Origin of the sequence: Chryseobacterium gambrini (genome assembly GCF_027920505.1) — a bacterium.
Lineage (GTDB): Bacteria > Bacteroidota > Bacteroidia > Flavobacteriales > Weeksellaceae > Chryseobacterium > Chryseobacterium gambrini.
On the sequence record NZ_CP115857.1, the window covers coordinates 115,344 to 173,014 of the forward strand.

Here is a 57,671-nt window from a genome sequence, read left to right on the forward strand (position 1 = left end):
GCATTTCCCAAAGGAATATCTGCAAAAGCATCTACTGCAACAAGGGTGATGTCGTGCTTTTCAACAGTGGAATTTACAGAAGTTCGGGTTCCGTCTTTTTGATGGTAAAATCCTGCGCCAAGATTAAAAACTTTTTTGGTTCCCAGATAAGAGCCCACTTTGAAAGGCAATACATTGGATTCTTCATCTAAAAACTGATACTCTACATATCCGGCTTTTGAAAAATTGGGGTTTCCATTGTTGTCCACGGCAACCGCTTTGGCAGGATCGGTAACATTTACCGGAGTTAAATCCGTTGCAAAAGGCTTGTTTAAGCTGAAGCGGTATTCCAGTTTTCCGTATTTACCTTTAGCAAACATTCCCAGTTGTCTTGCAAACTGATCAGAATTATCGATTAATGGCCATGTGAAAATAGGGGAGTCAACCGTAAGGAAGTTTAATGTTGATGCCATCGTCATTCGGGAAAGTCCCATGTAGTAATGAAGTCCCGCCCCTAAAGACAAGGTAAATTTTCCTGCTTCTCCGGGTAGAAATACAGCGTATTCATTCCATGCATCATGAAAAAATAGCTGTGGTTTTTTACCGTTTCCATAACCTCCTGTTCCTGAAGTTCCCGAACCGCCTCCATTGATAAATGTCTGATTGTTAATCCCAAAATGCGCTAAGATCATATATCTTTTGGAAATCTGAGCGTACGCCAAAGTACGTAATCTCCTGTTTCCCAGACTCCATGAATTGTCTGTGGGTTCTCCGCCAACCATACTTCCCGGATTCATTTGCGTGTTCCTCAACCAAAACTGATCCCATAAAATGAACCTGACATATTTATCGCCCTGCTGATTGAGATTAATTTTTAATCCGCTTCCGTAATCCGGCGAACCTTGAGCGTGTAAAGAATTGCTGATTAAAGCCAATCCAATAAAAGTGATTAATTTCTTCATAAATTATCAATTTTTGGCGTTGTTTTTTGTGAAAGCCAAATTGTAATTAAAAATTTATTTATAGAAATTTAATATATATTAATGGTAAGTATATAGATTAATTTTGAAGTTGTAAGTTTTGAGTTTAGTATTTATTGGTATTGAGCAGGATTTTAAATTCTCAATTAATTTATTTTCAATTGATTTTAAAATTATTTCTTAAATCTTTCCCATTTTATCAGCATATATTTGTCTGCGAACTGTGTGATAATTAATCCTGAATTCTTCAGATTTTCTTCTTTGCTCATGTAGTCAATCAGTTCATTTTGTTTTAGGATTTTATATACCGGATGAAACTCAGAATGAGGAGGTCTTGTAATATTGTATTTCTTGATCCATGAACTGATCGTCACATGAGAAACGCCAATAATTCTTTCAATTTCACGAAAACTCAATCCCTCGAGATAGAGCTGTAAAGCTTTGGTTACGTAGTAATCGTCTATTTGTTTTCCCAGTTTTTTTACCGTGAAATAATAGTTGCAATCTTTGCATAGAAAGCGTTGCTTGTTGTTTACAATTCCGCTTTTAACCACTTTGTCTGTGTTGCATTTCGGACAGCGATTTTCCATAACTATATCTTTTTAGCAAATATATAATAATTTAGCAAAATATTAATTTCGTGTAAAGATAAAATTACCTGTATATTAATTTAATTCAATAAAATTATCTTTTTTATTTGGTTTTAAAAGAAATTATATTTTAAATTTGCCAAAAAATTTAGATAAATAAATGGAAATAGAAATTTCCTCATCCATACATCTGATGTATGTGAGTGAAATACAGCAGGAAATGTACGATTCTGCACAGCGCAGAGGAACGGGGATTGCTAAACGTTCCATAGAATACCTCAGTAAAAAAATTACTGATGGAAACGCTGTAGTCGCCACCGATAAAGGAAAGTGGGTGGGTTTCTGTTATATAGAAACATGGTCTCACGGTCAGTTTGTTGCCAATTCCGGGCTTATTGTCTCTCCCGAATTCAGGCATTTGGGAGTGGCAACCTTAATCAAGGACAAAGTATTCGCTTTATCCCGAAAAAAATACCCAAACGCTAAAATTTTCGGATTAACTACCGGTTTGGCAGTCATGAAGATCAATAGCGATTTAGGATATAAACCCGTTATTTATTCTGAACTTACTCAGGATGAAGAATTCTGGAACGGCTGCAAAAGCTGCGTGAATTATGATATTTTAATGAAAAAAGAACGGAAAAACTGCCTTTGCACAGCAATGCTTTTCGTTCCCGATAATACAAAAAACAGCACTGAAAATAATCAGTCTGAAAACAGATACAATAATGAGCAAGAAAGTAGTTTTAGCATTTAGCGGAGGTCTCGATACCTCTTACTGCGCCAAATATCTCAGCGAAACACTGGGATATGATGTGTATGCAGTTACTGTAAACACCGGAGGTTTTTCCAAAGATGAAGAAAAAGAACTGGAGAAAAAAGCCCTGAATCTTGGGGTAAAAGAATACAGGTGCGTTGATGCTCAGGAAGATTATTACAATTCTTGTGTAAAATATCTGATTTTCGGTAATGTTCTGAAAAACAATACCTATCCTCTGTCTGTAAGTGCGGAGCGTACCATTCAGGCGCAGGAAATTGCAAAATATGCGATTGAAATCGGCGCGGATGCAATTGCGCATGGAAGTACGGGAGCAGGAAATGATCAGGTTCGTTTTGATCTCATTTTTCAGGTAATGTGTCCGAGTGTAGAGATCATTACGCCCATTCGTGATATGGCTCTTTCCCGTGAAGAAGAAATTGAGTTTTTGAAAAGTCACGGCTACGAAATGGAATTTCAGAAAGCACAATATTCTGTTAATAAAGGACTTTGGGGAACTTCAGTTGGCGGGAAGGAAACGCTGACTTCAAGAAATTATCTTCCTGAAGAAGCTTTTCCGTCACAAATTAAAGAAAATCAACCCTCTGAACTGGAGATTGAGTTTAAAAATGGCGAAATTATCTCTGTAAACGGAGAAAGTTTTGAACATCCGGTTTACGCGATTCAGAAAATAGAAGAATTGGCTTCGGTTTACGGAATCGGTCGTGATATTCACGTAGGAGATACCATTGTCGGAATTAAAGGAAGGGTAGGTTTCGAGGCAGCAGCAGCTTCAGTAATCATCAAAGCACATCATTTATTAGAAAAACATACGCTTTCAAAATATCAGCAGATGATGAAATCCCAATTATCCGACTGGTATGGAAACTGGCTTCACGAAGCACTTTTCTTAGATCCTGTGATAAGGAATATCGAGTCTTTTCTGGTTGATTCTCAAAAAACAGTCAGCGGAAAAGTATTTGTAACCCTTCATCCTTACCGATTTATCTTAAACGGAATTGAGTCTGAACATGATTTGATGTCAGACAAATTCGGAAGCTACGGAGAAGCGAACAGAGCATGGACAGGCGAAGATGTAAAAGGCTATACAAAGATTGTTAGCAATTCTTTAAACATATATCATCAGATCAATAAATAAAATTTGGGCAGCTTTATCCAGCTGTAGTTTATCCTGAGCTTGTCGAAGGACAACAGTCTTTTATTCGTCGTTCCTCCTCACAAAAGGATTTCCGTTCAAGTCGGGCTGCGAGAGATTTGAAGATCAATGAACCCGAAGGGTTCAATACGAATAGCCGTAGGTAAAACCTATGGATTAAAAGATCAATATAAACAAAGAACCCGAAGGGTTCAATAACAATAACCGTAGGTGAAAACCTATGGAAAATAATAAAATGAAAAAGAAAATAGGAATCATCGGAGCCAACGGTTACACAGGAAGCGAACTGGTTCGTCTGTTGTTTTTTCATCCCAATGTATCATTGAGTTTTTTATATAGCCGTTCAAATTCGGGAACAAAAATTTCAGATTTGTACCCGGATTTAACGACGGTTTGTGAAATGGTTTTAGCGGATCAGTCTGAAGAAGTCGATATTCTGTTTCTATGCCTTCCTCACAAAGAAAGTCAGAACTGGCTGATTCAGAATTCTGTTAAAGATGAAACCTTGGTGATTGATTTGGGAAACGATTTTCGCCTCGATGGAAACTTTGGAAACAGAAATTTTATCTACGGATTACCTGAAATCAATAAAAAACAACTTTTCGGAGCCAGAAGCATTGCCAATCCGGGATGTTTTGCCACAGCAATTCAACTCGCTTTACTTCCTTTAGCTCAAAAAGGTTGGTTGAATGAAGTGTATACAACAGGAATCACAGGTTCAACAGGTGCAGGTCAGTCTTTACAGACAACCACGCATTTTACCTGGAGGAACGATAATATTTCGGCGTATAAAACTTTAACACACCAACATGTGGATGAGATTTTACACCAATTAGTTTCTTTTAATACCAATGAAATCAGTCTGAATTTTGTTCCATGGAGAGGAGATTTTGCCAGAGGAATTTTTACAAGTTCTACCGTGAAAACAGATTTAGAACTTTCAGAGATTTATCAGTTGTTTGAAGATTTTTATGCAGATGAACCTTTTGTACAGGTAAGCGAAAAAGCAATTGATTTAAAACAAGTTGTCAATACCAATCGCTGTGTGATACAGATTGAAAAATGTGGGAATGTTGCGGTCATTCACTCAGCGATTGACAATTTGTTGAAAGGCGCTTCCGGACAGGCAGTTCAAAACATGAATATCGCCATGGGCTGGGAAGAAAATTTAGGATTAAACTTGAAAGCGACAGCGTTTTAAACGTGAATAGTCAATAGGTCAATCGTGAATTTTTACAACTCAATCAAAACCGACTTAGGAAAATGGAGCGTTAAGAAAATTGAAATTTAATCCGTTAAGAAATTCCCACTGTTTGAGCACGAGGCAAATTTTCAGTCGAAGAACAAATCTTCAATTCGTGCGAGTTTTGGGAATTTTAGGATTTAATTTAAATTTTTAGCGGAAGTTTCCAGTCTTGAACTTTTGTTTCTTTTGTTTCAAGACAAAAGAAATTAATTAAAACAAAAAAAATGAATTTATTCAACGTATATCCATTATTCAATATTAATCCGGTAAAAGCACAGGGATCATTTCTCTGGGATGATAAAGGAGAAAAATATCTTGATTTTTACGGAGGTCATGCGGTGATTTCCATCGGTCACAACAATCCCCATTATCAAGCTCAGTTAAAAAATCAATTAGATAAAATATCTTTCTATTCAAATTCGGTCCAGAACGAGTTACAGACTGAACTGGCTGAAAAATTAGGAAAACTTTCAGGCTTGGAAGAGTACAATTTATTCTTGTGCAATTCAGGAGCAGAAGCCAATGAAAATGCCTTAAAGCTGGCTTCATTTCATAACGGAAAAAACAAAGTGCTATATTTTTCAGGTTCCTTTCATGGAAGAACTTCTGCAGCCGTTTCGGTGACGGACAATCCTAAAATTGTAGCTCCGGTAAATTATGATGAAAGATTCATTAAGTCTGAATGGAACAATATCGAACAGCTTGAAGAAGTTTTTGAAAAACAGGGAAATGAACTTTCATCCGTCATCATTGAAGGAATTCAGGGAGTGGGCGGAATTATGATTCCAACAGTTGAATTTTTAACTAAAATCAAAGAATTGTGCGAAAAATACAATGCTGTCTTGATTTTGGATGAAGTTCAGTCGGGATACGGAAGAAGCGGTTATTTCTTTGCCCATCAGGAATTTGGGATTGAAGCAGATATTATTACCACCGCAAAAGGAATGGGAAATGGTTTCCCGATTGGTGGCGTTTTAATTCATCCGAAGTTTCAGGCAAGCAACGGTTTATTGGGAACTACTTTTGGCGGAAATCACTTAGCTTGTGTAGCGGCAATTGCGGTTTTAGACGTCATGAAAGATGAGAATCTTATCGAAAATGCTCAGAAAATGGGCGAATATATTGAAAATGAAATTAAGGATTTTCCACATATCAAAAACATCCGAAGGAAAGGCTTGATGATTGGGATTGAACTCGACAGAGACTGCTCGGAAGTGAGGAACAGCCTCTTGTACAATCATCATATTTTCACAGGAAACTCTAATGATAAAGCGGTCTTAAGGATTCTTCCGGCACTTAATATTAAAAAGGAAGAAACGGATCTATTCATTAATGCTTTGAAAGAAGTATTGGAGAATATTTAAGCTGTGAAAATTATGTGGTCTGTCATTCAGAACATAAACTGAAGGTTTACGAACGAAGTTCAGAAGTGTAGTGAAGAATCTCTTTTATAATGTTATTAGATTCTTCCTTCGTCAGAATGACAAACACAACTTTCAATTGCTGAGTAAAACGCCCTTGCGAACGAAAATATTTTCAAGTTAAATAAAAAAAACGTAACGATTCATAGCGTTAAAGCTCCAATGATATGGAGATAAAATTTTTAAAATTAACTAACTACAAGTCTAAAGATTTAAAGAACATGGGGAAAATCAAAGATTTTCAACTTATGTGTTCTAATATTTCAAAGTTTTTGAACTTAAATCTAATGTGACTTATGTGTTAAAACTTTTGCGGTAAAAAAAACAATTCAAAATGAAAAAATTCACCTCTGTAAGCGATGTTGAAAACTTACAGCAAATCATAAAAAAAGCTCTACAAATTAAAGAAAACCCTCTTTCGGAACCCGAAAAAGGAAAAGGAAAAACAATAGGACTTGTCTTTTTAAATTCAAGTTTAAGAACCCGTTTAAGCAGTCAGATTGCGGCTCAGAATTTAGGTTTAAATGTTTTAACCTTAAACGCAGCTCAGGAAGCTTGGAACTTAGAATTTGCGGATGGTGCAGTGATGAACGGAGATACGGTAGAACATATCAAAGATGCAATCGAAGTGTTGAATCAATATTGCGATATTATTGCAGTTCGCTGTTTCGCAGGAATGAAAAGCAAGGAAGATGATGTGAACGAAAGCATTTTAAGCCAGTTTGAGCAGCATGCGAAAGTTCCGGTTATTTCTTTGGAATCTGCGACACGTCATCCTTTGCAAAGTCTGGCAGATTGCATCACCATTACCGAAAACTGGCACTTCGACAAGCTCAGTGTAAACCGTAAACCGAAAGTGGTTTTAACCTGGGCGCCTCACATCAAGCCGATTGCTCATGCGGTTGGAAACTCTTTCGCAGAATGGATGCAGGAAATGGATGTAGATTTTGTCATCGCCAATCCGGAAGGGTATGATTTAGATAAAAACTTTACAAAAGATGTGAAAGTTATTCATGATCAGGAAGAAGCATTGAAAGATGCCGATTTTATCTATGTTAAAAACTGGTCGTCTTTTGATGATTATGCAGCAATGCCTGAAGTAAAAGACAATTGGATGCTCACGAACGAAAAACTGAAAAATACCAATCAGGCAAAAGTGATGCACTGTCTTCCGGTTCGCCGTAATGTAGAGTTGAGCGATGAGGTGATGGATGGTGAAAATTCAATCATTTATCAGCAGGCAAAAAACCGGATTTTCTCTGCACAGGCAGTGTTTTCAGAAATTTTGGATGAATTGAATTCTTAATAAATCAAACCTAACAGGTTTTTAAAACCTGTTAGGTTTCCCCTTGCAAAACTTGACAAGGCTTTCCAAAAAGTATATACAATGAAAGAAAAATTATACATCATAAAAATTGGCGGAGCGTTAATTGATGACGAGGAATTGTTAGAACAGTTTTTAGAGCAGTTTGCAGAAATTCAGGAAAAGAAAATTCTGGTGCATGGAGGAGGAAAACTGGCAACAACTTTAGCCGATAAACTGGGAATTGAGCAAAAACTTGTAAACGGAAGAAGAATAACCGATAAAGATACGTTGGATATTGTCGCAATGGTTTACGCGGGAGGAATCAATAAAAATATTGTGGCAAAACTTCAGCAGAAGAAATGTAAAGCCATTGGTTTTTCGGGAGCAGATGCGAATTTAATTAAAGCCAAAAAAAGAGAACACGCCGAAATAGATTTCGGATTTGTGGGAGATATCACCGAAAAAAGCGTGAACAGAAAATTAATTTCAAAATTGCTGAAACTGGAACTGGTTCCTGTATTTTCGGCAATTACCCACGATAAAAAAGGACACCTTTTCAATACCAATGCAGATACTATTGCTTCGGTAATTGCACAGGCTTTATCCGTAAAATATGATGTGGAATTGCTGTACTGCTTTGATAAAGAAGGAGTTTTGGAAGATGTGAACAATCCGGAATCGGTTATTAAAAATATCTCCGAAGACGAATTTTCAACCTTAAAAGAGGACGGAAAACTTCACAAAGGAATTCTTCCTAAACTGGAAAATGCTTTAGGAGCAGTGAAAAATAATGTCAATAAGGTATTCTTAATTAAAGAAACCGAACTGAAAAACCATATAGAAAACCATCATGCAGGAACTGAAATCTGTTTATAGCAAAGAAGAATTGCGGGATAACGCGGTTGAATTATTAAAAAAGCTGATTGAAATTCCGTCATTCAGCAAAGACGAATTTAACACGTCGGTGGAAATTGAAAATTTCTTCAAAAAACATCAGATTCCGACAAAACGCTTTAAAAATAACATTTGGGCGGTAAACAAAAATTTTGATGTTTTCAAGCCATCTATTTTGCTGAATACCCATCATGATACCGTAAAACCGAACAAAGCGTATACTTTAGATCCGTTTGTTCCGATTGAAAAAGACGGAAAATTATTCGGATTGGGAAGTAATGATGCGGGAGCATCATTGGTTTCTATGGCGCAGGTTTTTTTACATTTTTATGAAAAAGAAAATTTACAATATAATTTAGTTATTGCTTTGACGGCAGAGGAGGAGATTTCAGGTTTTGACGGTATTGAAGCGCTTTTCCCCCAATTACCGAATATTGAACTCGCCGTTGTAGGAGAACCCACGCAGATGAATCTGGCGATTGCAGAAAAAGGACTTTTGGTAATTGACGGTGAAATGAAAGGCACTCCTTCTCACGCCGCTCATCCGAACAATGATAATTCGATTGTGAAATGCATGGAAGATTTGCAGCGTATTTTAAATTTCAAATTTCCAAAAGTTTCGGATTATTTGGGTGAAGTTAAAATTACCTTGTCAGGAATCCACGCGGGAGTTCAGCATAATGTCGTTCCGGAATCCTGTACTTTCACTTTAGATGTAAGAGTTACGGATGAATATTCTAATAAAGAAGCATTTGAAATCATCCAGTCTCAGATGAAATCTACTTTAACGGCAAGATCTTTCAGGCTGAATTCTTCAAAAATTGAAATGGATCATCTTTTTGTACAGGCAGGATTAGCAGTGGGAAGGACAACGTACGGTTCCCCAACATCATCGGATCAGGCAATCATTCCCTGTACTTCCGTAAAGCTCGGTCCCGGAGACAGTACCCGTTCTCACACCGCGGATGAATACATTTATATAAAGGAAATAGAAGAGGGGATTGAGATTTATATTCAAATTTTAGAGAAAGTTTTGTAGCTGGAAGAGGGATGATGGAAGTTTATGAAGCATAAAAATATCGACCTAGGAAAATGGAGCGTTAAGAAAAATAATTTTATGAACGTTAAAAAAATCCCACTGTTTGAGTGCGACGGAAATATCAAATCGAAGAACGAATATTCAATTCGCACGAGTTTTGGGATTTTTAGAGAATAAAAATATTTTTTAGCGAAAGTTTCCAGTCTTGAATTTTTGTTTCTTTTGTTTCAAGACAAAAGAAAACATAAAAGAAATATATTCAGTTATGTCATTCTGAAAGAAACGAAGTGGATTGAAGAATCTTTAAATTTAGATAGATTCCTCCTTCGTCGGAATGATAAAATCAAATTAATAAAGGAAGATAAAACAGTTGGTTATAAACATCCGTCACCCAACTTCCATCTTCCATCAAAAAAGAAATTTTTATGAAAAAAATATGGCAGAAAGACGATAAAGCCACCAATATATTAGTCAATACATTCACAGTCGGGAAAGATCTTGATTTTGACGAACGTCTGGCAAAATACGATGTCAAAGGTTCAATGGCGCACTGCAAAATGTTGTCGGAAGTGGGAATTATTTCTGTTGAAGAATCAGAGCAAATGTTGTTTGTTTTAGCAAAAATTTTAGAAGATATTGAAAACGGAATCTTTGAAATCGATAAAAATGCGGAAGATATTCATTCCCAGATTGAATCAATTTTAATTGAAAAATTAGGTGATACCGGAAAGAAAATTCACACGGCACGTTCCAGAAACGATCAGGTTTTACTGGATATCAAATTGTATTTATTGGACGAAATCCGTGAAATTACAGCGTTAACGGATGAGTTTTTCCAAATATTAATCAAATTAGCGGAACAGCATAAAAATGTTCTGCTTCCAGGATATACACATTTACAGATTGCAATGCCTTCCTCATTTGGATTATGGTTTGGAGCCTATGCAGAAGCATTGTTGGATGATATTGAAATGTTGTTTTCAGTTAAAAATATTATCAATAAAAATCCATTGGGTTCTGCGGCAGGTTATGGTTCATCGTTCCCGATTGACCGTGAGAGTACAACATACAATTTGGGCTTTCAATCGATGAATTACAATTCCGTGTATGCTCAGATGACGCGTGGGAAGTCTGAAAAAATGCTGTCGATGGCAATGGCAACTTTAGCCGGAACATTAGGAAAATTCTCTTATGATGTTTGTCTGTATTTAAGCCAGAACTTTGATTTCATCAGCTTTCCGAAGGAATTTACTACAGGAAGCAGCATTATGCCTCACAAGAAGAATCCTGATATTTTCGAGTTGGTTCGTGCGCGCTGCAACAGAATACAGTCGTTACCGAATGAGTTTATTTTACTCACGAATAACCTTCCTTCAGGCTATCACAGAGATATGCAGCTTACGAAAGAAATCCTTTTTCCTGCGATTGATTCCTTAAAAGAATGTCTGGAAATTTTAAATTATACATTACCCAATATTCAGGTGAAAGACGGGATTTTGGAGGATGAAAAATATAAATATCTCTTCAGCGTAGAGAAAATTAATGAAGAAGTCAAAAACGGAAGTTCATTTCGGGATGCTTATGTAAAAGTAGGACAGGAGATTGAAAATAATGCGTTCGATTTTGAAATTGGAAATTTAAACCATACGCATCAGGGAAGTATCGGGAATTTGTGTTTGGATAAAATAGAATATCAGTTTAATAAACTGAAAAATAAGTTGTTGGGATGAGTTTCTTGCTTTTCAAGTAAAATTATATTAATGAACTTTATATTTTATAACAAATTTAAACAGACATTTGGTATTCTGTTTTTAATGAATTTACGAAGTTACTCTAGAATTATTACGTTTGAAATTTGGCAAGGATATTCAAAATCAGATTTATTAAATGTGACAATGTAATCAATTGTAAAAGAATCATCCATAATCATTGATCTCAGTACTTCGTCAATCAAACTTATTGAAGCTGTTCTACTAAGATTTAATGTAAATACATTTTCCAATGCGGCTTCCTTATATTTTTCATCAGATACTTTTATTACGTTTGGTTTCAGTAAAAACTGTTCAAAAGCATATAAGTTTTCCTTTCTTCTTGCTAAACGGGTATTTACAAATTCATACAATGTGGGCCATGGAATTAGAACAATATTGTTCTCCAAGTCATCAACGATTTGAAGTGCTCGTTGATGTCTTTCGGTTTCTTCGGGAGAATAGAGTGCAATCCAAAAGCAGGAATCTACTAATATTTTTGCTTTTGGCATATTTAAAAGGCTTCATCCTCATTTAGTTCATTAGCAATGTCTGAATAACCATTCCAGGCAGGAGTTTTTCTATTTCCAAATAAAAAATTGCCCTTTACACTACCTTTTTCATCGTCTCTATATATTACATAGATTCGATCATTATTAGTTGGTTGTACAAGTCTTTCTAATTCAGATTTTAGATGCGTAACTAATTCCTCGACAGGAAGCATGTTTTCGTTATCATACACGAAATATGCTAATCCATTTCCGCAATCAATAGCTTTATTATTGTCTAAAAACGTAAATAATGATGCGTAATTTCCTTTTAAACCAAAATCAAAACTTAACCAAATAGATTTTTTTCTTTTTGCCATTTTAATAAGACTAATTTTTTATTGTTGAACAAAATTACAAAAGTTTTTCAATCCAAATCAATCTTAAACTTCGTAGACTTTTTCACCTCGTGCAAGACAATAGAACTGTGATATTGCCCGATATTCGGTATGTTTGAAATCACATTCACCGTAAAATCATTATAAGAATTAATGTCTTTTGCGATAATTTTCAGCATGTAATCATATTCACCGGAAAGACTGATGATTTCCTGAACTTCATCATGCTGCATGATGTTTTTCTCAAATGTTTCCAGAACTTTTTTAGACTGTTCTTTAAGACGCACATTGCAGTAAACCACAATATTTAAGCCTAGTTTTTCACGGTTTAAAAGACCTACATATTTCTCAATAATTCCCTGTTTCTCCAGTTGCTTGATGCGTTCGTACGTCGGAGTGAAAGTAAGACCAATTTTTTCTGAAATTTCTTTCACCGAAAGTGTAGAATCTTCCTGAATAATACTGAGAATCATCCTGTCTTTTAAATCCATATAGTCGATTTTGAATCGTAAATATACAATTTTATAAAAATTAAAACTAAAATTTTGTTTTATAAACCCAAAACCTTTTGATATACAGCCCGAATATTAACATCTGTTTTGTTCAATGGCAGACTAATTGCTATAATCTGCATACGAAATCCAGATTAATATGAACCGAAATACGACTACGGCAATAACTTCATTGGCTGATTACAATACCCATCATAAATTTAAAAATGAAATCTTAAACGGACTGAAAGAGGAGCCTAAACATTTATTATCCAAATATTTCTACGATAAAAAAGGCGACGATCTTTTTCAGCAGATCATGAATATGCCGGAATATTATCTCACCGATTGCGAACTTGAAATCTTTACCGGAAAAAAGAGGGAACTCGCAAATGCGATACGAGCATTCGACGAACCTTTTGATCTGGTGGAACTCGGAGCGGGAGATGCTACAAAATCCTCTCATCTGCTTGAATATCTTGTAAAGCAAAACGCAGATTTTACTTATATGCCGATTGATATTTCGGCAAATATTATTTCTGTTTTGGAGGAAAATCTTACATCTGAAATTCCGGGGCTTAAAATGACGGGGCTCAATGGAGAATACTTTGAAATGCTCGATAAAGCAAACAAAATTTCTTCCCGTAGAAAAGTCATTCTTTTTTTAGGAGGGAATATTGGAAATATGGAAATTGAAGAAGCCTATCAGTTCTGTAATGCATTGAAATCGAGACTCAATCCGGATGATATTCTTCTCATTGGTTTTGATCTGAAGAAAAATCCACACACCATTCTTGCTGCCTATAACGATAAAGCGGGAATAACGGCATCGTTCAACCTTAATCTTTTAGACAGAATTAATGAAGAGCTGGATGCAGATTTTAAAACGAATCAGTTCAAACATTACCAAACTTACGATCCGCTTTCCGGAGCCTGCAGAAGTTACCTGATCAGTCTGGAAGATCAGTCGGTACATATTGAAGAGGAAGAGGTAAACTTTAAGGCAAATGAAGCCATTTATATGGAAATTTCTCAGAAATATTCGGAAAAAGAAGTCGATATAATGGCAAGAAAAACAGGTTTTAAACCGTTAAAACAGATTTCGGACACCAAAGGCTGGTTTGTGGATGCGATCTGGAAAGTCTAATTTAAATTAAAAGCTAAAACGATGATCGAACAGAATACACTAGTCAAAGAAAAACAGTTGCTTGAGAATTATTGCAGAATCAGAGCGCGGTCTGTGGAAATATGCGAACCGCTTGAAACAGAAGATTTTGTAGTTCAGCCTGTTGTAGATGTAAGTCCGCCAAAATGGCATTTAGGACATACCACATGGTTTTTTGAGACCTTTATTTTGATCCCGAATCTTGATGGTTATGAGGTGTTTAATCCCCAATATAATTTCGTTTTCAACAGTTATTACGAAACCATTGGGGCAAGAGTAATCCGGACAGACAGAGGAAACTTAAGCCGGCCTTCGGTTGCAGATATTTTTCAGTATCGGAAATATGTCGATGAACAGATGGAAATTTTTCTTTTAAACAACGACTTATCCGATGATCTTCAAAAACTGTTTGAATTAGGTTTAAACCACGAACAGCAGCATCAGGAATTATTATTAACCGATATCAAATATATTCTCGGTCACAATCCTTTATTTCCCGCTTACAACGAAAATTTTCCGTTAGAAAAATCAGAACCTGAGAATCTTGAAATGCTTTCTTTTAAGGAAGGAATTTATGAAATAGGATTTGAAGGAGAAGGATTTTGTTTTGATAACGAACTGAACAGACATAAAGTATATCTCAATGATTTCCAAATATCAAACCGATTGGTAACCAATTCAGAATATCTGGAATTTATGAATGACGGAGGATATGAAAATTTCAGACATTGGCATGCGGAAGGTTGGGAATGGGTGAAAGAAAATCATGCAAAAGCTCCTTTATACTGGCATTTTATTGAGGGTAAATGGATGCAGTACACGTTGAACGGTCTGAAAGAAATCACTCCCGACGAAGCCGTTTGTCACATCAACTTTTTTGAAGCATCGGCTTTTGCCTCTTGGAAAGGAATGCGTTTACCTACCGAAGCGGAATGGGAAGTCGCTTCCGGAAAATTTGACTGGGGAAAACGCTGGGAATGGACAGGAAGTGCTTATCTTCCGTATCCCGGCTTTGCAAAAGAAGAAGGAGCAGTAGGAGAGTATAACGGAAAATTTATGGTCAATCAAACGGTATTAAGAGGCGCTTCATTAGCAACACCAAAAGGACACAGCCGGAAAACATACAGAAATTTCTTTCCCACATCACTGCAATGGCAGTTTACGGGAATCCGACTGGCTAAATAATTCCCATTGATGATTACGGTAGAATCTGTTTCTAAAAGTTTTAAAAATCGTCCCGCAGTGGACGATATTTCCTTTGCTGTCCATGAAAAGGAACTTCTGGTATTGCTGGGAACAAGCGGCTGCGGAAAAACAACAACTTTAAAAATGATCAACCGGCTTATTGAATCAGATTCGGGAAGAATTTTAATCGATGGTAAAAATATCAAGGATCATAACGTTGAGCAACTGAGAATGGGAATCGGTTATGTCATGCAGAATTCAGGGCTTTTTCCCCATTATACGGTTGCAGAAAATATCGCCGTCGTTCCGAAACTTCAAGAATGGAACTCAAAGCAGATTAAAGACAGAACGGAGGAGCTTATTCAGAAATTACATTTATCTGATGATGTTTTAAACAGATTTCCCCATGAATTAAGCGGCGGACAACAGCAGCGCGTCGGAATAGCCAGAGCTTTAATCGCCAATACTCCGGTCTTACTGATGGACGAACCTTTCGGAGCATTGGATAATATGACGAAATCCGAGATTCATAATGAGTTTAAAACGCTGGACGAGTTTAAAAATAAAACCATCATTCTGGTAACCCACGATGTATCTGAAGCTTTCGAATTGGGACACAGAATATGCCTCATGGATAAAGGAAAAATAATACAGATTGGAACTCCGAAAGAAATGATTTACCGTCCTGCGAATGATTTTGTGAAAAATTTCTTTGCCAATAACCGTTTAACATTAGAATATCAAATCACGAAAATTTCAGATCTCCAATTTAAAAATGTTTCTGAAAAAAGATTTGATGAAGATCAGAATATTTGGAATGTTTTGCAGGATCTCAGTACAAATTCCGGAGATGCTGAACTTTACAACACAATTACGGCTTCTTTTAATGAATTCCGACAAAAACAGTTGACCTGATGCAGCAAAGTTTATGGCAGTTTCTTGTTGAGCAGCAACACAAAATCTATATTCAGGTGATCCAGCATTTGGGATTAACCTTTATAGCCCTGTTGTTGGCAATTGCTGTCGGTTTGCCGTTGGGAATTCTCATCAGCCGGAAAAAGAAATTAGCCACTCCGGTTTTAACGGTTGCCGGAATTTTACAGACCATTCCAAGCATTGCCTTGCTCGGTTTTATGATTCCCGTTTTCGGAATCGGGCCGCAACCCGCCATTGTCGCACTGTTAATTTACGCTTTATTACCCATCATCCGAAATACATATACAGGAATTTCGGGAGTAAATGACAATATCATTGAAGCGGCAAAATCTTTGGGAATGACAAAAAGCCAATTACTTCTGAAAGTAGAATTACCTTTAGCAATGCTTATTATCGTTGCCGGAATAAGAACTGCCGCAGTAATCAACGTTGGAGTCGCAACATTGGCTTCTTTTGTTGCAGCGGGAGGTTTGGGAGAATTTATCTTTGGCGGAATTTCCCTGAACAATTCCAATATGATTCTTGCAGGAGCAATTCCGGCAGCTTTACTGGCGGTTATTGTAGATCAGATAATTGCTTTTATTCAGAAATCAGAATACCGTACAATCAGAAAAATGATATGGATTATTCCTTTACTGCTGATTGTTGCAGGAGGAATTTATTTTTGGAATAAAAACTCATCAACCCAATTAAAAGCAGGTTTTACCCCTGAATTTATGGGAAGAAAAGATGGAGATATCGGCTTAAAAAAGATTTATCAGCTGGATGTCAATCCTTCGGTTGTTAATGACGCTCTCATGTACAAAGCTCTGTATGAAGGCAAACTAGACCTTATCAGTGGATATTCTACCGATGGAAGAATAAAAGCATACGATCTTTTGGTTCTGAATGATGATAAAAAAATATTTCCGCCTTACTTCGCAGCTCCTATTATTAAAGAAAAAACGTTGCAGAAATATCCTGATCTCGAAAAAACGCTCAATCTTCTTTCAGGAAAAATTAATGATTCCGTGATGACCGAACTGAACTATCAGACAGATTATCTTCATCAGGTTCCTGAAAAAGTAGCAAAAGAATTTTTAATCAGGAATAATTTGTACAAAGCACCTCAAGAAGCAGGAAATCAAACCGTCCGGATCGGATCAAAAATTTTTGGAGAACAATATATTCTTGCCGAAATCTACCGAATGCTTATCGAAGGAAACACAAACTATAAAGTTGAAACCAAAACAGGATTAGGCGGAACAAAAATCTGTTTTGATGCTTTAATGAATGATGCTGTGGATTTTTACCCGGAATATACAGGTACCGGATTGCTGGTTCTGCTCACTCCGGATCATAAAACGATTGAGAATGTTACCAAAAATTCAGATCTTACCTATCAGTTTGTACAAAATGAATTCATCAAAAAATACAAGATCCGTTGGCTGAAACCGATTGGATTTAACAATGCGTATGCGCTCGTTATGCGAAGAAAACAGGCAAATCAGCTAAAAATAAAATCTATAACAGATTTAAAAAACATGGAGACCGGGAAATAATTTCCGCTGTACTAATTTTAAATTTAACCACAAAAGATACAAAGGACTTTATTGGATTTATTTAAAGTATTTCAAAAGTCTGCAAAGAGAAAAAATATTTGATTTTTTTAACTTATATACTCTTTTTTCAATTAAGTATTAAACTTAAGAAACTAAAGTGTTTAAATCTTTTGTGGTAAAAAAGTGTAAACAAATTTAATGATAAAGATTGTAAAACAAAACGCAAAAGACATTACTGATGAAATACTGACTTTCAATACCTCAAATTTTCATGAGATGTGTGATTTTCTCGCGAATTGTGATCAGGATTTAAAATCAATTATCGAAAATCATGGTTATCCTCCGATGTGGAACCGAGAAAATACTTTTGAAACCCTTGTTCATATCATTCTGGAACAGCAGGTTTCTCTCGCTTCAGCCTTAGCCGCATTACATAAACTGAAAGAAAAAATTACAGAAATCACTCCTGAAAAAATTCTTAGTCTTACGGATGCTGAAATGAGAGAATGCTATGTAAGCCGACAGAAAAATACATATATCAAAAGTCTGGCAAATTCAATTCTGGAAGGAAAAATCAATCTTGAGAAATTTCAGGAAATGTCTGATGAAAAAATTCGAGAAACATTAATCAGGCTGAAAGGCATCGGAAACTGGACGATCGACATTTATCTTATGCTTGCTCTGCAACGAACCGATATTTTTCCTATCGGAGATCTTGCCGTAGTAAATGCTTTAAAAAAAATTAGAGAATTGCCTCCGAAAATATCCAGAGAAGAAATCATAACAATCAGTGAAGAGTGGAAACCGCTCAGATCTGTTGCTACAATGATACTTTGGCACTATTACTTATCAGATTCAGCCAGTAAAAAATGATGGTTTTTTTATAAATTCAATTTTCATTTTGTCAGTTTACAGAATTGTTATATCTTTGCACCTAATGAATAACACAGTATTTATATCATTAGAATTACCGGGCGTAGACGCCCTTTACGATATTTATTTATTTTAAGCGAAGATATTTTCTTCGCTTTTTTTTTGTAAAAAATTTAAAGACAATATGTTTACGATTACAGAACTAAGCAACGAGAGAATCAACAGTATAGTAACAGAAGCATTGGCTTTTGCGAACGGGAAAACTGCCAAAATTGAAGGAGAAGTTTTCTGTTCCAATCTTTTCTTCGAAGACAGTACAAGAACGAAAACAAGTTTTGATATTGCTGAAAGAAAATTAGGATTGCAGGTCGTTCCTTTCGATGCTTCCCACAGTTCCGTAAACAAAGGAGAGAGTCTTTATGATACGGTTAAAACCATCGAAAGTCTGGGCGTAAATCTTGTCGTAATCAGAGATAAGAAAGACCGGTATTTCGATGAACTGAAAAATATAAAAATTCCGGTGATCAACGGAGGAGACGGAACAGGAAACCACCCTTCACAATGTATGCTGGATTTAATGACGATCTATCAGGAATTCGGAAAATTTGAAGGATTAAAAGTAGGAATCGTTGGAGACGTAAAACACAGCAGAGTTGCCAACTCCAATGCAGAAGCATTAAGAAGGTTAGGCGCAAAAGTATATTTCTCAGGACCGGAACAGTGGTTTGATGAAGGAGCCTTAATCAACGGAACTTATCTGAATATTGATGAAATGATTCATGATGTAGATGTTCTGATGTTATTAAGAATCCAGCACGAAAGACACGATGCTAAAATGAGTTTCTCCGCTTCAGAATATCACAAAAAATATGGCTTAACCAAAGAAAGGGAAAAAGCCATGAAAAAAGAAGCCATCATCATGCATCCTGCACCCATTAACAGAGGAGTGGAAATTGATGATGATTTGGTAGAATGCGAACGCTCAAGAGTTTTCAAACAAATGCAGAACGGTGTTTTCGCAAGAATGGCAATCTTAAAAGAAGCCTTAGAAAAACAAGGTTATACTTTTAAATAAGAACCAAGGTAAAAATAAAAAGAGCCAAGCTAAAAGTAAAAAGAATCAAGTAGTAAGCCGACCCGAAAGGGTCAAACAACAATAGCCGTGGGTAAAACCCATGGAAAAGAAAAAAAGATGATGACCAAGCCCTGAAAGGGCGATCTGTTAATAGCCGTGGGTAAAACCCATGGAAACAAGAAAAAGAAGATAATCAAAGCCCTGAAAGGGCGATCTGTTAATAGCCATGGGTAAAACCCTTGGAAACAAAAAAGATAAAGATTATCCAAGCCTCGTAGAGGCGACCTGTTAATAAAAAAGAAAATCTAAATAAAGAAAATGAAGAAAAAGTTAATACTGGAGTCCGGTGAAGTGTTTCACGGAGAAGGTTTCGGAGCAGAATTGGAAACTGCGGGAGAGGTGGTTTTCAATACCGGAATGACAGGGTATCAGGAATTGATCTCTGATCCGTCTTATTGCGGTCAGATTGTTTGCATGACCTATCCGCTTATCGGAAACTATGGAATTAATAGAGATGACTATGAGAGTATTGAACCGGCAATCAAAGGGCTTATTGTAAAAGAACTTTGTGATCTGCCATCCAATTTCCGTACTCAGATTACTTTAGATGAATTATTTAAAAAGAAAAACCTTTCAGGAATTTCAGGAATCGATACCAGAAGACTGACAAGAATTCTTCGTAACCACGGAGTGGTGAAAGGAAAAATCGTAAACGCTGATGCCGATGAAAGCACAGTAGTTTCAGAATTAAAATCAACCAGCTTCCCAACAAATCAGGTACAGCAGGTTTCCACAAAAACACCTTACGCAAATCCGGGAAGAGGCTTAAAAGTAGTGTTGGTAGATTTTGGTTCCAAATTAGGAATTATCAGAGAATTATCCCAAAGAAACTGCGATATCACAGTCGTTTCTCAGGATGTAACCGCAGAAGAAATCTTACTGATGAATCCGGACGGAGTTATGTTATCCAACGGTCCCGGTGATCCTGAAGATAACCAACAGGCTTTAGAAATGATCAGAGGAATTTTAGGAAAAGTTCCGATCTTCGGAATCTGTTTAGGACACCAGTTAATTGGTCTGGCTTGTGGCGCAAAAACGTTCAAGTTGAAATTCGGACACAGAGGTGGAAACCACCCGGTATTGGATTTAGAGAAAAACAAAGTAGCGATCACTTCTCAGAATCACGGTTACGCAGTAGATCAGGAAAGTTTAAAAAATACAGACTTAATAGAAACACACATCGCACTGAACGACAGAACAAACGAAGGTCTGAAACATAAAATTCACCCTTGTTTCTCCGTTCAGTATCACCCTGAAGCAAGCCCAGGTCCTGAAGATGCAAATTATTTGTTCGATGAATTCATCCAGCTAATGGAGGATTTTAAAAATAAATAAAACATTTAGTTTGTCATTCTGAGTGAAGCGAAAGCGGAATGAAGAATCTCAATAATTAAAACAGATTCCTGAGAATGACAATGTGTAAAAATTAAATCTAAATAAACATTGCTAAAAGTCTAACTTCTGGCAACTCAATCTAAAAAGAAAAATGGCAAAACGTACAGACATAAAAACAATTTTAGTAATCGGTTCAGGTCCCATCATTATTGGTCAGGCGGCGGAATTTGATTACGCAGGAACGCAGGCTTGCTTATCTTTAAAAGAAGAAGGCTACAAAGTAATTTTGATTAATTCAAACCCTGCAACCATTATGACGGATGTTGAAATCGCAGATAAAGTATACATCGAGCCGATTTCACTTCAGTTTGTAAGTCACATCATCAGAAAAGAACGTCCCGATGCGCTTTTACCAACGCTTGGAGGACAAACCGGACTGAATATGGCGGTAGAATTGGAAAAATCAGGAATTTTGGAAGAATGCAAAGTTGAGGTGTTGGGAACAAAACTTTCAGCCATCAACAGAGCGGAAGACAGAGACCTTTTCCGTGAACTGATGAGAGAATTGAACGAACCCGTTCCGGAATCTGACATCGTAAACACAGTAGAAGGAGCATTAAATTTTGCCGACAGAATCGGGTATCCTGTAATTGTTCGTCCTGCCTTCACCATGGGTGGAACAGGAGGAGGTATCGCTTCCAATGAAACTGAACTGAAAGAAATTGCTGAATTAGGATTGAAGCACAGTCCCGTAACACAATGTCTGATTGAAAAATCAATCGCAGGTTTCAAAGAAATAGAATACGAAGTAATGCGTGATGCAAACGACAACGCCATTGTGGTTTGTAACATGGAAAATATAGATCCGGTTGGAGTTCACACAGGAGATTCAATCGTTGTGGCGCCTTCTCAGACGCTTTCAGACAGAGAATACCAGTTGTTGAGAAATGCTTCACTGAAAATCATCAGAGCATTAGGAATCGAAGGAGGATGTAACGTACAGTTGGCTTTAGATCCGCATTCATTCGATTATTATATCATCGAAGTAAACCCAAGAGTTTCGAGATCATCCGCTTTAGCATCAAAAGCAACAGGTTATCCAATTGCAAAGATCGCAGCGAAAATTGCGGTAGGATTAACGCTGGATGAAATCATGAATCCGGTAACAGGAAAAACATATGCTTGTTTCGAGCCTGCTTTGGATTATGTAGTCACTAAATTCCCAAGATTCCCTTTCGATAAATTCGAAACAGCAGACAGAAGATTATCAACCCAGATGAAAGCTACGGGTGAAGTAATGGCAATCGGAAGAAATTTCGAAGAATCTTTACAGAAAGCCATCCGTTCTCTGGAAACCGGAATTAAACATATTGGTTTAAAAACTAAGCAGGCAGCAGCTTTAACGGCTGAAGAAATTGAAAGAAGAATCAGAGTTTGTGATGACGAAAGATTATTCATCATCGGAGATGCTTTAAGAAGAGGGTACGACTGGGAGCAGATCGTAGAATGGAGCAAAATTGATAAATTCTTCATCTGGAAAATCAAAAAACTGATTGATTTCGAAAAGACAATCGCAGAAAATAAATTCAGCAAAGAAATTTTACTGGAAGCCAAAAAACTAGGTTTTGCAGATGTAAATATTTCAGTTCTCTGGAACGTAACAGAGCGTGAAGTGTTCAATTTCAGAAAAGAAAACGGAGTAATGCCGGTATACAAAATGGTAGATACCTGCGCGGCGGAATTCGAATCTGAAACACCCTATTTCTACGGAACGTACGAAGAAGAAAACGAATCTGTAGTTTCAGATAAAGAAAAAATCATCGTTCTTGGTTCAGGGCCTATCAGAATCGGACAGGGTGTTGAGTTTGATTACGCAACGGTGCATTCAGTTTGGGCCATCAAAGAAATGGGTTACGAAGCGATTATCATCAACAATAATCCTGAAACCGTTTCTACAGACTTCTCGATTTCAGATAAACTATACTTCGAGCCTTTAACGGAAGAAGATGTAATGAACATCATCGAACTGGAAAAACCAAAAGGAGTGGTTGTACAGTTCGGAGGACAGACAGCCATCAATTTGGCAGATAAATTAGCCGCTCACGGAGTTCAGATTCTGGGAACTTCCCTGGAAGATCTGGACAGAGCGGAAAACAGAGACAAGTTCGAAAAAGCGCTTCAGGAAATGCAGATTCCGCAGCCTTTAGGAAAAACATCGGTTTCAAAAGAAGAAGCGATAAAAATTGCCAACGAAATCGGTTATCCGGTGTTGGTTCGTCCGAGCTACGTTTTAGGAGGAAGAGCCATGGAAATCGTGTACACGGAAACAGAACTGGCGCACTACATGGAAAATGCAGTGGAAGCAAGCCCTGAACATCCTGTTTTGGTCGACAAATACATGGTAGGAAAAGAAGTGGAAATCGATGCGATCTGCGATGGTGAAACGGTAATCATTCCGGGAATTATGGAGCACATCGAAAGAGCAGGAGTTCACTCCGGAGACTCGATTGCAGTGTATCCTCCACAGAATATTTCACCAAGCGAAATCGAAACTTTAGTTGATTACACCAAAAGATTAGCGAAAGGATTAAATGTGATCGGATTAATGAACATCCAGTATGTACTTTTCGAAGGAAACGTGTATGTGATCGAAGTAAACCCAAGATCATCGAGAACCGTTCCTTTCTTATCTAAAATTACCGATGTTCCGATGGCAAATCTGGCTACAAAAGCAATTTTAGGACAGAAACTGAAAGATTTAGGCTACGAAAGCGGATTAGTTCCCAATAAAGAAGGGGTTTTCGTAAAAGTTCCTGTATTCTCTTTCTCAAAATTAACAAAAGTAGATATCTCTCTAGGACCTGAAATGAAGTCTACGGGAGAAGTAATGGGGAAAGATACAACACTGGAAAAAGCATTATACAAAGGATTGGTTGCGGCAGGAAGAAAAGTTCCGATGCACGGTTCAATTTTGTTCACGGTTGCAGATAAACACAAACAGGAAGCGGCTGATCTGGCAGCAAGATTCCATGAAGTTGGTTTCAGAATCTGGGCAACGGAAGGAACGGCAAAATTCTTTGAAGAAAAAGGAATTCCATGCAAAATCGGATATAAAATCGGGGAGGAGAGTGTCAACCTGATTGACCTGATCCAGAAAGGAAAAGTACAGTATGTTGTGAATACGATGACGAAAGGAAAACAGTCGGAAAGAGACGGTTTCCAGATCAGAAGAATGAGCGTAGAAAACGGTGTTCCTTGTTTAACATCCATGGATACAGTAGAAGCCATCCTGAAAGTAATCGAAAGCATGAGTTTCAAAATGGAGACGATGTAATTTTTAGATTATTAACGGATGATATAAATCAAACCTCACAGGTTTTTAAAACCTGTGAGGTTTTTTGTTTTAATAAAATGTTTAAATTAGATTTTTATAGCATAATCTAATACTATGTGTGAGAATAAAAAATATATAACTTTTTGTACCTGTAACGAACAAGAATTAAAGAGTATTCTAAACTTAGAAATAGAATCGTTTAAAATATTTGACAATAAAGAAGAATATAATAAGCAGATTTATTATTGGAAATTAGAAAAAACTGTCCGGAAATTAACATTTGAAGAAAAGCGTAGAATTATGGGGCAGATTATTAGACCTTCAGAAAAACTTGATCAAGACCTTACCGCTGAATTTGTTATGGAAGCTCTGAATAATAATGCTGAATTTGATTTTGACTACAATCCCGAAGATGGAGATGAATTGCTTATCGGTGTAAGTTATAAATATCCTCAGGTTGGAAATCATTACAGACCTCTTCTGCCACAGCCTATGACATTTGTTTATGAAAACAAAGAATGGTATTTTGGTTACATTGATCATTTTAGCTATAAACAAGTAGAACTCAAAAAAGGTAATATTACATTACGCAAAAGTATATGAGGAAAAGACTAATGTGATGTCTGAATTTTGAAAACTTTGTGATATATATATATGTAAAAACTTTTTTTTCAATTTTTAGTTCAAATTTCATCAAAAAAATTAGGTAGTTCGCTAATCATTTTCTATAATCACAAAATGGTATGTTTAAAAAATTAATAACGTCAATTTTAAAGAATAGCAGTGAAAATAAAAATTTAGATAAAGCTTCCGATTCACTTGTTTTGGAAAATATTAATGAATTTTTTGCTGAATATCCGATAAAAGATGTTCAATGTAAGCACAATATTTTAATAGATTATGAAAAGATTTTTGAGGTCTATGACGGTAAATTTGGATATTTAAGCTATCTGCAATTTAAATCTTCAGATGATTCAGAAATTTTTTTAGGCTCTTATCCGATGAACGGCGCCGATTTGTGGAAATGTAAAAAATGTGGAAAGCTCAAATTCTTTTATACCGAAACAGGCGGTCATTTTCCTCAGACTTTATCTGTTGATGTGGATTTTAATAAAAAATATCTATCAGAACCCTTTGCAAAATCAGTCTCCATAAAAGCCGAAAAATTGAGTGATTTTATCACTACATTTGGTTTTTCCGAATTGCAAAATCCTGAAAAAATAGAAAAATTTAACGGAATTAAAGTTATTGATAAATCAAACAGCTATATTTTTGGTTATCATGAATTTAACGGAAACATAGCTTTTAATGCGATTGCAGATAAAACTACTTTGAGAAAAATATATGATTTTGAAAATTCATAAAAACACAAAACGATGTCAACACAAAATTTCTCTTACACCTTCACCACTTTAAAATCCACAGAAGAAATCTTCAGTACTTTAATCAATCCCCGAGACTGGTGGATTGGTCTGCATAATGAAATCATTACCGGAAAATCTGAAAATAGGAATGATGAATTTATTTTTGATGCCGGAGATGGAGTTCATCACACCGTGCAACGACTTATAGAAGTAAGTCCTTACGAGAAAATTGTTTGGGAAGTGATCGAAAGCAAACTCACATTCGTAAACAAAATGGACGAATGGACCGGAACAAAAATTTGTTTTGAGATTTTCAAAGAAGCCGATAAAACAAAAATTGTTTTCACGCATGAAGGCTTGATCCCGCAATTTGAATGTTTTGGCGGTTGTTCCGGTGCATGGTCACAATATTTGGAAAAGTTGGAGAAAGATTTGAATCAATAAATTTAAGATTGTGAAAAAGTATTTTTTATCAGCTCTATTTTTTATTTCTGTTTTGATTTCTAATGTGTATTTCGGACAAAACCACATCAGCAATTCATCATCTGTTATCAAAGAAAATCTCGATTATCCGTTTGGAACTTTAGTAAAATTAAAAGTAGAAATCGTAGACGGAACAGATCTTAAATTGAAAGCTATGGAAGGACGTTATCTCATTAATATTATAGAAGTTAATGATATTCCTGTCGATAAGCCCTTTATAATGGAATTTATTGATGATTCCGGCGAATTTCCAACGGAAGATTTTAGTTTGTATAAAAAACTTTATAAAATAGAAGCTGAACATGACTTTTCTTTAGATGATATAAAGAAAATGCAGAAAGATTACGTAGGGAAAACTTTCATTGTTTTGGCTTATGAAACAGGAAAATTCGTGGGAATTCCAAATGAAAGTGATTATGTGCGTAAAAAAGTAAATTTACCACGTTTAATGAGACAGGATGTGAGTTTTCAATTTAAAAATTATATAGTGATAGATTCTAAATTGAAATATTAATTCATTTTATAATAAGCTTTCTTAAAATATTTACTAGGTTTAAAATAAACTTTATTCCTTTCCGCATCAAAAATCCAGTTGAACCTCCTCAATAAATCTGCTCCGAAATAGCTGGATTTCTGAATTTTAAGCTCGCCTGCGAAAAATCCTGCCGAAACATCCTTTAAAACAAAATTTCCCACTTTCAGAACAGGCAAAATTCCGTTTTTGGTGATAACGCTTTGTCCGGCTGAGTTTTTCAATGTTTTTTCGCCGGTTACTTTTAACTTTTTGTCGAGTTCTTTGCCATCTGTAAATTCATTGCTGTAAAGAATCCCACCGGAATACCCGGATTGAAGGAGAAAATAGGCTTCTACATTTTGCTTTTCAATGATACTGTTCGCAGGAATAAAAAGCTGTTCATTTTTTAAAAGTAATGGAACTGACTGATATCCATTTAAATCCGGCATTTTATCATATACTACAAATCTGCTGTTATCGTAATCGATCTTAAAAATTTTTCCTTTAAAAATCCCAGTTCCGATTTTTCCGTCTGCTTCATGACCGGTCAGTTCATTATCGAAAAATCTAATATTTTCATATTTCTTTTTGCCGATTTTTATCGTATTTCCGTCGCTTATTTCATCTTTAAAAATAATATGATCTGCATTTCTTTTCCGGTCCGGAGAAATGGACGCATCTTCCATAGCAATCTGAAACATCAGATCCAGAGAATCTTTGTCATTTACTAAAGTTTTAACAATGATGTTGTTATGCTTTGTAATTCTGAACGGAATGATTTCCTGAGCCTGAATGGTTGATAAAAAAGATAATAATAAAAGCGATGAAATTATTTTGAACATCTGATTCTAATTTTACATAAAAATAAAATTAGTTTTTATTTGAGCCAAAAGAATTGAGGAGAAAAGAAATTTTATATCTTTAAAACCTGAAAATTAATAACTCTGAAACCAAATGACGAAACATCAGAAAAGAGTAGCCGAAGTCTATCATTTTTTCGACAATAAAGATACTGTTTTAGGATTTAGAAAATTACTGGACTGTGCGATGGATACTCAGAATATGGAGATCTACAAAGAAGCAGTCGCATTAACTGACTGGAAAGAACAGTTTCCTTCGTACACGGAGGAACTCATCGAAAAATCAAAAAATCTTCTTCAGAAAATAGAAAAAATTCCGGTAAAAGAACAATCGCTGGAAAAATCTGTACTGAGAGCCAGAAATATTTTAAAATCCTACGGAAGCAACCGCTTTTCGCTGGGTCCTGTTTCTGTGGAAATGAATAAAGGACAGGTTTACGGTTTGGTAGGCGAAAACGGAAACGGAAAAACAACTTTACTCAGAATTCTGGCAAAAGAAATTTCCCACAATGAAGGAGAGCTGAATTATTCTTTCAATGAAGAGCCTAAAAATGAATACGATCTCCGTACAAAACTTGTTTACATTCCGCAGAGAACTGCAAAATGGTACGGAAGTTTAAAGGACAACCTGAAATTTGTATTGGCAAATTACGGCGTGAAACCGGAAGAAAACGAAACACGAACTTTAATGATGATTGCCCGTCTCGGACTTTGGAATTACAAACATCTGAAGTGGAGTGAGCTTTCTTCCGGCTACAAAATGCGTTTTGAATTAGCCAGAACACTGCTAAGAAAACCGGAAATTTTATTACTGGATGAACCTCTTGCCAATCTGGATGTTTTGGCGCAGCAGGTTATTCTGGAAGATTTAAAATCGATTGCAAATTCGGTTAACAATCCTATTGCATTGATTTTGAGTTCACAGCAGCTTTACGAAGTAGAGAAAATATCAGACAAAGTTATTTTCCTGAAAAACGGACAGTACAAAGATAATTCTGAGTTGGTAAATGAAGAAAACGACGGACTGATTATCGAAATTGATACCACAAATTCCAGAGAAGATTTATTAAAAGCATTTGAAGGTTTCCCTCTTGAAAAACTGAATTTCAACGGAGGAGTGTATGTTGCTCATTTTTCAACAGATACAGAGTTCCATACCGTGATGTCCGCGCTCGGAAATGCCAGAATGAATGTGGTGTACATCCGTAATATTTCTTCCTCAACCAGAAGGTTTTTCGTAAGCTAATTTTCTCAAATTCAACAAAAAATGCAAAAAATAAATCAATTTAACCAATATCTGCTCGAAAAATATCCAACGGTATGGAATACCAGAATTGTATGGATGCTCTTGGCGAGCGCAGTTCTTCATGTTTTCTTTTTTATCATAGGCTATATTTCTCACGCAGATCCGGTCTCTTTACAGAAAATAAATGTAAAAGATGATTATTTCCGTGAAGGGATGATTTTTATCCACCTCATTATTTCCGTTCTCATGATGGTGGGATGGCTGATTATGATGTTTAAAAATAACGCATTCAAAAACTTTTATCCTTCTTCAAAAGGGAAATTGTTCCTGCAGTTTGTTCAGTACTTCATTATTATTTTTGCAGGTACTACTTTTTATTTTTCTTATATGACGGGTTTTAAATTGTTTATCAAAAACAAATATCCCGATCAGGAAATGACTGAAAATATTAATGTTATTAATAAAGCCAATGCTTTTCTTTCTCAGGATCTTGAGCATTATACTTTGGATAACAGAACTTTTCCAAAGTTTTACGATCTGTATTGCGAGACCGACATCAATAAAATAGACCGGAATCAGAAATATTTTGTGTACTATAACAGAGTTTATCAGTTCTATAACTTATATTCAAAAACCGTTTATAAAAAAGATAAATACGGAGATTTCCTTTTCCCATCAGGTGAAACCGAAAAGAATCTGGCGTATGAAGAAAATAAAAAAGGTTCTAAAACATACTATTTCAAGAAAGATGTAGTGGATATGTCACCTTACATCAATACCACGGATTTAACGTATTATAATTTTTCTGATGTATTTTATAGTGATGATTATTCAGGAAAGGATTATTTGAGGATGCAATATTCCGGTGAAGAACCTTATGACGGATATAATCAGACGATTAAAGAATCTTATAAAAAGAAGAGATTCGAAATCAACAGATTTACAACGGATCTGCTGAACAAAAAAAATCCTGCTGAAATTGAAAAGCTGCTGAAAAGTTTTCTTGATATTTCGAAGAAATTCGGAATCAAGAATAACCTAGATTCAAAAAGCTGGGTGAAAATGATCTATCATCCCAATGATTTCAACGTAAGGTATTTTATTAAAAAATACAAACCTCTTCCGGATGAAGAATATGATGTAAATAATGCGCCAATGGACGAAGACGGAAATTATGTATACACTAAAACTGTTACAGATTCTGCGGCTGCAGTGGTTGACGGTGAAGTGGTAAATGATTCCGTTCAGATCAGAGACTTTAATCCGGATATTGATAATCAGCTTTCTCCGGCGGAATATTTTAAGAATAACACGACCGATTACTATTATTATTCAGACAACCTTCAGAATCTTCTGAATAATGTGGATCTTATAAAATCTACAGATTTCTTTTCAGAAAATATTCATATTTATATCTGGATCGCATTTTTCCTTGCTACCATTATTTTCAGCTTCAGAATAACAGGGCTTAAATCTCTTCTTTTCAGTGTGATTAGTACAGGCGTTTTATTTTTGGCAGTTGTTCTGGTAACAGTGTTATTTTCTGCTTCGAGCGGAAGAAATGGAATTGAATTTTTTGTTTCCTATTTTGTTTTTTTCATAGGACTGGCTATTTTACTCCTTCCGATTGTGATGATGAAAAGCCTTAAAAAACTTATCGCTTCAATCCTTATCAATATCTCTTTGAATGGTTTTGTACTTTTTGTATTGCTGATCTTTTTTATCATTAATATCCATCAGGAAGAAAGCTGTGAACAGATCAATATCATGTCTTATGACTGTCCGACAATTATCAAAACATTAGGATTCAATCTCAGCTATATTATTTTAGCCTGCGGATTCATCTTTATGTATCTGTATACTTCCGTTCTGCATAAATGGAAAGCAATGCCGAATTAATTTTCATTAACGATTGAAACTTATCTAAACTTTTGATTATTCTGAAAATAGCTCTATAAAATATCTTTAGTTTCTTTTATGGTTAAATTTAAAACCGGTTGAAACAATAAAAAGCCTATTTAAGCAAAGAGTTGAAAAAGCTTTTTTAACAAATTTTATCATGGCAGAAAATGATTTTTATATTCAATTTCGTAATTTTAGGCAAAATTTAAAAAAGTGAAAAAGTTATTATTTGCGATTTGTATATCAGCTTCAGTTTTCAGTTTTGCGCAGGATTATTCTGTACCGGCAGCAAGTCCGCGCCAGAAAGTAGAGCAGCAGTTTTCAATGTCTAAAATCACGATCGATTACGGAAGACCGGGTGTGAAAGGACGTAAAATTTTCGGAGAACTTGTTCCTTACGGACAGGTTTGGAGAGCGGGAGCCAACTCATCCACTAAAATTACCTTCGGACAGTCTGTGAACTTCGGCGGAAAAATTGTTCCTGCCGGAACATACGGATTATTCATCGTTCCGACAGAAAAAGAATGGAAAGTAATTTTAAACAAAGATTTCCAGCAATGGGGAGCCTATACATATGATGCAAAACAGGACGTTGTAGACGTTACCGTTCCGGTTAATAAATTAGCAGATAAGCAGGAATGGTTCGAAATTACTCTGAATCCTACCGGCGAAAACTCAGCCAACCTTGTGTTAAAGTGGGATATGTCTCAGGCGGAAGTCGCTTTAAAACCTTCAAGTCCGGAAGCCGTAAGTAAAATTGCAGACAAGTTGAAGGAAATCAAAAAGATAGAATCTGACGCGGCAAAAACAAAAGGCTAAACATGAACTTTTCTATTCAGACTGTTTTAGAAAACGAAAAATATCAGTTAATCCCCTTGCAACAAGGGGATTTTGAGGCTTTATATGAAGTGGCTTCCGATCCTAAAGTCTGGGAGCAGCATCCCAATAAACACCGCTACAAAAGAGAAGTTTTCGAAAATTTTTTCAGAGGAGCAATAGAAAGCAAAGGCGCCTTTAAAATTATTGAGAAAGAAACAAGAGCAGTTTTAGGAAGCAGTCGTTTTTATGATTATGATGAAGAGACAAGCCGTATTTTTATCGGCTACACATTTTACGGAACAAAATCGTGGGGGAAAGGAATCAATCCGCAGATTAAAAAATTAATGCTCGATTACATTTTTCAGTTTGTAGATACCGTTCATTTTCATATCGGGAAAGAAAATTACCGTTCCCAGATTGCTTTGGAAAGACTGGGCGGAAAGAAAATCGCAGAGCAGGAAGTCGCGTATTTCGGAGAACCGACGAGAACTAACTTTGTATACGAAATTAAAAAGGAGAACCATTTTTAAAACTTGTTTAAGCTAATTTCAGAATAAACCGCAAAAGGGACAAAAGATAATGTTAAAGTGAATTTCCATAATAATCAAAGCGCTCAAAAGAATAAAAATCAAAGATTTTTAAAACTTAGGTGCACTTTTTTTCTATTTAACTATTAAACTAAACTTAAGAAACTAAAGTGTTTAAATTTTTTGCTTCTTTTGCGGTAAAAAAGTTTAAACAAGTTTGATTTCACATATGGAGTTTGTTTAAATTTTTTTAATAAAAATATTCTTGTTGGAAAATGCAAAGACGCAAGATTTTTATCAATCTCAAATCTTTAAGGCGCAAGAAAATCAAAGATTTTCATAAGGATTGATGCTTAATTTTATCGCAGATAAAATCTTTGCGATGGTTATAGCTATTAAGTTTAAACAAATTTATAGTTTAACAATTCAGATCTTATTGATCTGCGTGAGTTTTTATAAGTGAAACGGCTTTGTGAAACTAAAAAGCGATCACTAGTAAAAAACTTTGTTTACTTATTGTTCAAAAAAATAAAAAAATAAATAAAATGAAGAAATATAAAATTCAGCAATCGCCATTCGTTGTTCCTACCACAGACGGAAAACTAATCGAAGAACACTGGGGAAATTCCACAGGAAATTCCAATATTTCCATTGCACACATGGTTGCACCGCCCAACTGGAGCGAGCCGCATCAGACTCCCGAATTTGATGAATTCACCTTAATTATTTCAGGAAAAAAACAATTTGAAATTGACGGCGAAATTGTTGTCTTAGAAAAAGGACAAAGTATTTTAATTGAAAAAGGTGCAAGAGTTAGGTACAGCAACCCATTTTCCGAAGAATGTGAATACGTTGCGATCTGCCTTCCTGCTTTTTCTATGGATCTTGTAAACAGAGAAGAATAAAGTATGGCGCTACAAATTTGTCCTAAATGTAAAGAAAATTCCTTTACGTGGTTTATCAACGGAAAGTCTCATGTAACGGTTTGGAGCTGTTTCAATTGTGATTATGAAGCAAAGGAAAACGAAAGTGAGGAATGCATCTGCGAAAATTGTGGAAAGAAAACAAAAACAAAACTTAAAGATAAAGAAACCGAATATTTCTGGTGTTCTGACTGTAACACGACAAGCGAACTATAAAGAAAACGACCTCTAAAATTGGAGGTCGTTTTTTATGGAAATTATAATATTATTTCAGAAGTTCTTTCAAAAACATCAGCGTGTGATTCCACGCTCTTTTTGCCATCACTTCGTTGTAATCCGGCGATTTCGGATCGGTAAAAGTATGTTTGGAATGTGCATACGTGATGATTTGCCAGTCCGCATTTCCATCATTCATTTCCTTCACCAGATTATTGTAATCTTCCGGACTTACCCCTCTGTCATCGGCAGGATTTTCCACCAGAATTTTTGTCGAGATCGGTCCGTTTTTTCTTGCCTGATCTTTTCCGATGCTTCCGTGGATAGAAACAACGCCCACCACAGGAAGATTTCCCCTCGCTGATTCCAAAGCTCCGGTTCCTCCGAAACAATAGCCGATAACCGCAATTTTTTCAGGAATTGCACCGTTTTTTTTCAGTTCTTCCAGCGCAAGCGAAATCCTTTTCTGGTACGCTTCATAATTTTTTTTGTAATATCCCGAATTTTTCGCAGCCGTATCCATATTCGTAGGAATATTTCCCTCCCCATAAATATCTGCAATAAAAGCAACGTAGCCTTGTTTTTCAAGTTCGGCAGCCGCTGTTTTCGCTTCATCATCAATTCCTTTCCACGCAGGAAGAATCAGAACTCCGGGAAGTTTTTTCCCCGCATTAGAAGTTACCAATCCATTAAGTTTCTGCGCGCCGTCCTGATAAGCGACAGGTTTCAGATTCTGACTAAAAAAAGTCACCGAAGTCATTAAAAACGAAGACAATAAAAGTGAACGTATCATATTTTGTAATTTAATTTTTTTTTAGGAGCTGTTTCCCGCTTTCGCTACTCGCTTTTTCTGTATTTCGGCGGTGGCGGAGCCACCGCCGAAATACAGAAAAGAGCTCAGACACGCCGCTCAATCGGGGCTAAATATCGGTCTGCTTTATCAATACTGCAACAATACCATCAATACTTTTGCCAAATTCAACCAATTCTTATTAAGATTTAATCAATAAAAATTTTGAACTTCAGTTATTTATCCCAAAAGTTAAGATTTTCCTGTCCGGATCCTTTCATATTGACCAATCATCGTATTTTTAATTATTGAAAATAAATCCAGAGTTTAAATTACTAAAAATAACTCAGAACCAATAAAAATATAATATCATTTAATTTTTCACAACCAATTTAACCTCAATCAATCTAAGCCTCAGTCTCAATCTCACTTTCACTCCGGCTTATAAAAATGATACTGCTCATTCTCATAATACGCATGAATATGTTGCAAACCATTCGTCAGAACAATCTCTTTCGCTCCGATCACAGAATTATATCTTGCAGTCTGCTCAAAAGTCTTTTCGGTTAATTTAATTTGCGGAGCTTTGCATTCAATTAAAATTTTAGGCTGTGCTTTTTCAGTAATTAAAAGATCAACCCTCTTCGTTAAACCGTTTAAAACAATCTTTTTTTCAGTAATTAGTGCAGAAGCAGAGTAGGACTGTACCGTAAGATAATAATGGATCCAGTGTTGCCGTACCCACTCTTCAGGAGTCAGCAAAAGGTAAGTTTTACGAACCAAATCATAAATAAAAAACTTATCTTTGTCTTTCTTGAATTTAAAATCAAAAGTTTCCTGAAAATTCAGTTTTGGAAGTTCCATTTATAAGATGAAAGAATTAGATTTAATCCTCAAAAATATTAAAAATAAAGAAGTTTTACCGATTTATTTTTTTCACGGAGAAGAACCCTATTTTATAGATCTTGCTGTAAAAGCACTTGAGCACGACTTTCTGACGGAAGATGAAAAAGCATTCAACCAAACCGTAGTCTATGGCAAAGATACCACTTATCAGGAAGTTCTCTCTTTGGCGAGACAGTTTCCCATGATGGGAGACAAACAGGTAATCATTGTAAAAGAAGCACAGGATTTAAGACTCGCTGAAAGCGAAAGCAATGCTTTGGAAATGTACGTTCAGAATCCTGTTCCGTCCACCGTTCTGGTTTTTGCGCACAAACACAAAAAATTAGACAGCCGAAAGAAAGTCACCAAATCTTTAGAAAAAGCAAAAGCATTATTTTTAAGCGAATCAATCCGCGAAAATAATCTTCCCAAATGGATTGCAGACGAATGTGCCGCACTAAAAATAAAAACAGCTCCGAATATCTCACATCTTTTAGCGGAATATTTAGGAAACGACCTTTCAAGAATTGCCAATGAGCTGAATAAACTGAAAATTATCCTGAAAGAAGGTGAAATTTTAGACGGAACCATCATCGAAAACCACATCGGGATCAGCAAAGAATACAATGTTTTTGAATTACAGAAAGCTTTAGGAACAAAAAACGCCAACGCAGCATTTAAAATTGCACATTTTATGGGCAAAAACCCTAAAAACAATCCCTTTGTCATGATGTTGGCAAGTTTATACAATTACTTTTCCAATGTCATTATTTACAACACCATGATTGGTCAGCCGCCTCAGACAATTGCCGCACAAATGGGTGTAAATCCTTATTTTATAAAAGATTATGCAGAGTCGGCAAGATTATATCCTTTAAAACATGCAACCAGAGTCATTTCAATTTTAAGAGAATTCGATATGAAAGGAAAAGGATTGGGCGCAGTAAATATGAGCGAAGCCGAACTGATTAAAGAATTGGTTTACAAAATTATAAATGTCGATAAAATTAAAATGAAAGTATGATTTTGATAATTGTTGTTTGTTGATTGACCTTAATTTTACCATCAACGGACAACCAATGTCTAACAGCTACTATCGAAATTCAACATATTAGATATTGACAACTATCATTAAAATAACTTTAAATAAACAGTAAAAATTCCGAAATTAGCACTCGGAAATTTTAAATTTTTTTGAAAAGCAGAATATGGAGCAAAACATTTTAGATTGTGTGATCGTTGGATCTGGACCTTCTGGTTTCACAGCGGCAATTTATGCAGCAAGAGCAGACTTAAAACCTGAACTGTACACAGGTCTGGAGCCGGGCGGACAATTGACTACAACTACTGAAGTCGACAACTTTCCGGGATATCCGAACGGAATTACAGGTCCTGAAATGATGATGGATTTGCAGAAGCAGGCTGAAAGATTCGAAACAAAAGTACATTATGAAATGATTACTAAAGTTGAATTTTCAAAAGAAGTAGGAGGAGTTCATAAACTGTACGCAGGAAATAAAGAAATTTTTGCCAGAACTGTGATTATTTCTACCGGAGCTACTGCGAAATATTTAGGTCTTGATGACGAAAAAAAATATAACGGAGGAGGAGTTTCCGCGTGTGCTACATGTGACGGATTTTTCTACAGAGGAAAAGATGTTGTGGTGGTAGGAGCAGGAGATACCGCAGCGGAAGAAGCGACTTATCTTGCAAAGCTGGTGAACAAAGTAACAATGCTGGTAAGAAAAGATGAATTCAGAGCTTCCAAAGCAATGGTTCACAGAGTGAATAATACGCCCAATATTGAAGTGAAATTCCACCACGAGTTAATTGGAATTGAAGGAGAAAATAACCTTGTAGAAAGAGCAGTGGTCATCAATAATCAGACTCAGGAAAAATCTACAATTGATGTTCATGGAATCTTTATTGCCATAGGTCACAAACCGAATACAGATATTTTCGTGGGACAGATTGATCTGGATGAGAACGGATATATTGTAACAGAAAAAGGTTCTTCAAGAACAAATCTTCCGGGAGTTTTTGCAGCGGGAGATGTTCAGGATCACATCTACAGACAGGCGATTACAGCGGCGGGAAGCGGTTGTATGGCAGCCATGGATGCAGAGAAGTATCTTGCAGAATTGCATTAATCTTCAGATTAGATATTAAAATATGAAACGCATCTTTCGGGATGCGTTTTTTTTGTTAACAATACAGGCAAATATTTTTACACAGCCCTAATTGTAAGGTTATTTAAAAATAATTCATCTGATTTTTAGTTCATTATTAATTTTTGTTAAAATTTATTTTAAAATATTTTGTCATAATTCAAAAACGTTCTATATTTGCACCACTGAAAACAACGATATAATCGGAGTTTCTGGAGAGTTGGCAGAGTGGTCGATTGCGGCAGTCTTGAAAACTGTTGACTGTAACAGGTCCGGGGGTTCGAATCCCTCACTCTCCGCCAGTTAGGAAACCAAAATAAGCTAAAACGCTGTAAACATTAATGTTTACAGCGTTTTTTGTTTTAGCGCAGGTATCAAAAAAAATCAAAAAAGGTGGATCAAGCGCAAAAGTTGGGGGCTATGCAAAAAGTTTAGTTAATCTGAATAGAAAGAAAGTTCTGTCTTTTACTGATCATTGCCAAAACCTGGGGACTAAGCAAAAAGTTTGGGCTCAGTTGTATATTCAGGACGAATTTGCTCCCGTAGCCAGACCTGTAAAAGAATTAAAAGGCTTCCAGATCGTAGAACTGAAATCCGGCGAAAGTAAAAAGATCTCCTTTAATTTAACTGAAAAAGAACTCGGTTTTTATGATAATTCCGGAAACTTTATTGTAGAAGAAGGAGCATTTAAAGTAATGGTAGGCGGAAACTCGGAGAGTGTGATTTCGGATGAATTTGGTCTGGAGTAAAAAGTTTTGTAAAAAAAGATTCCTTTTTTAAGCATAAACTTATTTAAACTATTATTGAATGTCCGCTTAATGACCTAAACCAATATTTAAACCACTTTTGAGATGAAATTGAGAACTTCATCAAAGTGTAACTTGTTGATTTTTGTGATTTTAAAATTTATAAAACTTTTCAATTTTTCAAAAAAACACTCATTAGGCAAATAAAGGGACATTCATAAAACTATTTCAGAATTAACCACAAAAGGCACAAAAGACAATGTTAAAGCGAATTTCTATAATAATCAAAGCGCTCAAAAGAATAAAAATCAAAGGCTTTAAAAACTATTGTGACCTTTTTCATTTATAATAATAAGCTTTAAATAAAGTTTAGTCATCTTTTGTGGTTAAATAAAAAGTTTAAACAATATAAAAAAATCGAAGTTGGTAGATTCCGCTTCGATTTTTTTATTTTCATACAAAAATGACAGCAAAATATCTTTAGCCTCAAAACCAAAAACGATTTACTTATATTTGCTTTGCAAAGCAAATTCAAATGTTCAGAAAAGTAATCATTGTTTTTATCCTTGTCTTTTATACGGCCTTTTGTCCGGCTCAGCAGCTTCGGCCGTCAAAATCATCTGAGATTTACCGCGAACTCAAAACCCTTAAAAACCTGCCAAAAGTGTTATACCTTGCCGCTCATCCCGATGATGAAAATACAGGATTACTTTCATGGCTGGTTAATGATCAAAATGTAGAAACAGGCTATTTGTCTTTAACCAGAGGCGATGGAGGGCAGAATTTATTGGGGACAGAGCAAGGTGCAGCACTGGGATTAATCAGAACGCATGAGCTTTTGGAGGCAAGAAAATTAGACGGCGCTCGACAGTTTTTTACCCGTGCGATTGATTTCGGGTTTTCTAAAAATACCACCGATACTTTTAAACAATGGAATGCAGACAGCATTACAGCAGACGTTGTCTGGGTAATCCGTACATTCCGTCCGGATGTCATTATTTGCCGATTTCCTCCTACTTCTGCGGCAGGACACGGACAACACGCGGCTTCCGCTGTAGTTGCCGAAAAAGCTTTTAAACTGGCAGGTGATAAGACTGCTTTTCCGGATCAGCTAAAGTATGTCAATGTATGGCAGCCAAAACGTGTATTGTGGAACATATTCCGGTTTGGTGCAGTGAATACGACCGCTGAAAATCAACTGAAAATTACCGTTGGGCAATATGATGCGCAACTCGGAATGGGTTATGGTGAACTGGCAGGACTCAGCAGAAGTTTACATAAAAGTCAGGGTGCGGGAACACAATCTGTAGCTGGGATAAAAACTGAATATTTTTCCCATGTTCTCGGCGAACCTGCAAAATCGACAATTTTTGACGGAATCGTTAAAACATGGACTTCACAGGGAAATGCTGATATTGACCAATCACTGGATCAGATTATTTCAAATTTTAATTTCAACAATCCGGATCTCAGCTTACCTGCTTTGCTTGCTTTACGAAAAAAGATTATGGCGCTGAAAGATGCAGAGCTGAAAAAGGATAAAATTAAATCTCTTGACCAGATTATTTTAAGCTGCGCCGGATTTATGGGGGAAGTAGTGACCAATCAGGCTGAAGCGGTTGCCGGAAATCATTATCAATTCAAATTAAATATTATTTCAAGAGCTGTAAATCTTGTTGTTTTAGAAAATGTAAAATGGCTAAATCAATCAGAAAGTTTCAACAGAAACCTTTCAAAAGACTCTTTAATTACCATTCAGCATGATATTCAGATTCCATCAGATGCAGCACTTACAGAACCTTACTGGTTGACAAAACCGCCTGTGAATGCGGCAACTTTTTCAGTTCCGAATGATACGTTAATCGGTTTGCCGGAAGCAGAATCTCCACTGAATGTTTGGGTGGATTTAAAAATCGGCTCGGAAAAGTTTCAGATTAAGCTTCCTTTATCGTTCAAAAAATTAGATCCGGTAAGAGGTGATGTGGTAGAATCTTTGCGCATTGTTCCTGCTCTGGAACTGAAATTTACGCAGCCGCTGTATATAGTCAAAGAAAATGAAGATTTGCATTTGAGTCTGAATGTTAAAGTTAATTCAGATAAACCGTTCAGCAATGGAAAAATTAATCTGATGTACAACGGAGAAAGTTTAGGTGGTGCAGATGTAAATTCATTCAATGGAAAAGAAACAACTATCGATTATGTAATTCCCAAAAATAAACTCAGCAAAATAAATGCATCCCGTTTACAATTGGATGCTAATTTTGTTGCAGATGGAGTCACTTACAATAAAAAACAAGTATTAATTCAATATCCGCATTTACCTTCCCTGCAATATTTTGCACCTGCAACGGTAACTGTAATGAAAGGTGACATTCAGACAAAGGTTAAAAAAGTAGGATATATAGAAGGTGCGGGAGATTTTATCCCTGAATTTTTGAGAATTGCGGGGATTCAGGTTGATGTTGTGAAAGACGAAGATTTTTACAGCGGAAACGGCAGCCAAAACAAACTTTCGCAGTATGATGCCATCATATTGGGGATTCGTGCCAATAACACAGAGAAAAAGCTCGGTCGCTGGATGCCTTTTTTATGGTCTTATGTAAAAGCCGGAGGAAATCTGGTGATGCAGTACAACACCAGTCAGGATACAACCGTCGATCAATTGGGAATATACAATTTTCGTATTGCCAACAAACGGGTTACCGAAGAAAATGCGGCGGTTACGTTTTTAAATCCGAATCATAAATTACTGAACTTTCCGAACAGAATTACGGCAGATGATTTTAAAGGTTGGGTACAGGAACGCGGCGCGTATTTTCCGGATCAGTGGGATGCAGCATATGAACCGCTTTTTGAAATGCATGACACCGGTGAAGAGCCTTTGCAGGGATCTACTTTATATGCCCCATACGGAAAAGGAAACTTTATTTATACACCGCTGGCATTTTTCAGGCAGCTGCCTGCGGGAAATGTAGGTGCGGCACGTTTATTTTTAAACTTTTTATCTGCACAGAAAAACTGATGAATAAGCCACTTAAAAATTGGAGTACATGGTACATATTACTGGCGCTCGCTTTGGTATTACAGATCGCATTTTATTATTGGTTTACTAAATTCTGGGCATGAGTACGATAGATTGGACAGTTCTTATTTGTACATTGGTTGCAGTGGTTGTGTACGGCGTATTGATCGGGCGTGGACAGAAAAGCAACGAATCTTACCTGAAAGCAGACAATAAAATGCCATGGTACATTGTGCTGATCGGAATTATGGCGACTCAGGCAAGTGCCATTACATTTCTTTCGGCGCCGGGTCAGGCGTATACAGATGGGATGCGTTTTGTACAGTATTACTTTGGGCTGCCTTTGGCGATGATTGTGATCTGTATTACGTTTATCCCGATTTTTCAGCGATTGAATGTTTACACGGCTTACGAATATTTAGAAAACCGTTTTGATAAAAAGACAAGGGTTCTTACTTCACTGCTTTTTCTTTTTTCGAGAGGTTTGTCAACAGGAATCAGCATTTATGCGCCGAGTATCATCTTATCCAGTGTGTTGAACTGGAATATTTATCTGACGAATGTTTTAACAGGCGGAATTCTGTTAATTTACACCTATGTTGGCGGTGCAAAAGCGATCGCGCATACCCAAAAACTACAGTTTCTCATTATTCTGGGAACCATGGCTTTTGCAGGGTATTTACTTATTGATAATATGCCGAATGGAATCGGTTTTAAAGATGCGCTTTATCTGGCGGGAAAATCAGGAAAGCTGAATGTCATTACCACAGAATTCGACTGGAAAGACAAATACAATATCTGGAGCGGATTAATTGGTGGTTTTTTTCTGGCATTGTCTTACTTCGGGACAGACCAAAGTCAGGTTGGGAGATATATTACGGCGAAAGACAATACCAATGCAAAAATGGGCTTGTTGCTGAACGGATTGGTTAAAATTCCGATGCAGTTTGCAATTCTTTTAATTGGAGCCATGCTTTTTGCTTTCTTTTCTCTGAAACCGGCTCCGATTTATTTTAACGAACGTTCTTATCAGCATTTAAAGGAAACGAAACCCGAACAGGCAGCGGTTTTTGAAAAAGAACATCGGGATTTGCAGACAAAATTTAATGCAGAATCGAAGGAAATTTTACAGTTAAAACAAAACAATTCTTCACAGCTTGAAACAAAAATTCAGGATTTTAAAAATACGCAGTCTCAGGTAAAAGCACTTCACGGAAGGGTAGAAGAAGCCATCAATCAGTCAAACTTTAATGCAGAGAAAACCGATACGAATTATATTTTCCTGTATTTCGTGAAAAATACGTTACCTGTTGGAATGATCGGGTTGCTGTTTGCCGTTATTTTCCTTGCCAGTTGGGGTTCTATTTCGGCTGCGCTGAATTCTCTTGCTGCCTGTTCCTTAAAAGATGTTCATCTGATCTTTAAAAAAGAAATTCCGGATGACGAAACCGAACTGAAATACAGCCGACTTCACACATTAGCGTGGGGAATTTTCTCCATCGGAGTAGCGATGTTTGCCACGCAAATGGGTTCTCTTATTGAAGCGGTGAATGTATTGGGTTCCCTTTTCTACGGACCGATATTGGGGATTTTCCTTGTGGCTTTTTACTTTAAAAAAATCAACGGGGCGAATGTATTTATTGCAGCTATTTTATCTGAAATTGCCGTGATTGCCGTTTATCAGTTCGATATTGTTTCCTTTCTTTGGCTTAATGTGATCGGTGCAGCAGCGGTGATTGTATTTTCTGCAATCGGGTTGGTGTTTTATAAGCCGAAAGCATTAACTTCGTAAGCGGATAATAAGAGCGTATTTAAATGTATAATTTATTTTTACCATTAAGAAGTTAAGTCTCTTTGGCTTAAAAAACTTAATAAAAATCAATGTATTGATTTCCTTTAAGATCATTTTAACTAGCTTAAATGCTTAATGTTAGAATTTTCTTTAGAACACTTGTTGGAAAACGCAAAAGACGCAAGATTTTTATTCGTCTCAAATCTTTAAGGCGCAAGAAAATCGAAGATTTTCAATAAGGATGGATGCTTAATTTTATTGCAGATAAAATCTTTGCGTCTTGATTGTTATCGTTAAGTTTGTTTAAACTAATTTTAAATTTAACCGCAAAAGAGACAAAAGACTTTATTGGATTTATGTAAAGTATTTCAAAAGTCTGCAAAGAGAGAAAATCTTTGATTTTTTTCAACTTATATGCTCTTTTTTGCCCATTTAAGTAGTGAGCTTAAACAACTAAAGTGTTAAAATATTTTGCGGTAAAAAAGTGTAGACAAGTTTTTTATTAAGTTGAAACAATTTTAATCATAAAAATAAACAGACAAATAATAGTATTATGAAAACAATTTTTAAATCGGCTACCGTTCTTGTGGCTGCCATGACGCTTTCGGTGAACGCTTTTGCACAGGACACCAAAAAACCTGCGAGTCCTCCTGCTACGGCAACCGGAAAGATTAAGGATGCCAATATTACGATTGCTTACAGCAGTCCTTCTGTTAAAGGGCGCACCATTTGGGGAGGTTTGGAACCGTATGATCAGGTTTGGCGTGCGGGAGCCAATGAAGCCACCACTTTTGAAACGGATAAAGATATTACCGTTCAGGGTAAAAAACTTCCTGCCGGAAAGTACAGCTTTTTCTTAATTCCTAAAGAAAGCGGAACATGGACTGCCATCTTCAACAAGGAGGCAAAACAGTGGGGCGCCTACAAATACGAACAGGCAAAAGATGCTTTGCGTGTAGACGTAAAAACAAAAGCGCTGCCTGAAAAACAGGAAACTCTGGTTTACAAAATAAATAAGAACGGATTCTCGATGGATTGGGATCAAATCTCGGTTCCTATGGAGATTAAGTAAGTTTGTTGGAAATTTGAAATCCCGGTTGTCTGGGATTTTTTTGTTGTAAGTTTGGTAATGTATCAGAAATGATTATAGTAAATTCAATTGATATTATTAGGATTCATCTTTTTTTAGGTTAATTTATTCTTTTATAGTTGTAACATATAGAATGTCTGAATATTATTTTGACATGGATTTTGCATAAATTTTTTAAACCTATTTAAGAATGACTAAATTTAATTTTAATACTACTGCTGAGCGTTCAAAAAATATGTCTAAAATACGTAGTAAAAACACGCAACCAGAAATATTGCTTAGAAAAGCCTTATGGTCAGAGGGAATCCGTTACCGACTTAATCTAGCAAAACTTCCAGGAAAGCCTGATATTGTTATAAATAAATTTAAACTTGCTATTTTTGTGGATGGTAGTTTCTGGCACGGATATAAATGGGATGAGAAGAAGATAAAAATAAAATCTAACAAAGAATATTGGTTAAATAAAATCGAAAGAAATATTGAACGGGATAATGAAAACAATATAGCATTACAAAAAGCAGGATATACTGTATTGCGATTCTGGGATCATCAAGTAAAAAAAGATATTAGCACTTGCATTTCAATAATTAAAAATTTTATTGAAAAATTTTAATGAAATTTATATTAGGTTTCGTAATTGAATTTGCTATGATTATTTTTTTTGATTAACTTCCTACATATAAATGTTAAGTATTTAATAGATATAAATAATACTGGAAAATTTATTCAAGAATTTATTTAATTGTAAATTTGCCTTATGTCAGAAAATAAAAAATTGAATACAAAGATTGGGATTTTTTCCTTTTTTGCTGGTGCTGGTTTTCTTGATTTAGGTTTTGAAACAACCTCTGGATTTGAAACTCTTTTTGTAAATGAGTATCATAAACCATTCATGGATATTTATAAATCTTCTAGAAAAGCATTGAAAATCAAAGAACCTGTTTTTGGACATAATACGGAAGACATTTGTGTCTTTCTTAATGAAGAACATGGCAAAGCATTAGCAGAAAATATGATTGAGGCAAAAAAGAGCTATGATCTAATAGGATTTATTGGAGGTCCTCCTTGTCCTGATTTTTCTGTTGGAGGTAAAAATAAAGGTGCAGAAGGTGAAAACGGAAAATTATCAGGAACATATATTGAGCTAATTATAAGGAATAATCCAGACTTTTTCCTTTTTGAAAATGTAAAAGGTTTATATAGAACAAAGAAACATAGATCTTTTTTTGATGAAATGAAGCTCAAATTGATTGCCAATGGATATTATTTAACTGAAAAACTTATAAATGCACTAGATTATGGTGCTCCTCAAGATAGAGAAAGAATTATTTTGTTAGGCTTTAAGAGAGAAGCTTTGAGAGGAATGGGAATGGAATTAAATGGTTCTCCCATATTAAAGTCATTTGATTGGAATTCTAAAACACGATATAATTCTAATGAGATCAGGCTGAAAAATTGGCCAGCACAAGAACCGTATTTTGAAGAGGAAGTGAAGTTAATTCCTCGTGGAATTGAAAAAAAATTAACAGTTCAATATTGGTTTGATAAAAATGATGTGGAAAATCATCCTAATTCTAAACATTATTTTCAACCAAGGGCTGGATTATCTAAATTTCAATCTATTCAAGAAGGGGATGATCTTAAAAAATCATATAAAAGATTACACCGATGGAGGTATTCCCCAACTGCAGCATACGGGAATAATGAAGTTCATTTACATCCATATAAGCCTAGAAGGCTTTCTGTGGCAGAAGCATTAGCAATTCAGTCTTTACCAAAAGACTTTATTATTCCTGAACATATTTCATTATCAAATATGTTCAAGACCATAGGTAATGGTGTACCTTATTTAGCGGCTAAAGGACTAGCAGAAACCATAAATGTATTTATTAAAAAAGTGAAAAATCAAGAATTAAAATATGCAGAAATTATCAGCTAGTAATATCGTTGCATTTATCAATCAACTTGATAAAAGAACCAATTATAATTATATTAATCCTAAAACTAAAGGACTTATAAAGATAGAAGGTGTAGATTTACCTGAAGGTCCTATACGGATTAAACGGTGGAATCCTTCTTTGGGTGAAACCGAAATTGACCAGAAAATTGAAAGTATCTCTAGTGAATTAATTTGGAGGGTTGCTAATGCTTTTAACCCAAATCAGCCAATCAATTTTGATAGGGTATTAGGTGCAAGCTATAATACTAGAAGTGTGCTTGAAGCATTATTGGCTCACACACCTGAATTTTATTTTTGCTATCCTGGACGTATTGAAAATAAAGGCGGTAATTCTTCAGTAAAACATGGGCATAAACATTTAATTTGGAGACCCGATAAGCCGCATCGAATTGGTTTACTAAGTAAAATTGATACTGATATTGTTATATCGGAAGTTCCTGCGCTTGATGTATTTTATGATTCATTAGTTTTACCAGATAATTTTGAGCAACATCAAATGGACATTGATGCAAAAAGAAGGCATGCTCAAATTCAAATAGCTCTTTATTTTATTGGAAGACAATTAGATTTTAGAACGTGGATAGCACAAAATGATAAAGGAATATTATATCAGAATAAGAGAATAGCAGAATATGAAGGTATAATTGCATCGCTAAAGGACGAAAAGCTAATGATGGCACATGATGATGCAATTCAAGCTGCATTACTTATTGACTGTATTTGGTTTAAGAATGGCAGATTAATGCCTGCTGTAATGGAAGTTGAACATTCAACAGGAGTGACGAGCGGCTTAACAAGGATGAAAAACTTTAAAGATCGTTTTCCACCATTCCCAACTAGATATGTTATTGTAGCACCTGATGAAGACCGCGATAAAGTTATAAAAGAAGCCAATAAACCACAATTTCATGATCTTAATACAAAGTATTTTACTTATTCAGCAGTAGAAGAACTGTATGCTTTATGTCAAAGGCGGAAACTGAAAGGGGTTACCGAAGAGTTTTTAGACTGTTTTATGGAACCTGTTTTAGTAAATTAAATTCAAAATATAAATAGATCCACTACAAAAATTACTTAATCAAGCCTATTAAAATGGGCTTGAAAATCTTTTTCATTAGAATCGTGTTGAAAAAATCCCAACTCTCGTCAGGATTTTTAATGTATTTCTTTTAAAGCCCAGCCATTTCAAAGAATTTAGATAACTTAATATTTTGGGCTTCACAAATTCTCATGATGGTAATTAAACTGATCTGATAATTTTCATCTTCCCTAATTCTTCTTACTGTCTTTTCGTCAATGTTATTTTCATTAGCAAATTGGCTGTTATTGTTCATAGGAATAACCCATTTATCCCTTATAAATTCAACGATCTTTCTATTTGCAGTTTCCACAAAAGCAAATAAAAGCGTAATTCTGTAAAATAATTCGGATTGAAATCCGAATTGAGGCTATTTTTTATTACTTTTGTAAGCAGATTATATCAAAGCAACCCCAAAAAACAATAAAGACACAAAACCTTCTTCGTATGAAAAAGAACAGCATAGACTTTGAATCCCGTTTTTGGTGCGGTCGGAAGAAACATTCTGCACTTTCGCTGATGGAAGTATTTTTCCAGTTTCATGATTTGGCAACCGCCAAAGAACGCCTAAATCTCATCATGCAATACGCCGCACAGCGCAAAATACGGACTCCGGAAGATCCTTCCGTTATCTTTTATTTTTATCAATCGCTACGGTCGTTTATTCGCGCAGCATATTCCCTTAGAAAAAAGCACGGAAAATGGTTGGTTCATGAACTTTCGGAACATAAAAACCCGATGTTGCAGGGTTCATTGTCAGAAAAAGAATACTGTGATCCGGCAAAAGTTTTCCGGAAAGCCTTTAAAAAATACCGTCTCGAGGAATTCGAAGAGTTTCTGTCGGAAATCGTATATTTCTCGCTCGGAACTTTCAATAATGTACCGGAGCGCAATATCGTAGATCCGTATTTGTACCTCAACAAAATGCTGGATGCAGCATGGGTTATTCTGGAACGTGAAAATTACAGGGAAAAACTTCCGCATGAACAGCAACAGACTGCTGAACTTCAGTCAACATAAATGTTTTCATCAATCCAACGCGCCAAAATGAAATGATTAGAATATTTTAAACCCTCAAAAGCATAAAACATCAGAGATTTTTAAGGTTGGTATGAACTTCATTTGTAATCACATTTACATACAAGTTTAGTCCATCATTTGTGCCTTTTGTGGTTAATTTTAAATTAGCTTAAACAACGGGATAATCAATTACAATCAGGATAAAATAAAAATAGCTTGAAGTTAACTTCCAAGGTTTTTTTGTGACTTCAACAAATGTGACTTTAAACATTTTATTAATGATTTCTTCCTGCGAAGAATTTATTTCAAAAACCTACTAAAATTCTGTTATTTGTAATTTTCCGATGGCTTACGTGCAAAAATGGTAAAAAATAATATCAATTTTTAACGTTTTTTTTGTTTAAAAGTTTTTTTTTTACACTTGTTTATGTTTTTTTTTGATTTATTTTTTTCTAATTCTTATCATAATATTTTTCTGAAAAAAGCACCTGTTTTCTTCCCGTATTCTTCATCATAAATACTTGTTAACTGATCGGTTACAATATTGATAAGTGTAATTTTAATGATAACCTTATCATAATTTGTATGTGAATGTTTTCATAAAAAATCGATATGTAAATTGCTGATATTTAGGTCTTAGTGTGAAATTTATTTTTTTTATTCATTTGAATTTTTATATTTGTCATGTTACATAAATGTTAACACTTGCATGAGCCCCAATTTTATACATACCTATGTTTCGGTTGATTGTGTTGTTTTTGGTTTCGACCACGAAAACAGATTAAATATTTTATTGGTAGAAAGACATCTGGACCAGGAAAAACAGATAAAGCTTCCGGGAAGTCTTATTTTTAGTGATGAAGATGTGGATGACGCTGCAGAAAGAGTACTGCACGAGCTTACAGGAATTAAAAAGATGGTTCTGAAACAGTTTAAGTGTTTTGCAGATCCTATGAGAGCCAATAATGAAAACGACATCCAATGGATGGGAACAGAGTACAAACAGCATATCGACAGGATTATTACCGTTGCTTATCTTTCTCTGTGCAAGATTGATCATAAGATTAACAGTACAAAATACAGTACAGTAGATTGGTTTCCCATAGATGAGGTTCCCTCTCTGCCGTTTGATCATAATAAGATTATTAATGAATCTTTGGGGGAGGTAAGAAAATGGATAGAAGTGGATTTCTCTATTATTTTTGAGCTGCTTCCCAAGAAATTCACCATCAGACAGCTTTACCAGTTGTACAGTGCATTAAGTGAAAAACAAATTGATATTAAGAACTTTCATAAAAAAATCTCTTCATTCAATTACATCATTCCATTGGATGAGATTGAAAAAAATGTATCACACCGCGCAGCCCGATATTATAAATTCGATGCCAAAATTTACAAGAAAAACAATACTAAACTAATAAAATAATACCTTTTTAAAACTATATGTACTTACTAGGCTATGATATCGGCAGTTCTTCTGTGAAAGTTTGTCTCATCGAGGCATCCAGCGGAAAAGTAATCGCATCCGAATTTTCTCCTAAAAAAGAAATGAAAATTACTGCGGTACATCCGGGTTGGGCAGAGCAGAATCCTGTCGACTGGTGGACAAATCTGAAATTGGCACATGAAGCGGTAATGCATGAAGCCGGTATACATGCAGAAGACATTAAGGGAATTGGTATTACGTGGCAAATGCACGGTTTAATTTTAGTAGATAAAGATCAGAACCTGCTAAGACCATCCATCATCTGGTGCGACAGTCGCGCTGTTCCTTACGGCGAAAAAGCCTTTAAAGCAATCGGAGAAGAGAAATGCTTATCCCATTTGCTGAATTCGCCGGGGAATTTTACCGCATCAAAATTAGCATGGGTAAAAGAAAATGAACCTGAAATTTTCGGGAAAATAGATAAAATAATGCTTCCCGGAGATTACATCGCCATGAGACTTTCCGGAGAGATCGGAATAACGGTTGAAGGATTATCAGAAGGGATTTTCTGGGACTTTAAAAACAATTGCATTTCAGAAGATGTCATTAATTATTACGGGATTCCGAAAAGCTTTTTCCCTGAAATCGTACCTACATTCGGGATTCAGTCCACAGTTTCTGCCGTAGCGGCGCAGGAATTAGGCTTAAAAGAAGGAACTCCCATTTCCTACAGAGCAGGAGATCAGCCCAATAATGCATTGTCACTCAATGTTTTCAATCCCGGAGAAATCGCTTCCACAGCAGGAACTTCAGGCGTAGTCTATGGCGTTCTGGATCAGTTGGAATATGATACATTATCAAGGGTTAATACTTTTGCACATGTAAATCATACAGAAGAATTAACAAGATTGGGAGTTTTGCTTTGCATTAACGGAACAGGAATTTTAAACTCCTGGCTAAAGCAGAATTTTGCAACATCATTATCCTCTTACGGAGACATGAACGATCTGGCATCGCTTTCACCGGTAGGAGCCAAAGGATTAAGCATCATACCTTTCGGAAACGGAGCAGAAAGAGTGCTGGAAAATAAGGAAACCAACTGCTCCATCCACGGAATTAATTTTAATATCCATACCAAAGGAGATATTCTGCGTGCCGCGCAGGAAGGAATTGTATTTTCTTACGAATACGGAATGAATATCATGAGAAACATCGGGATGGATATTCAGGTAATTCGGGCAGGAAATGCCAATATGTTCCTGAGTTCAATTTTCAGAAAATCATTAGCCGGAGTAAGCAATGCCGTTATTGAACTTTATGATACCGACGGAGCGGTAGGCGCTGCAAGAGCCGCAGGAATGGGGATAGGCTTTTACGCAGATGCTAAAGAAGCCTTTGCCTCTCTGGAAAGAATAGCCGTAATAGAACCGCAGCTGGAAAAAAGAGAACAATACTTAGAAGCCTATTCGAGATGGAAACAGCATCTTAACGAAATAGTATAATCACCAATACAAAAAGATTTTTTTACTGTACTTATTGACCCTCAAGGATCAGTGAGCAGGGAAACTTTATGTTGAATTTTAAAATTAAACTAAAAATTATAACAAATATATGAACACTTTAACAGGTACGAAAGAGTTTTTTACAGGTATCGACAAAATCAAGTTTGAAGGGAAAGAAAGCAGAAATCCAATGGCTTTCAGATATTATGATGCGGAAAGAATTGTGATGGGAAAACCTATGAAAGACTGGACGCGTTTTGCGATGGCTTGGTGGCATACCTTATGTGCAAACGGAAGCGATCCGTTTGGAGGGCCAACAATTCATCATCCATGGGACATCGGAAACGATGCGGTAACCAGAGCAATGCATAAAATGGATGCCGGTTTCGAATTTATGTCTAAAATGGGCTTCAATTACTATTGTTTCCATGATATAGATTTGGTAGATCCTGCCGATAACTGGAAAGACTACGAGAAGAATCTTCAGGCTGTAGTGGAATATGCAAAACAAAAGCAGCAGGAAACCGGAATTAAACTTTTATGGGGAACGGCAAACGTTTTCACGCACGAAAGATACATGAACGGAGCTTCCACGAACCCGAATTTTGATGTGGTTGCCTGCGCAGGAACTCAGGTTAAAAATTCTATTGATGCTACAATTGCTCTTGGTGGCGAAAACTACGTTTTCTGGGGTGGTAGAGAAGGATATATGAGCCTTTTGAATACCGATATGAAGCGTGAAAAAGACCATTTGGCACGTTTTCTTACCATGTCCAGAGACTACGCCCGTCAGCAAGGTTTTACAGGAACTTTCCTTATTGAGCCAAAACCGATGGAACCTACAAAACACCAGTATGATTATGATTCTGAAACGGTGATCGGCTTCCTGAGACATTACGGATTAGATAAAGATTTTAAATTAAATATTGAAGTGAACCACGCAACACTTGCTGGTCATACTTTCGAACATGAACTTCAGGTGGCAGTAGATGCAGGACTTTTAGGAAGCATCGATGCAAACAGGGGAGATTATCAGAACGGATGGGATACAGATCAGTTTCCGGTAGATTATTTAGATATGGTTCAGGCATGGCTGGTTTTACTTCCTGCAGGAGGTTTAGGAAAAGGAGGAGTTAATTTCGATGCTAAAATCAGAAGAAACTCTATTGATCCTGAAGATTTGTTTATTTCTCATATTTCGGGGATGGATGTTTTTGCGAAAGGACTTTTAGCCGCAGCAGATATTCTTGAAAATTCAGATTATAAAAAACTGAGAACAGACCGTTACGCATCTTTCGACAATGGAAACGGAAAGGCTTTTGAAGCAGGAACGCTTACTTTGGAAGATCTTCAGAGGATAGCTCATGAAATTGGGGAACCACAGCCAAAAAGCGGAAAGCAGGAACTGTTTGAAGCGATTGTGAATATGTATATCTAAATAAACGTAAAAAGGCTGCTAAACACTAAGGATTTTTCAATACGATAATTATTAATAGCCTTTTTATTCAACCCTAATATTAAACGTAATAATTATGAATCGATCTTATTTAGCTAAAACCAATAAAGCAGCGCTCTTTTTTGCGATGGCTTTATTACCTTCCGGTTTAGCCTATTCTCAGAGTAAAAAAGATACTGTTGCTAAGGAGAAAAAAATAGAAGAAGTAGTGGTAATCGGGTACGGAACCCAAAGAAAAGAAGCCGTAACAGGCTCTGTAGCATCCGTAAAAGGTGATGTTTTAAGAGAAGTACCTACTGCTAACATTACTCAGGCATTGCAGGGAAGAACAGCAGGTGTCGATATTAGCCAGACCTCTACCAAACCCGGAGCAAGCATGCAAATTCGCATCAGAGGAACAAGATCTTTAACACCCAATGCTAATGATCCGTTAATTGTTCTTGATGGAATTCCGTTTGTGGGATCACTTGGTGATATCAGTTCCAGTGACATTAAAAGTATAGATATCCTGAAAGATGCTTCTGCAACTGCAATTTATGGTTCCAGAGGAGCAAATGGAGTTATTTTGGTAACAACCAACAGAGGCTCCAAAGGTCAGAAGCCGAGATTTACGTACAATTCTTTTACAGGAGTTCAGACCTTGTTTTCAAGGTTTCCGATGATGGATGGTCCTAAATTGGCTAAATTAAGAGCTGATGCCGGAAATATTTACGGATTAGGAAAAGATGAAACGTTAGACACCAATACAGACTGGCAAAAGCTGTATTATAAACCGGCGATGATGACCAGTCATGATGTAGGGGTTTCAGGTGGAACAGAAGGTGGTAATTATAACGTAGGGTTATCCTATTTTAAACAGGATGCTTTAATTCCGATCCAGAGTTATGAAAGATTCTCATTAAGGATCGCTCTGGACCAGCAGGTTGGTAAAAGCTTCAAATTCGGATTTACCTCCAATACCAACTATACCGTGTCGGATGGTAACGGAGTGGCAGGAGCGCCGGTTCTGGGCAACTCTCCTTTAGCAAACCCTTATAATCCGGATGGCACTATCAAAAGAACCATCAGTACGGCATCGAATATTGATCAGTCTTGGGTATACATCAGAAAGACCCTCGAAAATCTGGGGGATAAATATGTAGATGAAAGCAAAGGTCTTTCTTCATACAATAATTTATATGGAGAAGTAAGCTTACCGATTAGCGGTTTGAAATACAGATTAAATGTCGGGTTGGATTATACCACTTCTAACAGCGGAAACTATACAGGAGTAGGGGTTTTCAATGTGAATGCGGCAGCTCCGTCCAGTGCAGGAAAAGGAAACAGTCAGACTTATCACTGGACTTTAGAAAATTTATTAACCTATGACAAAACTTTTGGAAAACATAAGATCAATGCTGTAGCTTTATATTCTGCAGAAGGCAATCGGTATATCAGCAGCTATATGAGTGCCAAAAATGTACCGGCAGACTTTTTCCAGTATTATAATTTGGGACAGTCTCCACAAGCAGATATTTCTGTAAAGCCTGAAGATCAGATATATGTACAGAGAGGGCTTATATCGTATATGGGACGTGCTATGTACACCTACGATAATAAGTATATGATTACGGCAACGCTTCGTGCAGATGGTGCATCTGTTTTGGCACCGGGTAACAAATGGCATACCTATCCTGCAATATCTTTAGGCTGGAACCTTGCTAATGAATCTTTCATGCAGAGTCTCAAAGCCATCAACCAGTTCAAATTAAGATACGGATGGGGGCAGACTTCCAATCAGGCGGTTGGTCCGTACACTACCAAAGGAACTTTAGGGGTTGTTCCGTATAATTTCGGAAATACAAATACGACAGGGGTATATATCACTACCGCGCCAAATCCTGAGCTGGGCTGGGAATATTCTAAAACCAATAACTTCGGTTTGGATTTCGGATTATTTAATAATAGATTGACAGGTACTGTAGAGTATTACAGAACTAAAACAGAACAGGTTTTATCTCCGACAAATCTTCCTATATCCGGAGGTATTGCGAGTGTAACGAACAATATAGGACAGATAGAAAACAAAGGTTGGGAAGTTTCACTTAATGGTACGATCATAAACAATCCTGATGGTTTCAGTTGGGATGCAGGGGTTAACTGGTATGCCAACAGAAATCAGATTTTAGCTTTGAATTCAGGAACTACCCGGGATGTGGCGAACAACTGGTTTGTTGGACATAATATCAATGCGATCTATGACTATCAGAACATTGGTTTGTGGCAGCAGGGAGATCCTTACCTGAATATATTGGAACCAGGGGGTAATGTAGGAATGATTAAAGTCCTTTACACCGGCGGTTACAATGCAGATGGTACTCCGGTAAGAGCAATAGGTCCGGACGACAGACAAATTATCGATACCGCACCGGATTGGCAGGGTGGTTTCAACATGAGATTCGCTTACAAAAATTTTGAATTGAGTACTGTAGGTGCATTTCAGCATGGGGGTGTTTTAATCAGTTCTATTTATGGTTCTTCGGGTTATCTTAACAGATTAACGGGAAGAGGGAATAACGTGGATGTAGATTACTGGACGGCAGAAAACCCGAATGTAAGATATCCTAAACCTGGAGGAATAATGAGTGGAGACAACCCGAAATACGGTTCTACTCTTGCTTACTTCGATGGATCATATCTTAAACTGAGAACAATAACACTAGGATATAATTTGAAGAAAGAATTTTTAGATGATCTGAAATTAAATAGTTTAAGAATTTATGTAACCGTAACTAATCCTCTCGTTCTTTTCTCTCCTTATCATAAAGAATCCGGGATGGATCCGGAACCGAACTCTTACGGTAACCAGAATCAGGCGGTAAACAGCAGCCTTCCTTATAACGCGCGTCAGCTGATTATAGGAACCAATAACCCGTCTACACGTAATTATCTAATGGGAATCAATTTATCTTTTTAAATTACAAAATCATGATCAAGTTTAATAAAAAAATAGTTTTAGGAGCGTTTTTCTTCTCGCTTTGCTTATCCAGTTGTAATGAAATTCTGGACGAACAGCCAAGATCTAACTATACGGTGGATTATTTTAATACGCCAGATGGGGTTACAGCAGGGGTAACATCTTTATACAGAAGTTTGCGTTTATTGTATGGTAACGGCTACTTCATGAGTAACTGCCAGAACGGTACCGACGAATCTACTTTTGCACAGAGTGCAGACGGAAACTTTAAAGAATTGGACTTTTCAGGAAATGGTAACGTTACACCATCTTCTTTCCCTCCGAGTATGATTTGGGGATCCGTATTCCCTTCTATTAATACGGCAAACGGAATTGTAGAAAGAGGTCCGCAGTTTGGCGTGGCAGAATCATTAATTTCCGAAGCAAGATTCTTCAGAGCATTTGATTACTTTATGCTGGTTCAGACGTATGGGGGAGTTCCGTTAGATTTGGGAGCAGGAGAACTTGCACTGAATACAAATGCGATAACAACTTCTAAGAGAAATACAGTTCCGGAAGTTTATACCAGAGGAATTTTTCCTGATCTGAGAAAAGCAATAGATAATTTACCCGCTTCACCAAGAGTAACTGGAGGAGTAACTAAAAATGTTGCAAGATTATTTTTAGCAAAAGCCTACCTTACATACGGATGGTGGCTGCAGAACCCGAACAGCATTCCAACATATCCGGACGCTCCAAGAACCGATCCGGACGGTCATAATGCACAATGGTATTTCCAGCAGGCTTATGACACAGCTATGCAGGGAATAACTACTCCCGGTCCATATTCTTTGCAGCCTACATTTTATGATGTAAATGTAGGATCAAACGACAGGAATAACGAATGTATGCTGTATGCAGACCATACTCAGGCAAGTGCATTTTATAACGAATCAGATCCTGTAGGTTTCGGTTCAGGATGGGCTCCTGATAACTTCGCTGCGTGGATGCAGACCTGGAACTACACCAACCTGAAGAGCAGCAGCTCCGCAACAACCTTTACTGCTGTAAGTTCTGTACAGCGTGCTGCAACACAATCTTTAGGTCGTCCATGGGTTCGTATGGCTCCTCCGATTGGAGTTATTCAGAATACATTTGCTGATAAAACTACCGATTCAAGATATGACGGTACTTTTGTTACGACTTACAGAGGTAACTGGGACAAGGCAGGTGTTACGAACCCTGTTCTGTATAATGCCAATAACTTACCTGTACAGCCGGGAGGAGCTATTCTGAGTTTTCTTAACGATGATTCCCAAACGCCGACATATCCTTCAGGAGCAGGACAAAACGGTGTGGGCGCAGGTACTTTGCCGGGAAGAGCAGATTGGGTAGTTGCACCAAACGGAATCAGCAGAATCGTTTATCCGGGATTGTGGAAAATCGGTACGTACCGTACGGATGATCCAAATGGATTAGGATATCCTAATGCAGGTTTAACAAGACCTTTCAATGTCGCAAAATTCTCTGAGTTCTATTTTATCGCGGCAGAAGCGGCTGTAAAAGGAGCATCAGGTTCTATGACGGCGAGAGATTTAATTAACGTGATCCGTGCAAGAGCAGGAAAATGGAAATTTAATAACGCTCAAAATACAACGTACATTGCAGATAATAGTGCCGCAATGACTGCTGCAACGCCTTCGGTAATTACTATAGATTATATTCTGGCAGAAAGATCCCGTGAATACTACGGAGAATTCTACAGATGGTACGATTTGGTGCGTACACAGAAGTGGGGCGAATATGCAGCTACTTATAAAATCGGAGGTACTGCTTATGGAAACCATACACCGCAGACCGTAACACGTAATATTCAGCCGTTCCATTATCTGAGACCGATTCCGCAAGGACAAATCGATGCAATGAGTGGTGCAACTGCTGATGAAAAAGCAAAATATCAGAATCCTGGTTATTAGAAATCGGTTAGTTTCACATTCATATATAGTTCACAGGGCAGATCCTAAAAAATATCTGCCTTGTTTTTTAATTAAAAATTTTAAATTATATGGAAAAAACATGGCGTTGGTTTGGGAAGAACGATAAAATTAAATTACAAACCCTTTTACAAATTGGGGTGGAAGGTATTGTATCTGCCTTACACGATATTCCTAATGGAGAAATCTGGAGCTTAGAGGCTGTTAACGATTACAAAAATTATATAGAGAGTCACGGTCTTCGCTGGTCTGTTGTGGAGAGTCTTCCCGTAAGCGAAGCGATCAAATACGGAGGAGAAGACCGTGATTTTTTAATAGAAAATTATATTAAAAGTCTCGAAAACTTAGGAAAAGCAGGCATTACTACAGTCTGCTACAACTTCATGCCGGTTTTAGACTGGGCAAGAACAGATCTTTTCCACGAGTGGGAAGACGGTTCATCATCATTGTACTTTAATAAAGCAAGATTTGCTTATTTTGAAATTCATATTCTTAAAAGAGAAGGAGCAGAAAAAGATTACACTCAGGAAATTCTTCAAAAAGTTGAAGAACTTAAAAATACACTCACAGAAAAAGATAACCATGATCTGATCGATTCAGTTATTGTGAAAACACAGGGATTCGTCAACGGAAACATAAGAGAAGGCGAATTAAATCCAGTAGAAAAGTTCAACAATTTACTAGCTTTATATGATGGGATTGATAAAAATCAGCTTCGCGAAAACCTGAAATATTTCCTCGAAAAAATAATGCCGGTTTGTGAAGAATGGAATATCCAGATGTGTATTCATCCCGATGATCCGCCTTTCGCTTTACTCGGTTTACCCAGAATTGTAACGAACGAAGAAGATATCGACTGGTTCCTGAATGCCGTAGACAATCCTCATAACGGATTAACTTTCTGCGCAGGTTCTCTGAGTGCCAATCTACAAAAT

The 57,671-nt window shown here is 36.4% G+C and carries 51 protein-coding genes and 1 tRNA gene (2 of these 52 cut by a window edge); 43 read left to right on the forward strand and 9 right to left on the reverse strand.

Annotated elements, in window-relative coordinates; translation table 11 throughout:
- On the reverse strand, positions 1 to 941 hold the 5' portion of the coding sequence (locus tag PFY09_RS00500) for a porin (RefSeq protein ID WP_087706424.1). 439 nt of this gene lie to the left of the window's left edge; the window shows 941 of its 1,380 coding nt (coding positions 1-941); its start codon is at positions 939 to 941; its stop codon lies beyond the left edge, outside the window.
- Between the two features lie 191 nt (positions 942 to 1,132).
- Positions 1,133 to 1,549, reverse strand: coding sequence for an IS1/IS1595 family N-terminal zinc-binding domain-containing protein (locus PFY09_RS00505; RefSeq protein ID WP_059137148.1), 417 nt, complete (start codon positions 1,547 to 1,549; stop codon positions 1,133 to 1,135).
- Positions 1,550 to 1,709: 160 nt separating this feature from the next.
- Here PFY09_RS00505 and PFY09_RS00510 point away from each other — a divergent pair, with 160 nt between their 5' ends.
- From PFY09_RS00510 to argH, 8 genes are all read left to right on the forward strand, one after another.
- Positions 1,710 to 2,306 (forward strand): GNAT family N-acetyltransferase, encoded by a 597-nt coding sequence (locus PFY09_RS00510; protein WP_185205749.1) that lies wholly within the window; start codon positions 1,710 to 1,712, stop codon positions 2,304 to 2,306.
- Entirely contained in the window at positions 2,278 to 3,465 is a 1,188-nt protein-coding gene (gene argG, locus PFY09_RS00515; RefSeq protein ID WP_271161028.1) for an argininosuccinate synthase, read from the forward strand. Before PFY09_RS00510 ends, argG begins: the two co-directional genes overlap by 29 nt.
- A 253-nt stretch (positions 3,466 to 3,718) precedes the next feature.
- Complete coding sequence (argC, locus tag PFY09_RS00520; protein ID WP_271161029.1) at positions 3,719 to 4,684, forward strand: N-acetyl-gamma-glutamyl-phosphate reductase; 966 nt, start codon at positions 3,719 to 3,721, stop codon at positions 4,682 to 4,684.
- Positions 4,685 to 4,953: 269 nt separating this feature from the next.
- Positions 4,954 to 6,093 carry an aspartate aminotransferase family protein gene (locus tag PFY09_RS00525; RefSeq protein WP_271161030.1) on the forward strand — a complete coding sequence of 380 codons (1,140 nt, stop codon included), beginning with the start codon at positions 4,954 to 4,956 and terminating at the stop codon, positions 6,091 to 6,093.
- Between the two features lie 391 nt (positions 6,094 to 6,484).
- Positions 6,485 to 7,456 (forward strand): Rossmann-fold NAD(P)-binding domain-containing protein, encoded by a 972-nt coding sequence (locus tag PFY09_RS00530; RefSeq protein ID WP_271161031.1) that lies wholly within the window; start codon positions 6,485 to 6,487, stop codon positions 7,454 to 7,456.
- A gap of 81 nt (positions 7,457 to 7,537) precedes the next feature.
- A complete protein-coding gene (argB, locus tag PFY09_RS00535) occupies positions 7,538 to 8,332 on the forward strand; it encodes an acetylglutamate kinase (RefSeq protein WP_116099873.1) in 795 nt (264 codons plus the stop codon).
- The gene (locus tag PFY09_RS00540) at positions 8,307 to 9,389 is read left to right on the forward strand and encodes a M20 family metallo-hydrolase (RefSeq protein WP_271161032.1); all 1,083 of its coding nucleotides are present in this window, start codon (positions 8,307 to 8,309) and stop codon (positions 9,387 to 9,389) included. Before argB ends, PFY09_RS00540 begins: the two co-directional genes overlap by 26 nt.
- A 425-nt stretch (positions 9,390 to 9,814) precedes the next feature.
- Positions 9,815 to 11,119 carry an argininosuccinate lyase gene (gene argH, locus PFY09_RS00545; protein ID WP_271161033.1) on the forward strand — a complete coding sequence of 435 codons (1,305 nt, stop codon included), beginning with the start codon at positions 9,815 to 9,817 and terminating at the stop codon, positions 11,117 to 11,119.
- 98 nt (positions 11,120 to 11,217) lie between these two features.
- Here the strand turns inward: argH and PFY09_RS00550 are convergent, their stop codons facing one another.
- From PFY09_RS00550 to PFY09_RS00560, 3 genes are read right to left on the reverse strand one after another with little or no spacing between them, the layout of a single operon-like run.
- Positions 11,218 to 11,649 carry a type II toxin-antitoxin system VapC family toxin gene (locus tag PFY09_RS00550; RefSeq protein WP_271161034.1) on the reverse strand — a complete coding sequence of 144 codons (432 nt, stop codon included), beginning with the start codon at positions 11,647 to 11,649 and terminating at the stop codon, positions 11,218 to 11,220.
- A 2-nt stretch (positions 11,650 to 11,651) separates the two neighbouring features.
- A complete protein-coding gene (locus tag PFY09_RS00555; RefSeq protein WP_271161035.1) occupies positions 11,652 to 12,005 on the reverse strand; it encodes a hypothetical protein in 354 nt (117 codons plus the stop codon).
- Positions 12,006 to 12,052: 47 nt separating this feature from the next.
- A complete protein-coding gene (locus PFY09_RS00560; RefSeq protein ID WP_271161036.1) occupies positions 12,053 to 12,514 on the reverse strand; it encodes an Lrp/AsnC family transcriptional regulator in 462 nt (153 codons plus the stop codon).
- Positions 12,515 to 12,674: 160 nt separating this feature from the next.
- Between PFY09_RS00560 and PFY09_RS00565 the strand changes: the two genes are divergently transcribed.
- The 12 genes from PFY09_RS00565 (at position 12,675) to PFY09_RS00620 (ending at position 26,379) form a co-directional block, all read left to right on the forward strand.
- A complete protein-coding gene (locus tag PFY09_RS00565; protein WP_271161037.1) occupies positions 12,675 to 13,661 on the forward strand; it encodes an L-histidine N(alpha)-methyltransferase in 987 nt (328 codons plus the stop codon).
- Between the two features lie 21 nt (positions 13,662 to 13,682).
- Positions 13,683 to 14,864 (forward strand): ergothioneine biosynthesis protein EgtB, encoded by a 1,182-nt coding sequence (egtB, locus tag PFY09_RS00570; RefSeq protein WP_271161038.1) that lies wholly within the window; start codon positions 13,683 to 13,685, stop codon positions 14,862 to 14,864.
- Positions 14,865 to 14,873: 9 nt separating this feature from the next.
- Positions 14,874 to 15,779, forward strand: coding sequence for an ABC transporter ATP-binding protein (locus tag PFY09_RS00575; RefSeq protein ID WP_271161039.1), 906 nt, complete (start codon positions 14,874 to 14,876; stop codon positions 15,777 to 15,779).
- The gene (locus PFY09_RS00580; RefSeq protein WP_271161040.1) at positions 15,779 to 17,341 is read left to right on the forward strand and encodes an ABC transporter permease/substrate-binding protein; all 1,563 of its coding nucleotides are present in this window, start codon (positions 15,779 to 15,781) and stop codon (positions 17,339 to 17,341) included. The genes PFY09_RS00575 and PFY09_RS00580 overlap by 1 nt, the downstream gene beginning before the upstream one ends.
- A 198-nt stretch (positions 17,342 to 17,539) precedes the next feature.
- Positions 17,540 to 18,214 (forward strand): DNA-3-methyladenine glycosylase family protein, encoded by a 675-nt coding sequence (locus PFY09_RS00585; RefSeq protein ID WP_271161041.1) that lies wholly within the window; start codon positions 17,540 to 17,542, stop codon positions 18,212 to 18,214.
- A gap of 184 nt (positions 18,215 to 18,398) precedes the next feature.
- Entirely contained in the window at positions 18,399 to 19,289 is an 891-nt protein-coding gene (locus PFY09_RS00590; protein WP_087706447.1) for an aspartate carbamoyltransferase catalytic subunit, read from the forward strand.
- A 318-nt stretch (positions 19,290 to 19,607) separates the two neighbouring features.
- Positions 19,608 to 20,684, forward strand: a complete 1,077-nt coding sequence (locus tag PFY09_RS00595; RefSeq protein ID WP_268053815.1) for a carbamoyl phosphate synthase small subunit — start codon at positions 19,608 to 19,610, stop codon at positions 20,682 to 20,684.
- Between the two features lie 151 nt (positions 20,685 to 20,835).
- Entirely contained in the window at positions 20,836 to 24,018 is a 3,183-nt protein-coding gene (gene carB, locus PFY09_RS00600) for a carbamoyl-phosphate synthase large subunit (protein ID WP_271161042.1), read from the forward strand.
- Positions 24,019 to 24,132: 114 nt separating this feature from the next.
- Positions 24,133 to 24,621 carry a hypothetical protein gene (locus PFY09_RS00605; protein ID WP_271161043.1) on the forward strand — a complete coding sequence of 163 codons (489 nt, stop codon included), beginning with the start codon at positions 24,133 to 24,135 and terminating at the stop codon, positions 24,619 to 24,621.
- Positions 24,622 to 24,761: 140 nt separating this feature from the next.
- The gene (locus tag PFY09_RS00610) at positions 24,762 to 25,382 is read left to right on the forward strand and encodes a hypothetical protein (protein WP_271161044.1); all 621 of its coding nucleotides are present in this window, start codon (positions 24,762 to 24,764) and stop codon (positions 25,380 to 25,382) included.
- A 12-nt stretch (positions 25,383 to 25,394) separates the two neighbouring features.
- Entirely contained in the window at positions 25,395 to 25,826 is a 432-nt protein-coding gene (locus PFY09_RS00615) for an SRPBCC family protein (RefSeq protein WP_271161045.1), read from the forward strand.
- A 10-nt stretch (positions 25,827 to 25,836) separates the two neighbouring features.
- On the forward strand, positions 25,837 to 26,379 hold the full coding sequence (locus PFY09_RS00620; protein WP_271161046.1) for a hypothetical protein: 543 nt from the start codon (positions 25,837 to 25,839) through the stop codon (positions 26,377 to 26,379).
- Here PFY09_RS00620 and PFY09_RS00625 read toward each other — a convergent pair.
- A complete protein-coding gene (locus PFY09_RS00625) occupies positions 26,376 to 27,221 on the reverse strand; it encodes a hypothetical protein (protein WP_271161047.1) in 846 nt (281 codons plus the stop codon). The two genes, PFY09_RS00620 and PFY09_RS00625, sit on opposite strands and share 4 nt — an antisense overlap.
- 112 nt (positions 27,222 to 27,333) lie before the next feature.
- Between PFY09_RS00625 and PFY09_RS00630 the strand changes: the two genes are divergently transcribed.
- The 6 genes from PFY09_RS00630 to PFY09_RS00655 all read left to right on the forward strand — a co-directional run bounded on the left by PFY09_RS00630 (position 27,334) and on the right by PFY09_RS00655 (position 32,872).
- Positions 27,334 to 28,485 (forward strand): ABC transporter ATP-binding protein, encoded by a 1,152-nt coding sequence (locus PFY09_RS00630; protein ID WP_271161048.1) that lies wholly within the window; start codon positions 27,334 to 27,336, stop codon positions 28,483 to 28,485.
- A 21-nt stretch (positions 28,486 to 28,506) separates the two neighbouring features.
- On the forward strand, positions 28,507 to 30,384 hold the full coding sequence (locus PFY09_RS00635; protein ID WP_271161049.1) for a hypothetical protein: 1,878 nt from the start codon (positions 28,507 to 28,509) through the stop codon (positions 30,382 to 30,384).
- 216 nt (positions 30,385 to 30,600) lie between these two features.
- On the forward strand, positions 30,601 to 31,206 hold the full coding sequence (locus tag PFY09_RS00640) for a DUF2911 domain-containing protein (RefSeq protein ID WP_087706462.1): 606 nt from the start codon (positions 30,601 to 30,603) through the stop codon (positions 31,204 to 31,206).
- A gap of 2 nt (positions 31,207 to 31,208) precedes the next feature.
- Entirely contained in the window at positions 31,209 to 31,736 is a 528-nt protein-coding gene (locus PFY09_RS00645; RefSeq protein ID WP_271161050.1) for a GNAT family N-acetyltransferase, read from the forward strand.
- A 542-nt stretch (positions 31,737 to 32,278) separates the two neighbouring features.
- Entirely contained in the window at positions 32,279 to 32,638 is a 360-nt protein-coding gene (locus tag PFY09_RS00650) for a cupin domain-containing protein (RefSeq protein WP_076393650.1), read from the forward strand.
- Positions 32,639 to 32,641: 3 nt separating this feature from the next.
- Positions 32,642 to 32,872 (forward strand): hypothetical protein, encoded by a 231-nt coding sequence (locus PFY09_RS00655; protein ID WP_116100007.1) that lies wholly within the window; start codon positions 32,642 to 32,644, stop codon positions 32,870 to 32,872.
- Positions 32,873 to 32,921: 49 nt separating this feature from the next.
- On the opposite strand, the gene PFY09_RS00660 is transcribed toward PFY09_RS00655, so the two are convergent.
- Together PFY09_RS00660 and PFY09_RS00665 are read right to left on the reverse strand one after the other, a co-directional pair.
- Positions 32,922 to 33,665, reverse strand: coding sequence for a dienelactone hydrolase family protein (locus tag PFY09_RS00660; protein ID WP_271161051.1), 744 nt, complete (start codon positions 33,663 to 33,665; stop codon positions 32,922 to 32,924).
- Between the two features lie 429 nt (positions 33,666 to 34,094).
- Positions 34,095 to 34,526: a type I restriction enzyme HsdR N-terminal domain-containing protein gene (locus PFY09_RS00665; protein WP_271161052.1), complete on the reverse strand. Its 432-nt coding sequence runs from the start codon at positions 34,524 to 34,526 to the stop codon at positions 34,095 to 34,097.
- Between the two features lie 7 nt (positions 34,527 to 34,533).
- On the opposite strand from PFY09_RS00665, the gene holA reads away from it, so the two are divergent.
- From holA to PFY09_RS00715, 10 genes are all read left to right on the forward strand, one after another.
- Positions 34,534 to 35,571 (forward strand): DNA polymerase III subunit delta, encoded by a 1,038-nt coding sequence (holA, locus tag PFY09_RS00670; RefSeq protein ID WP_076393658.1) that lies wholly within the window; start codon positions 34,534 to 34,536, stop codon positions 35,569 to 35,571.
- Between the two features lie 184 nt (positions 35,572 to 35,755).
- Complete coding sequence (gene trxB / locus PFY09_RS00675; protein WP_076393660.1) at positions 35,756 to 36,697, forward strand: thioredoxin-disulfide reductase; 942 nt, start codon at positions 35,756 to 35,758, stop codon at positions 36,695 to 36,697.
- A 232-nt stretch (positions 36,698 to 36,929) separates the two neighbouring features.
- Positions 36,930 to 37,017, forward strand: a tRNA-Ser gene (locus tag PFY09_RS00680).
- A 39-nt stretch (positions 37,018 to 37,056) separates the two neighbouring features.
- Positions 37,057 to 37,464: a fibronectin type III-like domain-contianing protein gene (locus PFY09_RS00685; RefSeq protein ID WP_271161053.1), complete on the forward strand. Its 408-nt coding sequence runs from the start codon at positions 37,057 to 37,059 to the stop codon at positions 37,462 to 37,464.
- A gap of 532 nt (positions 37,465 to 37,996) precedes the next feature.
- Positions 37,997 to 40,483 carry a PIG-L family deacetylase gene (locus tag PFY09_RS00690; protein ID WP_271161054.1) on the forward strand — a complete coding sequence of 829 codons (2,487 nt, stop codon included), beginning with the start codon at positions 37,997 to 37,999 and terminating at the stop codon, positions 40,481 to 40,483.
- A gap of 100 nt (positions 40,484 to 40,583) precedes the next feature.
- On the forward strand, positions 40,584 to 42,275 hold the full coding sequence (locus PFY09_RS00695) for a sodium:solute symporter (protein ID WP_271161055.1): 1,692 nt from the start codon (positions 40,584 to 40,586) through the stop codon (positions 42,273 to 42,275).
- 553 nt (positions 42,276 to 42,828) lie between these two features.
- Positions 42,829 to 43,347 carry a DUF2911 domain-containing protein gene (locus PFY09_RS00700; RefSeq protein ID WP_271161056.1) on the forward strand — a complete coding sequence of 173 codons (519 nt, stop codon included), beginning with the start codon at positions 42,829 to 42,831 and terminating at the stop codon, positions 43,345 to 43,347.
- A 208-nt stretch (positions 43,348 to 43,555) separates the two neighbouring features.
- A complete protein-coding gene (locus PFY09_RS00705) occupies positions 43,556 to 43,978 on the forward strand; it encodes a very short patch repair endonuclease (RefSeq protein WP_271161057.1) in 423 nt (140 codons plus the stop codon).
- 144 nt (positions 43,979 to 44,122) lie between these two features.
- Positions 44,123 to 45,304, forward strand: coding sequence for a DNA cytosine methyltransferase (locus PFY09_RS00710; protein ID WP_271161058.1), 1,182 nt, complete (start codon positions 44,123 to 44,125; stop codon positions 45,302 to 45,304).
- On the forward strand, positions 45,285 to 46,364 hold the full coding sequence (locus tag PFY09_RS00715; protein ID WP_271161059.1) for a hypothetical protein: 1,080 nt from the start codon (positions 45,285 to 45,287) through the stop codon (positions 46,362 to 46,364). The genes PFY09_RS00710 and PFY09_RS00715 overlap by 20 nt, the downstream gene beginning before the upstream one ends.
- Before the next feature lie 130 nt (positions 46,365 to 46,494).
- On the opposite strand, the gene PFY09_RS00720 is transcribed toward PFY09_RS00715, so the two are convergent.
- Complete coding sequence (locus PFY09_RS00720) at positions 46,495 to 46,716, reverse strand: helix-turn-helix domain-containing protein (protein ID WP_256038561.1); 222 nt, start codon at positions 46,714 to 46,716, stop codon at positions 46,495 to 46,497.
- A gap of 134 nt (positions 46,717 to 46,850) precedes the next feature.
- Between PFY09_RS00720 and PFY09_RS00725 the strand changes: the two genes are divergently transcribed.
- The 7 genes from PFY09_RS00725 to uxuA form a co-directional block, all read left to right on the forward strand.
- On the forward strand, positions 46,851 to 47,423 hold the full coding sequence (locus PFY09_RS00725) for a hypothetical protein (protein ID WP_271161060.1): 573 nt from the start codon (positions 46,851 to 46,853) through the stop codon (positions 47,421 to 47,423).
- 709 nt (positions 47,424 to 48,132) lie between these two features.
- Entirely contained in the window at positions 48,133 to 48,849 is a 717-nt protein-coding gene (locus tag PFY09_RS00730) for an NUDIX hydrolase (RefSeq protein WP_076396194.1), read from the forward strand.
- Positions 48,850 to 48,866: 17 nt separating this feature from the next.
- On the forward strand, positions 48,867 to 50,351 hold the full coding sequence (locus tag PFY09_RS00735) for a xylulokinase (RefSeq protein ID WP_076396192.1): 1,485 nt from the start codon (positions 48,867 to 48,869) through the stop codon (positions 50,349 to 50,351).
- Positions 50,352 to 50,460: 109 nt separating this feature from the next.
- Entirely contained in the window at positions 50,461 to 51,789 is a 1,329-nt protein-coding gene (xylA, locus tag PFY09_RS00740) for a xylose isomerase (protein WP_271161061.1), read from the forward strand.
- Positions 51,790 to 51,883: 94 nt separating this feature from the next.
- Positions 51,884 to 54,763: a SusC/RagA family TonB-linked outer membrane protein gene (locus PFY09_RS00745; RefSeq protein ID WP_256038602.1), complete on the forward strand. Its 2,880-nt coding sequence runs from the start codon at positions 51,884 to 51,886 to the stop codon at positions 54,761 to 54,763.
- Positions 54,764 to 54,774: 11 nt separating this feature from the next.
- The gene (locus tag PFY09_RS00750; protein ID WP_271161062.1) at positions 54,775 to 56,718 is read left to right on the forward strand and encodes a RagB/SusD family nutrient uptake outer membrane protein; all 1,944 of its coding nucleotides are present in this window, start codon (positions 54,775 to 54,777) and stop codon (positions 56,716 to 56,718) included.
- Between the two features lie 89 nt (positions 56,719 to 56,807).
- A protein-coding gene (gene uxuA / locus PFY09_RS00755) for a mannonate dehydratase (RefSeq protein WP_271161063.1) crosses the window boundary here: on the forward strand, positions 56,808 to 57,671 show its 5' portion. Its footprint extends 315 nt past the window's final position; only the first 864 of its 1,179 coding nucleotides appear in the window; the start codon lies at positions 56,808 to 56,810; its stop codon lies off the right edge, out of view.

Coding starts and splice junctions, on each gene's coding strand:
- egtB (WP_271161038.1), top strand. CDS start 13,683: ATGATCGAACAGAATACACTAGTCAAAGAAAAACAGTTGCTTGAGAAT.
- PFY09_RS00615 (WP_271161045.1), top strand. CDS start 25,395: ATGTCAACACAAAATTTCTCTTACACCTTCACCACTTTAAAATCCACA.
- PFY09_RS00725 (WP_271161060.1), top strand. CDS start 46,851: ATGAAAAAGAACAGCATAGACTTTGAATCCCGTTTTTGGTGCGGTCGG.
- PFY09_RS00560 (WP_271161036.1), bottom strand. CDS start 12,514: ATGGATTTAAAAGACAGGATGATTCTCAGTATTATTCAGGAAGATTCT.
- PFY09_RS00650 (WP_076393650.1), top strand. CDS start 32,279: ATGAAGAAATATAAAATTCAGCAATCGCCATTCGTTGTTCCTACCACA.
- PFY09_RS00555 (WP_271161035.1), bottom strand. CDS start 12,005: ATGGCAAAAAGAAAAAAATCTATTTGGTTAAGTTTTGATTTTGGTTTA.
- PFY09_RS00700 (WP_271161056.1), top strand. CDS start 42,829: ATGAAAACAATTTTTAAATCGGCTACCGTTCTTGTGGCTGCCATGACG.
- argB (WP_116099873.1), top strand. CDS start 7,538: ATGAAAGAAAAATTATACATCATAAAAATTGGCGGAGCGTTAATTGAT.
- xylA (WP_271161061.1), top strand. CDS start 50,461: ATGAACACTTTAACAGGTACGAAAGAGTTTTTTACAGGTATCGACAAA.
- PFY09_RS00540 (WP_271161032.1), top strand. CDS start 8,307: ATGCAGGAACTGAAATCTGTTTATAGCAAAGAAGAATTGCGGGATAAC.
- PFY09_RS00735 (WP_076396192.1), top strand. CDS start 48,867: ATGTACTTACTAGGCTATGATATCGGCAGTTCTTCTGTGAAAGTTTGT.
- PFY09_RS00510 (WP_185205749.1), top strand. CDS start 1,710: ATGGAAATAGAAATTTCCTCATCCATACATCTGATGTATGTGAGTGAA.
- PFY09_RS00630 (WP_271161048.1), top strand. CDS start 27,334: ATGACGAAACATCAGAAAAGAGTAGCCGAAGTCTATCATTTTTTCGAC.
- PFY09_RS00575 (WP_271161039.1), top strand. CDS start 14,874: ATGATTACGGTAGAATCTGTTTCTAAAAGTTTTAAAAATCGTCCCGCA.
- PFY09_RS00625 (WP_271161047.1), bottom strand. CDS start 27,221: ATGTTCAAAATAATTTCATCGCTTTTATTATTATCTTTTTTATCAACC.
- PFY09_RS00665 (WP_271161052.1), bottom strand. CDS start 34,526: ATGGAACTTCCAAAACTGAATTTTCAGGAAACTTTTGATTTTAAATTC.
- PFY09_RS00705 (WP_271161057.1), top strand. CDS start 43,556: ATGACTAAATTTAATTTTAATACTACTGCTGAGCGTTCAAAAAATATG.
- PFY09_RS00565 (WP_271161037.1), top strand. CDS start 12,675: ATGAACCGAAATACGACTACGGCAATAACTTCATTGGCTGATTACAAT.
- PFY09_RS00590 (WP_087706447.1), top strand. CDS start 18,399: ATGTTTACGATTACAGAACTAAGCAACGAGAGAATCAACAGTATAGTA.
- PFY09_RS00655 (WP_116100007.1), top strand. CDS start 32,642: ATGGCGCTACAAATTTGTCCTAAATGTAAAGAAAATTCCTTTACGTGG.
- PFY09_RS00505 (WP_059137148.1), bottom strand. CDS start 1,549: ATGGAAAATCGCTGTCCGAAATGCAACACAGACAAAGTGGTTAAAAGC.
- PFY09_RS00525 (WP_271161030.1), top strand. CDS start 4,954: ATGAATTTATTCAACGTATATCCATTATTCAATATTAATCCGGTAAAA.
- PFY09_RS00690 (WP_271161054.1), top strand. CDS start 37,997: ATGTTCAGAAAAGTAATCATTGTTTTTATCCTTGTCTTTTATACGGCC.
- PFY09_RS00745 (WP_256038602.1), top strand. CDS start 51,884: ATGAATCGATCTTATTTAGCTAAAACCAATAAAGCAGCGCTCTTTTTT.
- PFY09_RS00585 (WP_271161041.1), top strand. CDS start 17,540: ATGATAAAGATTGTAAAACAAAACGCAAAAGACATTACTGATGAAATA.
- PFY09_RS00530 (WP_271161031.1), top strand. CDS start 6,485: ATGAAAAAATTCACCTCTGTAAGCGATGTTGAAAACTTACAGCAAATC.
- argC (WP_271161029.1), top strand. CDS start 3,719: ATGAAAAAGAAAATAGGAATCATCGGAGCCAACGGTTACACAGGAAGC.
- PFY09_RS00550 (WP_271161034.1), bottom strand. CDS start 11,649: ATGCCAAAAGCAAAAATATTAGTAGATTCCTGCTTTTGGATTGCACTC.
- PFY09_RS00685 (WP_271161053.1), top strand. CDS start 37,057: ATGTTTACAGCGTTTTTTGTTTTAGCGCAGGTATCAAAAAAAATCAAA.
- PFY09_RS00715 (WP_271161059.1), top strand. CDS start 45,285: ATGCAGAAATTATCAGCTAGTAATATCGTTGCATTTATCAATCAACTT.
- trxB (WP_076393660.1), top strand. CDS start 35,756: ATGGAGCAAAACATTTTAGATTGTGTGATCGTTGGATCTGGACCTTCT.
- PFY09_RS00695 (WP_271161055.1), top strand. CDS start 40,584: ATGAGTACGATAGATTGGACAGTTCTTATTTGTACATTGGTTGCAGTG.
- PFY09_RS00750 (WP_271161062.1), top strand. CDS start 54,775: ATGATCAAGTTTAATAAAAAAATAGTTTTAGGAGCGTTTTTCTTCTCG.
- PFY09_RS00660 (WP_271161051.1), bottom strand. CDS start 33,665: ATGATACGTTCACTTTTATTGTCTTCGTTTTTAATGACTTCGGTGACT.
- PFY09_RS00610 (WP_271161044.1), top strand. CDS start 24,762: ATGTTTAAAAAATTAATAACGTCAATTTTAAAGAATAGCAGTGAAAAT.
- argH (WP_271161033.1), top strand. CDS start 9,815: ATGAAAAAAATATGGCAGAAAGACGATAAAGCCACCAATATATTAGTC.
- holA (WP_076393658.1), top strand. CDS start 34,534: ATGAAAGAATTAGATTTAATCCTCAAAAATATTAAAAATAAAGAAGTT.
- PFY09_RS00730 (WP_076396194.1), top strand. CDS start 48,133: ATGAGCCCCAATTTTATACATACCTATGTTTCGGTTGATTGTGTTGTT.
- PFY09_RS00580 (WP_271161040.1), top strand. CDS start 15,779: ATGCAGCAAAGTTTATGGCAGTTTCTTGTTGAGCAGCAACACAAAATC.
- carB (WP_271161042.1), top strand. CDS start 20,836: ATGGCAAAACGTACAGACATAAAAACAATTTTAGTAATCGGTTCAGGT.
- PFY09_RS00645 (WP_271161050.1), top strand. CDS start 31,209: ATGAACTTTTCTATTCAGACTGTTTTAGAAAACGAAAAATATCAGTTA.
- PFY09_RS00595 (WP_268053815.1), top strand. CDS start 19,608: ATGAAGAAAAAGTTAATACTGGAGTCCGGTGAAGTGTTTCACGGAGAA.
- PFY09_RS00605 (WP_271161043.1), top strand. CDS start 24,133: ATGTGTGAGAATAAAAAATATATAACTTTTTGTACCTGTAACGAACAA.
- argG (WP_271161028.1), top strand. CDS start 2,278: ATGAGCAAGAAAGTAGTTTTAGCATTTAGCGGAGGTCTCGATACCTCT.
- PFY09_RS00635 (WP_271161049.1), top strand. CDS start 28,507: ATGCAAAAAATAAATCAATTTAACCAATATCTGCTCGAAAAATATCCA.
- PFY09_RS00710 (WP_271161058.1), top strand. CDS start 44,123: ATGTCAGAAAATAAAAAATTGAATACAAAGATTGGGATTTTTTCCTTT.